General features: G+C 63.6%; 52 protein-coding genes and 1 tRNA gene (1 of these 53 only partly in view). 20 read left to right on the top strand and 33 right to left on the bottom strand.

Annotated elements, in window-relative coordinates:
- Window positions 1–330: 330 nt before the first annotated feature.
- Both B7G53_RS03220 and B7G53_RS03215 read right to left on the bottom strand, forming a co-directional pair.
- Window positions 331–1,110, bottom strand: a complete 780-nt coding sequence (locus B7G53_RS03220; protein ID WP_096663411.1) for an anti-sigma factor — start codon at window positions 1,108–1,110, stop codon at window positions 331–333.
- 87 nt (window positions 1,111–1,197) lie between these two features.
- Complete coding sequence (locus tag B7G53_RS03215) at window positions 1,198–1,773, bottom strand: RNA polymerase sigma factor (RefSeq protein ID WP_096663409.1); 576 nt, start codon at window positions 1,771–1,773, stop codon at window positions 1,198–1,200.
- Between the two features lie 172 nt (window positions 1,774–1,945).
- Here B7G53_RS03215 and ppnP point away from each other — a divergent pair, with 172 nt between their 5' ends.
- Both ppnP and argG read left to right on the top strand, forming a co-directional pair.
- Window positions 1,946–2,263, top strand: coding sequence for a pyrimidine/purine nucleoside phosphorylase (gene ppnP, locus B7G53_RS03210; RefSeq protein WP_096663407.1), 318 nt, complete (start codon window positions 1,946–1,948; stop codon window positions 2,261–2,263).
- A 69-nt stretch (window positions 2,264–2,332) separates the two neighbouring features.
- On the top strand, window positions 2,333–3,664 hold the full coding sequence (gene argG, locus B7G53_RS03205) for an argininosuccinate synthase (RefSeq protein WP_096663405.1): 1,332 nt from the start codon (window positions 2,333–2,335) through the stop codon (window positions 3,662–3,664).
- 79 nt (window positions 3,665–3,743) lie between these two features.
- Here argG and B7G53_RS03200 read toward each other — a convergent pair whose 3' ends face one another.
- From B7G53_RS03200 to murB, 3 genes are all read right to left on the bottom strand, one after another.
- Window positions 3,744–4,721, bottom strand: a complete 978-nt coding sequence (locus B7G53_RS03200) for a DUF5655 domain-containing protein (protein ID WP_096663403.1) — start codon at window positions 4,719–4,721, stop codon at window positions 3,744–3,746.
- Between the two features lie 3 nt (window positions 4,722–4,724).
- Window positions 4,725–6,080, bottom strand: coding sequence for a hypothetical protein (locus B7G53_RS22430; protein ID WP_141396279.1), 1,356 nt, complete (start codon window positions 6,078–6,080; stop codon window positions 4,725–4,727).
- Window positions 6,081–6,437: 357 nt separating this feature from the next.
- The gene (murB, locus tag B7G53_RS03195) at window positions 6,438–7,499 is read right to left on the bottom strand and encodes a UDP-N-acetylmuramate dehydrogenase (RefSeq protein WP_096663400.1); all 1,062 of its coding nucleotides are present in this window, start codon (window positions 7,497–7,499) and stop codon (window positions 6,438–6,440) included.
- 56 nt (window positions 7,500–7,555) lie between these two features.
- Between murB and B7G53_RS03190 the strand changes: the two genes are divergently transcribed.
- Window positions 7,556–8,041, top strand: a complete 486-nt coding sequence (locus B7G53_RS03190; protein WP_096663397.1) for a YajQ family cyclic di-GMP-binding protein — start codon at window positions 7,556–7,558, stop codon at window positions 8,039–8,041.
- Window positions 8,042–8,277: 236 nt separating this feature from the next.
- On the top strand, window positions 8,278–8,880 hold the full coding sequence (locus tag B7G53_RS03185) for a retropepsin-like aspartic protease family protein (RefSeq protein ID WP_369680265.1): 603 nt from the start codon (window positions 8,278–8,280) through the stop codon (window positions 8,878–8,880).
- A gap of 73 nt (window positions 8,881–8,953) precedes the next feature.
- Here the strand turns inward: B7G53_RS03185 and plsY are convergent, their stop codons facing one another.
- From plsY to B7G53_RS03170, 3 genes are all read right to left on the bottom strand, one after another.
- A complete protein-coding gene (plsY, locus tag B7G53_RS03180; protein ID WP_096663394.1) occupies window positions 8,954–9,586 on the bottom strand; it encodes a glycerol-3-phosphate 1-O-acyltransferase PlsY in 633 nt (210 codons plus the stop codon).
- A 36-nt stretch (window positions 9,587–9,622) separates the two neighbouring features.
- A complete protein-coding gene (gene ybaK / locus B7G53_RS03175; RefSeq protein ID WP_096663868.1) occupies window positions 9,623–10,114 on the bottom strand; it encodes a Cys-tRNA(Pro) deacylase in 492 nt (163 codons plus the stop codon).
- Between the two features lie 103 nt (window positions 10,115–10,217).
- Window positions 10,218–11,282, bottom strand: a complete 1,065-nt coding sequence (locus B7G53_RS03170; protein WP_096663391.1) for an aldo/keto reductase — start codon at window positions 11,280–11,282, stop codon at window positions 10,218–10,220.
- A 205-nt stretch (window positions 11,283–11,487) separates the two neighbouring features.
- Here B7G53_RS03170 and B7G53_RS23315 point away from each other — a divergent pair, with 205 nt between their 5' ends.
- Both B7G53_RS23315 and B7G53_RS03160 read left to right on the top strand, forming a co-directional pair.
- Window positions 11,488–12,147 (top strand): OmpA family protein, encoded by a 660-nt coding sequence (locus tag B7G53_RS23315; RefSeq protein ID WP_096663388.1) that lies wholly within the window; start codon window positions 11,488–11,490, stop codon window positions 12,145–12,147.
- Window positions 12,148–12,343: 196 nt separating this feature from the next.
- Window positions 12,344–13,465, top strand: coding sequence for a sensor histidine kinase (locus tag B7G53_RS03160; RefSeq protein ID WP_096663386.1), 1,122 nt, complete (start codon window positions 12,344–12,346; stop codon window positions 13,463–13,465).
- Between the two features lie 136 nt (window positions 13,466–13,601).
- Here the strand turns inward: B7G53_RS03160 and B7G53_RS03155 are convergent, their stop codons facing one another.
- Window positions 13,602–15,344, bottom strand: a complete 1,743-nt coding sequence (locus B7G53_RS03155; protein WP_096663383.1) for an acyl-CoA synthetase — start codon at window positions 15,342–15,344, stop codon at window positions 13,602–13,604.
- A 50-nt stretch (window positions 15,345–15,394) separates the two neighbouring features.
- Here B7G53_RS03155 and B7G53_RS03150 point away from each other — a divergent pair, with 50 nt between their 5' ends.
- The 8 genes from B7G53_RS03150 (at window position 15,395) to B7G53_RS03115 (ending at window position 27,730) form a co-directional block, all read left to right on the top strand.
- The gene (locus B7G53_RS03150; protein WP_096663380.1) at window positions 15,395–16,309 is read left to right on the top strand and encodes an alpha/beta fold hydrolase; all 915 of its coding nucleotides are present in this window, start codon (window positions 15,395–15,397) and stop codon (window positions 16,307–16,309) included.
- A gap of 111 nt (window positions 16,310–16,420) precedes the next feature.
- On the top strand, window positions 16,421–19,894 hold the full coding sequence (locus B7G53_RS03145) for a response regulator (RefSeq protein ID WP_096663377.1): 3,474 nt from the start codon (window positions 16,421–16,423) through the stop codon (window positions 19,892–19,894).
- Window positions 19,895–20,776 (top strand): CheR family methyltransferase, encoded by an 882-nt coding sequence (locus tag B7G53_RS03140; protein ID WP_096663374.1) that lies wholly within the window; start codon window positions 19,895–19,897, stop codon window positions 20,774–20,776.
- An 8-nt stretch (window positions 20,777–20,784) separates the two neighbouring features.
- Entirely contained in the window at window positions 20,785–21,390 is a 606-nt protein-coding gene (locus B7G53_RS03135; protein ID WP_096663371.1) for a chemotaxis protein CheB, read from the top strand.
- Window positions 21,377–22,582, top strand: coding sequence for a hybrid sensor histidine kinase/response regulator (locus tag B7G53_RS03130; RefSeq protein ID WP_096663368.1), 1,206 nt, complete (start codon window positions 21,377–21,379; stop codon window positions 22,580–22,582). Before B7G53_RS03135 ends, B7G53_RS03130 begins: the two co-directional genes overlap by 14 nt.
- A gap of 131 nt (window positions 22,583–22,713) precedes the next feature.
- Window positions 22,714–23,818 (top strand): peptide chain release factor 2 gene (prfB, locus tag B7G53_RS03125; RefSeq protein ID WP_096663365.1). Its coding sequence is split into 2 segments (ribosomal slippage): window positions 22,714–22,794 and window positions 22,796–23,818, totalling 1,104 coding nucleotides; the frame shifts between segments, so codons are not numbered across the junction.
- Between the two features lie 116 nt (window positions 23,819–23,934).
- On the top strand, window positions 23,935–26,628 hold the full coding sequence (gene pepN / locus B7G53_RS03120; RefSeq protein WP_096663362.1) for an aminopeptidase N: 2,694 nt from the start codon (window positions 23,935–23,937) through the stop codon (window positions 26,626–26,628).
- Window positions 26,629–26,710: 82 nt separating this feature from the next.
- Window positions 26,711–27,730 (top strand): class 1 fructose-bisphosphatase, encoded by a 1,020-nt coding sequence (locus B7G53_RS03115; RefSeq protein WP_096663359.1) that lies wholly within the window; start codon window positions 26,711–26,713, stop codon window positions 27,728–27,730.
- Between the two features lie 229 nt (window positions 27,731–27,959).
- Here the strand turns inward: B7G53_RS03115 and B7G53_RS03110 are convergent, their stop codons facing one another.
- Genes B7G53_RS03110 through B7G53_RS03080 form a run of 7 tightly spaced genes read right to left on the bottom strand, consistent with a single transcriptional unit; the run spans window position 27,960 to window position 35,680 of the window.
- Window positions 27,960–29,171: a M20 aminoacylase family protein gene (locus B7G53_RS03110; protein ID WP_096663355.1), complete on the bottom strand. Its 1,212-nt coding sequence runs from the start codon at window positions 29,169–29,171 to the stop codon at window positions 27,960–27,962.
- A gap of 15 nt (window positions 29,172–29,186) precedes the next feature.
- A complete protein-coding gene (locus tag B7G53_RS03105; protein ID WP_096663352.1) occupies window positions 29,187–30,077 on the bottom strand; it encodes an N-formylglutamate amidohydrolase in 891 nt (296 codons plus the stop codon).
- Entirely contained in the window at window positions 30,074–31,126 is a 1,053-nt protein-coding gene (locus B7G53_RS03100) for an ABC transporter ATP-binding protein (protein WP_096663349.1), read from the bottom strand. Before B7G53_RS03100 ends, B7G53_RS03105 begins: the two co-directional genes overlap by 4 nt.
- A gap of 29 nt (window positions 31,127–31,155) precedes the next feature.
- The gene (locus B7G53_RS03095) at window positions 31,156–32,133 is read right to left on the bottom strand and encodes an ABC transporter ATP-binding protein (RefSeq protein ID WP_096663346.1); all 978 of its coding nucleotides are present in this window, start codon (window positions 32,131–32,133) and stop codon (window positions 31,156–31,158) included.
- 14 nt (window positions 32,134–32,147) lie between these two features.
- Entirely contained in the window at window positions 32,148–33,077 is a 930-nt protein-coding gene (locus B7G53_RS03090; protein WP_176491266.1) for an ABC transporter permease, read from the bottom strand.
- Window positions 33,074–34,051, bottom strand: a complete 978-nt coding sequence (locus B7G53_RS03085) for an ABC transporter permease (protein WP_096663343.1) — start codon at window positions 34,049–34,051, stop codon at window positions 33,074–33,076. Before B7G53_RS03085 ends, B7G53_RS03090 begins: the two co-directional genes overlap by 4 nt.
- A 57-nt stretch (window positions 34,052–34,108) precedes the next feature.
- On the bottom strand, window positions 34,109–35,680 hold the full coding sequence (locus B7G53_RS03080) for an ABC transporter substrate-binding protein (protein ID WP_369680270.1): 1,572 nt from the start codon (window positions 35,678–35,680) through the stop codon (window positions 34,109–34,111).
- Between the two features lie 456 nt (window positions 35,681–36,136).
- On the opposite strand from B7G53_RS03080, the gene B7G53_RS03075 reads away from it, so the two are divergent.
- Window positions 36,137–36,212, top strand: a tRNA-Thr gene (locus B7G53_RS03075).
- Between the two features lie 101 nt (window positions 36,213–36,313).
- Here B7G53_RS03075 and B7G53_RS03070 read toward each other — a convergent pair.
- The 12 genes from B7G53_RS03070 to B7G53_RS03015 all read right to left on the bottom strand — a co-directional run bounded on the left by B7G53_RS03070 (window position 36,314) and on the right by B7G53_RS03015 (window position 47,459).
- Complete coding sequence (locus B7G53_RS03070) at window positions 36,314–36,892, bottom strand: hypothetical protein (RefSeq protein WP_141396278.1); 579 nt, start codon at window positions 36,890–36,892, stop codon at window positions 36,314–36,316.
- Complete coding sequence (locus B7G53_RS03065) at window positions 36,889–37,893, bottom strand: tyrosine-type recombinase/integrase (protein WP_096663336.1); 1,005 nt, start codon at window positions 37,891–37,893, stop codon at window positions 36,889–36,891. Before B7G53_RS03065 ends, B7G53_RS03070 begins: the two co-directional genes overlap by 4 nt.
- The gene (locus B7G53_RS03060) at window positions 37,890–38,885 is read right to left on the bottom strand and encodes a replication initiation factor domain-containing protein (protein WP_176491265.1); all 996 of its coding nucleotides are present in this window, start codon (window positions 38,883–38,885) and stop codon (window positions 37,890–37,892) included. Before B7G53_RS03060 ends, B7G53_RS03065 begins: the two co-directional genes overlap by 4 nt.
- 359 nt (window positions 38,886–39,244) lie before the next feature.
- A complete protein-coding gene (locus B7G53_RS03055) occupies window positions 39,245–39,463 on the bottom strand; it encodes a hypothetical protein (RefSeq protein WP_096663330.1) in 219 nt (72 codons plus the stop codon).
- A 378-nt stretch (window positions 39,464–39,841) separates the two neighbouring features.
- Window positions 39,842–40,441, bottom strand: a complete 600-nt coding sequence (locus B7G53_RS03050) for a hypothetical protein (protein WP_096663327.1) — start codon at window positions 40,439–40,441, stop codon at window positions 39,842–39,844.
- A gap of 127 nt (window positions 40,442–40,568) precedes the next feature.
- On the bottom strand, window positions 40,569–40,850 hold the full coding sequence (locus B7G53_RS03045; RefSeq protein ID WP_096663324.1) for a BrnA antitoxin family protein: 282 nt from the start codon (window positions 40,848–40,850) through the stop codon (window positions 40,569–40,571).
- Window positions 40,837–41,115 (bottom strand): BrnT family toxin, encoded by a 279-nt coding sequence (locus tag B7G53_RS03040; RefSeq protein ID WP_096663321.1) that lies wholly within the window; start codon window positions 41,113–41,115, stop codon window positions 40,837–40,839. Before B7G53_RS03040 ends, B7G53_RS03045 begins: the two co-directional genes overlap by 14 nt.
- A gap of 207 nt (window positions 41,116–41,322) precedes the next feature.
- Window positions 41,323–42,582 (bottom strand): putative Na+/H+ antiporter, encoded by a 1,260-nt coding sequence (locus tag B7G53_RS03035; protein ID WP_096663318.1) that lies wholly within the window; start codon window positions 42,580–42,582, stop codon window positions 41,323–41,325.
- Window positions 42,583–42,712: 130 nt separating this feature from the next.
- Entirely contained in the window at window positions 42,713–43,210 is a 498-nt protein-coding gene (locus B7G53_RS03030; RefSeq protein WP_255249891.1) for an NUDIX domain-containing protein, read from the bottom strand.
- 189 nt (window positions 43,211–43,399) lie between these two features.
- The gene (locus B7G53_RS03025) at window positions 43,400–44,407 is read right to left on the bottom strand and encodes a metal-dependent hydrolase (RefSeq protein WP_096663312.1); all 1,008 of its coding nucleotides are present in this window, start codon (window positions 44,405–44,407) and stop codon (window positions 43,400–43,402) included.
- A 128-nt stretch (window positions 44,408–44,535) separates the two neighbouring features.
- Complete coding sequence (locus B7G53_RS03020) at window positions 44,536–45,858, bottom strand: cation:proton antiporter (RefSeq protein WP_096663309.1); 1,323 nt, start codon at window positions 45,856–45,858, stop codon at window positions 44,536–44,538.
- A 257-nt stretch (window positions 45,859–46,115) separates the two neighbouring features.
- The gene (locus tag B7G53_RS03015; RefSeq protein ID WP_096663305.1) at window positions 46,116–47,459 is read right to left on the bottom strand and encodes a hemolysin family protein; all 1,344 of its coding nucleotides are present in this window, start codon (window positions 47,457–47,459) and stop codon (window positions 46,116–46,118) included.
- Window positions 47,460–47,482: 23 nt separating this feature from the next.
- Between B7G53_RS03015 and B7G53_RS03010 the strand changes: the two genes are divergently transcribed.
- A complete protein-coding gene (locus tag B7G53_RS03010) occupies window positions 47,483–48,334 on the top strand; it encodes a symmetrical bis(5'-nucleosyl)-tetraphosphatase (RefSeq protein ID WP_096663302.1) in 852 nt (283 codons plus the stop codon).
- 106 nt (window positions 48,335–48,440) lie between these two features.
- Here B7G53_RS03010 and B7G53_RS03005 read toward each other — a convergent pair whose 3' ends face one another.
- From B7G53_RS03005 to ypfJ, 3 genes are all read right to left on the bottom strand, one after another.
- Entirely contained in the window at window positions 48,441–49,346 is a 906-nt protein-coding gene (locus tag B7G53_RS03005; protein WP_255249903.1) for a YihY/virulence factor BrkB family protein, read from the bottom strand.
- A gap of 97 nt (window positions 49,347–49,443) precedes the next feature.
- A complete protein-coding gene (locus tag B7G53_RS03000) occupies window positions 49,444–50,901 on the bottom strand; it encodes a DEAD/DEAH box helicase (protein WP_096663297.1) in 1,458 nt (485 codons plus the stop codon).
- A gap of 151 nt (window positions 50,902–51,052) precedes the next feature.
- On the bottom strand, window positions 51,053–51,931 hold the full coding sequence (ypfJ, locus tag B7G53_RS02995) for a KPN_02809 family neutral zinc metallopeptidase (RefSeq protein ID WP_096663294.1): 879 nt from the start codon (window positions 51,929–51,931) through the stop codon (window positions 51,053–51,055).
- A 116-nt stretch (window positions 51,932–52,047) separates the two neighbouring features.
- Between ypfJ and B7G53_RS02990 the strand changes: the two genes are divergently transcribed.
- The gene (locus B7G53_RS02990; protein ID WP_096663291.1) at window positions 52,048–52,725 is read left to right on the top strand and encodes a DUF4136 domain-containing protein; all 678 of its coding nucleotides are present in this window, start codon (window positions 52,048–52,050) and stop codon (window positions 52,723–52,725) included.
- 100 nt (window positions 52,726–52,825) lie between these two features.
- Window positions 52,826–53,476, top strand: a complete 651-nt coding sequence (gene pcp / locus B7G53_RS02985) for a pyroglutamyl-peptidase I (RefSeq protein ID WP_176491280.1) — start codon at window positions 52,826–52,828, stop codon at window positions 53,474–53,476.
- Here pcp and B7G53_RS02980 read toward each other — a convergent pair.
- Complete coding sequence (locus B7G53_RS02980) at window positions 53,469–53,690, bottom strand: hypothetical protein (RefSeq protein WP_096663285.1); 222 nt, start codon at window positions 53,688–53,690, stop codon at window positions 53,469–53,471. The two genes, pcp and B7G53_RS02980, sit on opposite strands and share 8 nt — an antisense overlap.
- A 94-nt stretch (window positions 53,691–53,784) precedes the next feature.
- Entirely contained in the window at window positions 53,785–54,156 is a 372-nt protein-coding gene (locus tag B7G53_RS02975; protein ID WP_096663282.1) for a hypothetical protein, read from the bottom strand.
- A 172-nt stretch (window positions 54,157–54,328) separates the two neighbouring features.
- Between B7G53_RS02975 and B7G53_RS02970 the strand changes: the two genes are divergently transcribed.
- Window positions 54,329–55,243 (top strand): delta(1)-pyrroline-2-carboxylate reductase family protein, encoded by a 915-nt coding sequence (locus B7G53_RS02970; protein ID WP_096663858.1) that lies wholly within the window; start codon window positions 54,329–54,331, stop codon window positions 55,241–55,243.
- A 76-nt stretch (window positions 55,244–55,319) separates the two neighbouring features.
- A protein-coding gene (locus tag B7G53_RS02965; protein WP_096663279.1) for an MBL fold metallo-hydrolase RNA specificity domain-containing protein crosses the window boundary here: on the top strand, window positions 55,320–56,335 show its 5' portion. The gene runs 343 nt beyond the window's last position; only the first 1,016 of its 1,359 coding nucleotides appear in the window; it begins with the start codon at window positions 55,320–55,322; the stop codon falls past the right edge of the window.

Raw genomic sequence — 56,335 nt, 5'->3', positions numbered from 1 at the left:
ACTATTTATACAAGTGCGAACGTGGTGAAAACAGCGCCAATCAAGGCGCGCGACGACCGCCAGACCGGGCGTCTGGCGTAGGAGTGCAACGCAGAGTGGCGTTGTTTTCACCACGTTCCCTCCGGGTTGCGGCCAAAAAGGCCATGCGCAGCGTTGCAAAGCCTTGCCGGGCTTCAGCCCGGCTGCATTTTGCGCCTCACGCATGGCCTTTTTGACTCGCAACGCATCTTGCATAAATAGTGGGAACAGGCCCTAAGCCAGTCAAACAAAAAAGGGGCTTGCAAGCCCCTTTTTTGTTGCCGGCCGCTGCGGCCTGAAGCGCTTCCGGCTTTACAGCGTGGTCTGGAGCAGCGCACCCTTGAACAGCACCGGCCCGCTCGGCCCGCTGCCCGCCGGAACGCCGCCCCTGGGCTCCAGGCTGATGGCCAGCGCCGGCACCTGGCTGACCTCGCCGCTGCGCGCGGGAAGGCGAACCACCGTGCCGTCACCCAGCACACCCAGCGACTTGGGGCCGCCCGAGGGGGGCAGCGCCCACAGCTGCAGGGACTTGTCGGGCCCGGGGTGGAACTGGCCCACATGTTTGAGCTGCAGCAGGCTGTGTTTGGGGTCGTAGGTCACCAGCACCGAGGGCGCCGCTTTGTCATCCGCCAGCACGGCAACGTACTGGATTTCAGGCGTGGCGGCCAGTTTGGCGCTGAGTTCCTTCACCTGGCCATTGAGCTGGGTGTTCAGGTTCACGCCCACCACCACGGCAGCCACGGCGGCCATGGCACCGGCGGCCGAAGCCCCGCGCCACAGGCCCAGGCTGGCCCACCAGCCCGCGCTGGCGCGGCCCGCGGGCGCCTGCCGCGCAGCCTGCATGGCCCGGGCCTGCTTGTCCGCCTGGATGAGGTTTTCAATCCGCTTCCAGACTGCCGGGCTGGGCGCCTCCTGCGCCTGCAGTTCGGTGACCGACGCCATGCGCCCTTGCCAGATCAGCGCGGCGGCGCGCACGGAGGCATGGGTGCGCGCCAGTTCCTCGAACCGGCGCCGTGCACCGCCACGCAAGGTGCCCAGCGCATAACTGGCCGCCAGCTGATCGATCAGCGCGGGATTGCGGGTCAGGTTCATACGCCACCTTCTTCAGAAGTTTCCCGCCGCAACGCAGCAGGAACAAACAGAGCAAACAGATCAAACAAAACAAACATCGGCTTCATCTCAAGCAAACCGGGCCATGCAGCCGCGCAACTGCTCCAGGCCGCGGCGTATCCAGGTCTTCACGGTGCCCAGCGGCAGCTTGAGCTGCTCGGCCAGCTCGCCATGGCTCAAATCGCGCAGGTAGGCCAGGCTCACCACCTCGCGCTGCTTGTTGCCCAGCTGGCTCAGGCACTGGTGCAGGGCCCAGGCCTGCTCGCCCGCCAGCGCGGTGTCCATCGGGTTGGCGGAGTCGCCCTCCAGCGTGTCGGACATCACATCGTCGAGCTCCTGCACCGCATCGGCCCGGTCGGAGTTGCGGCGCCGCAGAAAGTCCAGCCCCCGGCTGCGCACGATCAGGCAGAGCCAGGCCATGGGCGGCGACAGCGTCGCCTTGTAGTCGCCCGCAATGCGCCAGATGTTGATGAAGGCCTCCTGCAGCACGTCCTCGGCCCAGCTTCGATTGCTGACCACACGCACGGCCACGCCATACAGCTTGGAAGAGGTCAGTTCATACAGCTCCCTGAGCGCCGATTCGTCGGCCAGTGCGACGCGGTCGATGAGCGCGATCAATTGGGTATCCGGGCTTTCTGCTTTCATGGACCTGATTGTCCTGCATTCGTGATACGCCTGAAATGGCCGAACGGATTCAGGGCCCTTGCCCCGTCAAGACCGTCCTGCCGCATGCCGGAGGTCCGGGTGACCTAAAATCAGAAGCTTTGCATCCCAGCCCGGCAGCCGGACGTTTTCCCCGCCCCCATTTCAAATCACCATGACTACAGAAAAAATCGACAACATCAGCGTCACCACCCAGGCCAATGTCTATTTCGACGGCAAGTGCGTGAGCCATGGCATCACCTTCCCCGATGGCACCAAAAAATCCGTCGGCGTGGTGCTGCCTTCGACACTGACCTTCAAGACCGGCGCGCCCGAGATCATGGAATGTGTGGCCGGCTCCTGCGAGTACAAACTCGCCGGCAGCGACGCCTGGGTGAAGTCCGGCGCAGGTGAGAAATTCAGCGTGCCGGGCAACTCGTCCTTCGACATCCGTGTCGGCGAGGCCTATCACTACATCTGCCACTTCGGCTGATCCGCAGGCGAATTACTCTTAATTTCATAGCAGCTTGCGCTGATTCCATAAGGGCTAGAGGCCAATTTCATGTCTAATACCATCCTGCAAAACATCCCCGCCGGCCAAAAGGTCGGCATCGCCTTCTCCGGCGGCCTCGACACCAGCGCCGCGCTCTTGTGGATGAAACAGAAGGGCGCCCTGCCCTACGCCTACACCGCCAACCTGGGCCAGCCCGACGAGGCCGACTACGACGAGATCCCGCGCAAGGCCATGGAATACGGCGCCATCAAGGCCCGCCTGATTGATTGCCGCCCGCAACTGGCTGCTGAAGGCCTGGCCGCGCTGCAGGCCGGCGCCTTCCACATCACCACCGCCGGCTCCACCTACTTCAACACCACGCCGCTGGGCCGCGCCGTCACCGGCACCATGCTGGTCAGCGCCATGAAGGAAGACGACGTCAACATCTGGGGCGACGGCTCCACCTTCAAGGGCAACGACATCGAGCGCTTCTACCGCTACGGCCTGCTGACCAACCCCGCGCTGAAGATCTACAAACCCTGGCTGGACCAGCAGTTCATCGACGAGCTGGGTGGCCGCTCCGAGATGAGCGCGTTCATGACCGCCAACGGCTTTGGCTACAAGATGAGCGCCGAGAAGGCCTACAGCACCGACAGCAACATGCTGGGTGCGACGCACGAGGCGAAAGATCTGGAGAACCTCAACAGCGGCATCAAGATCGTCAACCCCATCATGGGCGTGCCGTTCTGGAAAGACGACTGCGTCGTCAAGGCCGAAGAAGTCAGCGTGACCTTTGAAGAAGGCCGCCCCGTGGCGCTGAACGGCATCCACTACCCCGACCTGGTCAGCCTGATCCTCAAGGCGAATGAAATCGGCGGGCGCCACGGCCTGGGCATGAGTGACCAGATCGAAAACCGCATCATCGAGGCCAAGAGCCGCGGCATCTACGAAGCCCCCGGCCTCGCGCTGCTGTTCATCGCCTACGAGCGCCTAGTCACGGGCATCCACAACGAAGACACCATCGAGCAATACCGCGACAACGGCCGCAAGCTGGGCCGCCTGCTGTACCAGGGCCGCTGGTTCGACAGCCAGGCCATCATGCTGCGCGAAACCGCCCAACGCTGGATTGCCAGTGCCATTACCGGCACCGTGACGCTGGAACTGCGCCGCGGCAACGACTACAGCCTGCTGAACACCGAATCACCCAACCTGACCTACGCGCCGGAGCGCCTGAGCATGGAAAAGGTGGAAGATGCGCCGTTCTCGCCGCTGGACCGGATTGGGCAATTGACGATGCGCAATTTGGACATTACCGATACGCGCGCCAAGCTGCAGGTTTATTCCAATGCTGGGATGCTGGAGTTGGGCAAGGGGGATGATTTCCTGAAGTTGGGGAAGTAAGCCCCGGTTGAAGCCCCATAGACAAAGCCCGCCGAGTGAAAACTTGGCGGGCTTTGTCTTTCAGTTTGGCTACTCAAGGTCAACCAGGGTTACGCCCCTCATACGCTAGAGCAATCCATGGCTTGACCGCATCCAAATCAGCCTGGGATGTGAGCGGTACTTCCAGGTTACCCGTGCCCCAGTGGCCAATGTTGGTTACATCACGAGCGTTGGTTAAGACCGGGAGTGCGGTTGCTGGGTCTACGTGCAGATAAAGCAGCAGGCAATTCTTGCGGTGTAGTACGACGGTTGCAAAGTTCTTCAAACGTTTGAAGGCTGCATACAGCCGCAGTTCTTTGCGTTGCACGTCATCGCCCAAGGAGAAGGTGTAATCCTCGAGGGAAGCCAATAGCAACTGCATGGGTTCTGGCAGGTTGGCCAATATCTCTGCAAACGACTTGTCGGGCCCCGTGCCCTTAGCACCTGTTGGATCTGTTGGAGTGGTCACGGCACTACCCGCGTTGCTGGCGCCGGCCTTAGCAAACTTTGCCAGGCTGGCCTTGCCATTTGAGTCATTGCCCGCGTTTACCGACTCCAAAAGCAGCAGATCGTCACCAAAGCGCCGGTAGCGGATTAGCTCGATGTTGCGGCCAATCTGCTGCACCGCGTGACCATCGTACTTAGTGAAGTCCGCCGCTATACACACCACCCGCGGCGCGCTCCAGTCAATGGCGTCAGCCGCTGTAGCGCCCAGCTTGTCCAGCACCAGCAACTTGAATTCCGCCTTGTGGTCCATCAGCCAATCCAGGTAAAACAAACCCTGGTTGATTACGTTCTCACCCACCGAGCGCTTGTACTCAAGGATGACTGGGCAATGGTTTTCGTCCAAGCCTAGCGAGTCAATACGACCACCGTGCGTTTTGCCGGTGGAGTGCTCACTGGCAATGAAGCGGATATTGAGCAGCGGCTGCAAGTTGGCCTCAATCAGCGTTTGCAGAGGCTTTTCCAGGTCAGACGCGTTGCCTTGCAGTTCGGTGGCGGTGCCACCAGACAGGCGGAAGAGTTTGATGTCGCTCATGGTCTATTTCACAAACCGTCTTCTCTCTTGAGCCGTTTTAGCTCCGCTGCCCTCGATAACAGCGAACATAGCTGCTCGTCCAGCGCGTTGGCCTTCTTCAATCACTTGAGAAATAAGGGTGTAGCCTCGCGCATCGCAGCCAATCCAGCCCTCACGCGCTAGTTCAACAAACTGCGAGTTATTCAAATATCGTGCGCAATTTGCATAACCTACCCGTTGTCCGGTCGGCTTAACAAGCGAATCTGGCAGTTGCAGAAAACGCTTCAGATGCGAATGACTGAGGGTGAGACCCGAAATCAACGCGTCATCGCGAGAATCAGGACTTGTTGTTTCACAAAACTTGAAATAAAAAGCTTCTTCACTCATGCGCCAGTCCAGCATAGAGGCTGACACTGGTATGGGCAAACGTTGAATTGCATCAACAGCATCATCCATCGCATTAAGTTGTTTGTGCAGCTGTGGATCGACCAGATATGACCATGTCTTTCCTTCGCCATCACTCTTTGGCTCCATGCACTTGTACTGCAACAAAAGATACGACTTGTAGTCAGCCATGAAGATCAGAAGATCGATCCCAAGAACCGTTTCCAATGGCTTCTTGTCATATACGTGAACTCGAACTTCCCTTGCTCCAATCCCTGAGAATCGAGCGCTGCGCATGCCGTCGTCGGTTAGAAGTCCTTTAAAGGCAAGCTGATCTTTTCGAACGATGTCCTGTTCATGCAGCGGCTCTGCATCTAAGAGATCCAAAACAGACTTGGCACTTTGGACAGCCTCAAAGTGGGCTTCGCGCAAGATAGTCTTTCTGTCCAGTGACGCGATATCCAGTGTCAACCCAATGGCATCACGTTGCTCTGTCAGCCGTAAAACTTTTGCATCGTTTCCAGTTAGACGATTCTTTTCCTCTCGCAACTTTACCAACGCATCTAAACGGTCCGCCAAATTGGGGCGTTGGCGCTTAACCGCCTCAATGACTTTTGGCCATTCGGCGGAAGGAATTCGCTTAAAGGTTCCGGCAGTACACATTCTTTCAGCAGCTGGGAAAACATCAGAAATTTCATCTGGTCGTACTGCCTTCGCCAAGAATATGGGTGCCCACATACGCATCTTCAGCTTACCTGTACCACCAGAACCATGCATCCGCTCCATAAGCACGACAGCATCAATGTTGTATTCGCTGGGCGTGAATGACAAGAAAGCGATTTCGCGGCGTTCAAATACCCAGTCCATCGCGGAGAAAGACTCGGAGGCCTCCCCTGGGTAGTAGAGACTCTCCGCTATTTTTTTGATGCGTCCTGATTCAAACGTTAAAAAGTACCCTGAGTAGGGTGGCTTTTCTACCTTCTTTTTATCCACCACGATGCGCCCTCATCATCTATTGCAGCAAAGCCAGGCGCCTGGACTTGTCGTCGGCTGATTTGATAAGCATGACCCTCTCCCCTTCGCATTTTGTTGTGCTCTGACTGTAGCGCAGGGCTGACGGGGAACGGCCAGTGCTTCCACGGGGCTCGAAAATCCGTTTCAGCCTGGATTTTTGCCCGTTTTCAGAGATCAAGAGTGCCCGAAACTCCCGTCCGCCGCGCGTGAGCAGCTATCAAAAAAAATAGCGATTGCACATGAACCCGGCCGATTTTTTGAATTAAAAATGGCTACAACCCTCGTCCCATCTAGGCTAACAGCTATTAATAACATAGCATAGCCAGATCACCGGGCCGGCTACACCACCACCGGTTCCGGCTCCAGCAGGATGCCGAACCGTTCGTAGACGCTGGTCTGGATGGCCTTGGCCAGGGTCATGACCTCGCCGCCGGTCACCGGGTTGGTGCTGCCGCCGCGGTTGACCAGCACCAGCGCCTGGCGGTCGTATACGCCGGCGTTGCCGATGCTTTTGCCTTTCCAGCCGCAGGCGTCGATCAGCCAGCCGGCGGCAAGTTTGACCGAGCCGTCGTCCAGGTGGTAGTGGACGATCTTGGGCTCGCGCTGGATGATGTCGGCGCACTGCTCGGGCGTCACGGTCGGATTCTTGAAGAAGCTGCCGGCATTGCCGATGACCTTGGGATCGGGCAGCTTGGCCTTGCGGATCTCGCAAATCCACTCATAAATCTGCAGCGCATCGGGCTGGGTGATCGCAGACTGCGCCATCTTTTTCTCGATGTCGGCATACCCCAGCACCGGCTTCCAGGCCTTGGGCAGCGCAAAACGCACGCGCGTGATCAGGGCCTTGCCGGCCAGCCCCAGGCCCGGGCGCCCGTTCGGGCCGGTGCTGCTGTGTTTGAAGACCGAGTCGCGGTAGCCAAATGCGCATTGCGCCGCATTCAGCGTGAAACGTTGGCCGGTGCCCAGATCGATGGCGTCCAGCGAATCGAAACGGTCCTGCAGCTCCACGCCGTAGGCACCGATGTTCTGTACCGGCGAGCCGCCCACGGTGCCGGGGATCATGGCGAGGTTTTCCAGGCCCGGATAGCCGCTGTGCAGGGTCCAGCCCACCACCTCGTGCCAGTTCTCGCCGGCGCCGGCCTCGACGATCCAGGCTTTGGCGGTTTCGTCCACCAGCTTCCTGCCCATGATCTCCACCTTGAGCACGACGGATTTGACGTCGCCGGTGATGACGATGTTGCTGCCCCCGCCCAGCACGAACTTGGGGGCCGCCTGCAGCACCGGATCGGCCAGCACGTCGGCCACGTCCTCTTCACTGGCGATACGCACCAGCGTGAGGGCCTTGGCCACGATGCCAAAGGTATTGGAAAACTGGAGGGGAACGTTTTTCTCGACTAACATCACGGGATTGTCGCACCCCGACATCCCTGCAACGCAACCCCGGAAGCCGGAAAACCATGCCCTCTTTTGACACCGTTCTCGAAGCCGATCTGGTCAAGGTCAAAAACTCGGTCGAAAACACCGCCAAGGAAATCGGCACGCGTTTCGACTTCAAGGGCACGGCGGCAGCAATCGAGCTCAAGGAGAAGGAAATCACGCTGATCGGCGACAGCGACTTCCAGATCGACCAGATCACCGACATCCTGCGCAACAAGGCCACCAAAAGCGGTGTGGACGTGCGCTTTTTCGACGCCGGCAAGGTCGAGAAAATCGGCGGCGACAAGGTCAAGCAGGTCATCAAGGTGCGCAACGGCATCGAGGCCGAGCAGGCCAAGAAAATCTCGCAACTGATCAAGGGCAGCAAGGTCAAGGTGCAAGCCTCCATCCAGGGTGACGCCGTGCGGGTGACCGGGAAAAACCGCGACGACCTGCAGGAGGCCATGGCCATGATCAAGGCGGACCTGCCCGACATGCCGCTGAGCTTCAACAACTTCAGGGACTAGGCGTGGCCCCCACGCTCCCCACTGCGTGTGGTTCGCGAGGCCTTGCAGGCCGCAGCTCGCCAGAGGCTTCGCTTCTGTCGCCTGTCCAAAGCTGCTCAAGCAGCTTTGGAGCCGCAGGCTCCAGCCCCTCGGGGGCGCTGCGCCTGCGGCCCGGCGAAGCCGGTTCCGCGGCCCCGGCTGGCATGGGATGGGGACACCTCACCTTCTTGCTCATCGCGCTGGCGGCCTTTAGCAGCATGGCACACGCGCAGAGCGTCGCGCTGGCCGGCATGCTGGGCAGCAAGGCGCTGTTGATCGTCAATGGCGGCGCACCGAAGTCGGTGGCACCCGGCGAATCCCACCAGGGCGTGAAGGTGGTCTCCACCGCCGGCGACCAGGCCGTGCTGGAACTCTCGGGCAAGCGCCACACCGTGCGCGTCGGCGATGCGCCGGTCAGCGTGGGTGCGGGCGGAGGCACGGGCGCCGGCAAGGGCACGCGCATCGTGCTGACCGCCGGCACCGGCGGTCATTTCTTCACCCCGGGCCAGATCAACGGCCGGGCCGTCCAGTTCATGGTGGACACCGGCGCAACCGGCGTGGCCATGAGCGCCGCCGATGCCGAGCGCGCCGGCATCAATTACAAAGGCGGCCAGCCGGTACAGATGAGCACCGCCAACGGCGTGACGCAGGGCTTTCGCGTCAAACTCGGTTCCGTGCGGGTCGGCGATGTCGAGGTCTACGACATCGATGCGGTGGTGTCACCCCAGCCCATGCCCTACATGCTGCTGGGCAACAGCTTCCTGACGCGCTTCCAGATGATCCGTGAAAACGACCAGATGACGCTGGTCAAGCGATTCTAGAAACAAAACAGGCTGCAACCAGCACCAAACAAGCGCAAGCAGCTATCTGATTGATAGCAACCGGCAATCCAGGTCAGCCCTTTTTCTTCGCACCCAGCTTCGATTCCGTGCCCTTGAGCAGCTTGTTGATGTTTTCCCGGTGCCGAAAAATCAGGAAGGCGCTCATGGCCACAATGGCCAGCGCGACCATCTTGTCGACATACCAGAACGAGCGGTCGCCGATCAGGTAGTACCAGGGCGCAAAAATGGCGCAGGCCATGGCCGCCAGCGACGAATAACGCGAGAAGAACGCCACGATGACCCAGGTGGCCAGTGTCGCCAGGCCCAGCACCCAGTGCACGCCAAACAGCACCCCGGCCGCCGTCGCCACCCCCTTGCCGCCCTGGAAGCCGAAAAACACCGGGTAAAGATGGCCGATGAAGGCCGCCAGGCCGACCGCCGCCAGCGTGCCTTCGCGCATGCCGTAGTCCTTGCCGAACCACATGACCAGCGCCATCGGCAGCCAGCCCTTGAGGCCGTCGAGCAACAGCGTGAGCACGGCCGCCGCCTTGTTGCCCGAGCGCAGCACATTGGTGGCGCCGGGGTTCTTGCTGCCGTAGCTGCGCGGGTCGTTCAGGCCCATCAGCCGGCTGACGATGACCGCGAACGACAGCGAGCCGATCAGGTAGGCCGCCAGCACGGCCAGGGCGGAATAAGCGTAGTCCATGGTGTTCCCTCCAGTATTGTTGTTGTAGCTTTATCTTCAATCAGCAAGCGCGCAGTGGACCGATTTTGCACCCAGCAGGTCCACACACACCTGCGGCGCGATGCCGACCAGGTAACCGCGCCGGCCGCCGTTGATGGCGATTTTAGGCAAGGCCAGGATGCTTTCCTCGATATACACCGGCATGGCCTTGCGCGTGCCGAACGGCGAGGTGCCGCCCACCAGGTAGCCGCTGTGGCGGTTCGCCACCTCGGGCTGGCAGGGTTCGACCGACTTGGCGCCAATCTGGCGCGCCAGGTTTTTGGTCGACACCTTGCGGTTGCCATGCATCAGCACCAGCAGCGGTTTCGCGTCCTGGTCCTGCATCACCAGGGTCTTGACCACGGTGAAGGGATCAAACCCCAGCACCTGCGCGCTGTGCTGCGCGCCGCCGTGCTCGAGGTACTCGTAGGGGTGTTCGGTGAACGCCACCTTGTTCGCCTTGAGCATTTGCGTCGCAGGCGTCTCCGAAACGTGGGCCTTTTTGCTCACCTCGGCGCTTCCGTTCAAGTGCCAGCGCGGAACCGGCTTTGCCGGGCCGCAGATGGCGCCCCCTGGGGGGAGGCGCCCAAGGCGCTTCGGGGGGAAATCATATTTACTGCGCCGGGTCGCGCAGCTCCCAGCGGATCGCGTCGATGGCGGCCAGCAATTCGGGGGACAGGGTCGTGCCCCAGGCATCGAGGTCTTCGTCGAGCTGGGCCACCGAGGTCACGCCGATGATGGTGCTGGCCACCTGCCACTTGGTGTAGCAAAACGCCAGTGCCAACTGCGTCGGCGTGAGGCCGTGTTCGCGGGCCAGCGCGTTGTAGCGGCGCGCGGCGGCCAGCGCTTCCGGCCGGCCCCAGCGCTGCTTGCGCACCGACTCGTATTTCGCGATGCGCGCGGCAGCTGGCGCGGACGGGCCGGCGGTGCCACTCATGTCGTACTTGCCGGTCAGCAGGCCAAAACCCAGCGGCGAATAGGCCAGCAGCGACACGCCGAGCCGGTGCATGGTTTCGTCGAGCCCGTTTTCCACCGTGCGGTTGATCAGGCAGAACGGGTTCTGCACCGTCGCCACCTTGGGCAGGCCGTGCTGCTCCGCCAGCCGCACAAACTCATGCACGCCATAGGGGGTTTCGTTGGACAGGCCGATGGCGCGCACCTTGCCGGCTTTCACCAGGCCGCCCAGCGCTTCGAGTTGCTGGTGAATCGAGCTGACCGCCTTGTCGTTGGCCGGGTCGAAATACACCATGCCGAACGCCGGCACATTGCGCGCCGGCCAGTGGATCTGGTACAGGTCGATGACATCGGTTTGCAGGCGCTTCAAGCTGTCGTGGCAGGCCTGCACGATGTCCTGCGGCGTCAGGTCGGGGCTGCCGTTGCGTATCCAGGGCATGCCGCGCGCCGGGCCGGCGACCTTGGTGGCCACCACCAGTTGGTCCCGCGCGCCCGGGCGCCGGGCCAACCAGTTGCCGATGATGGTTTCGGTGGCGCCGAAGGTTTCGGCGCGGGCCGGCACCGAATACATTTCCGCCGCGTCGAGAAAATTGACGCCGCGCGCCAGGGAACGGTCAAGAATCGCATGGGCCGTGGTTTCGTCGACCTGTTCGCCGAAAGTCATGGTGCCCAGGCAAACGGGGGTCACCTGCAGGTCGCTGCTGCCGAGTTGGATTTTGTTCATGGATCAGGGGTAAGGACTTCGCGATAAAAGGGGCGCAGCGGGTGGCGCGCCCGGGACGGGTCCTAGTTTAAAGGTTCACCGCTGCTGTTGCAGGAGGGCACGAACTCGGGTGATTGGCTTACAAATTCCTGATTTTTGCCGCGCTACCATCGATGCACAAAAGCTTTAACCCTTGCGTTTCGCAACAACTTCCCAGGAGCCTTCCATGAAACTCGTACTCACTTCCCTGACCTGTGCTGCCCTCTTCCTGAGCGGTTGCGCCAACATGAGCGAAACCCAGCAGGGCACGGCCAAAGGTGCCGGCATCGGCGCCGTCGCTGGTGCTGTGATTGGCGCCGCCACCGGTGGCTCCAAAGGTGCGGCCCAGGGCGCAGTGCTCGGTGGCGCTGTTGGTGCAGGCGGCGGTTACCTCTGGTCCAAGCGCATGCAGGACCAGAAAGCCGCCATGGAAAAAGCCACGGCCGGCACCGGCGTGGCTGTGAGCCAGACCGCCGACAACCGCCTCAAGCTGGACATCCCTTCGGACATCTCGTTTGCAACGGGCCGCTCTGATGTGAACTCCACCTTCGCACCGATCCTGAACCAGTTCGCCTCCAGCCTGAACCAGAACCCGGTGACCACGGTGACCATCATCGGCCACACCGACAGCACTGGCAGCGATGCCATCAACAACCCGCTGTCCATCGACCGCGCCAACAGCACGCGCAACTACCTGGTGGCCCGTGGCGTTGCAGGCAACCGCATCGCCACCGACGGCCGCGGTTCGCGCGAGCCAATCGCCGACAACAACACCAACGAAGGCCGTGCCAAGAACCGCCGCGTCGAGATCTATGTGGCCGAGCCTGTGCAGGCCACCGCCCGCTGATCACAAAGCGGCGCCTCCAGGACACCCCCGGTGCGAACCGGCGCTGACCGCGGTTGACACCGCAGTGCGCGGACCGACCGCCGGCACAAGGTCCTGGGGACACTGATGACAAAACCCTCCGGGCCACCGGAGGGTTTTTTCGTTTCTGCCGGTCAGGCGCACGCCGATCCTGCCTCTTTTTCAGCAAAGGCTTCCCATGCGACTTTCCACCCACCTGCGCACCAATGCGCCGGACATTCTTGCTGCCTGGGACGCCTTTGCCGCCACCGTGGTGCACGACGGCAGCATGATGGACCCGGCGGCCTTGCGCGATCACGCCGGCGAAATCCTGGCAGCGATTGCCGACGAACTCGACCGTCCGCCGGCTGCCGAGAATCCCGGCAGGTCCCCGGAAGCGGGCAAGGGCCCCTCGGACGAGCTGGAGTCGGCTGCCGAGATCCATGCCGACACCCGCATGGTCTCAGGCTTTGCCATCGACGCGATGATCACCGAGTACCGGGCTTTGCGGGTCAGCGTGGTCCGGCTGTGGATGGCCGCAGGCGGCGGCCGGGAGCAGCCCCGGGACATGCTTGATCTGGTCCGCTTCCATGAAGCCATGGACCAGGCGATTGCCGAATCGGTCGCCCGCTACACCGACCAGACCCGCCAATCCACCGAGCTGTTCATCGGCATCCTGGGTCACGACATCCGCAACCCGCTGGGCACGATTTCCATGTCGGCGCAGTACCTGGTGCGCTCAGGCCAGCTGGCGGCCCCTGCGGCGGACGCCATCATCAACAGCGTTGTGCGTATCAACAGCGTGATCGAGCATGTGGTTGATTTCACGCGCGCCCAGTCCGAGGGCCTGATGCCGATCAAGCCCGGGCCGGGCAACCTGGTCACCCAGTTTGGAAAAATCCTGGAAGAAACCCGCGTACGCAATCCGAAAGCCGTTCTGCATCTGGAGAGCACGGGAGATTTCAGCGGCACCTGGGATGAAGGCCGCATGGGACAGCTGCTGTCCAACCTGCTGGCCAATGCCATTTCCTACGGTGCGCGCGGCGAGCCCATCACGGTTCGCCTGTGGGAGCAGCAGGACCAGGTGATTTTTTCAGTCCACAACCTGGGCACACCGATACCCCTGAAGGAGCAGCAGCAAATCTTCAAACCGCGGGTTCGCGGCCTGCTTCCTGCCAAGGCCGAGCAACGGGAGCCGACCGGGCTGGGCCTGGGCCTGTTCATCTGCCAGGAAATCGTTCGCGCGCATGGCGGAAGCATCGCCGTGACGTCGGATGCCACCGCCGGCACGTCGTTTACCGTCACCCTGCCGCGGGGCTGAGACTCACCCCTATCGGCGCTCACTGCGTGTAGCGCCTTTTCCCCTTCCAGGGGGGACGGCGCCTGCAGGCCGGCGGAGCCGGACCTGCGGCCCCTGCTGGTCAAGAAAAAAGCCCCCTGCGGGGTGCTTTTTTTGGTCAGGACGATGCGAGCGCGCGGAAACGTTCTTCTTCCTGCAGCCTGAGCACACGCCGCTGCACCTTGCCGGTGGTCGTCATCGGCAGCGCATCAATGAACTCGATCTCCTTGGGGTACTCGTAGGGCGCCAGCAGGCCCTTGACGTGGGCCTGCAACTCGGCCGTCAGCTTGCGATCAAATTGCCCCTCCGCCCCCGCCTGATATGCGCGAGCAGCTACAAAATCAGGAGCAAGCACGATGAAGGCCTTGACCACGGCGCCGCGTTCGCGGTCGGGCTTGGGCACCACCGCGGCATTGGCCACGGCCGGGTGCTTGACCAGGCAGTTCTCGATCTCGCCGGGGCCGATGCGGTAACCGGCCGCCTTGAACACGTCGTCGGCCCGGCCTTCGTACCAGAGGTAACCGTCCTCGTCGCGGGTGGCCAGGTCGCCGGTGCGGCACCAGTCACCGCTGAACTTGGCCTGCGTGGCGGCCTCCTTTTTCCAGTAGCCGAGAAAGAAGATCGGGTCGGGATCGCCATGGACGTCATAGCGGTTGACCGACACGTCGCCGGGCACGCCGACCGGGCATTCATTGCCGTCGTCGTCAATCACCGCCACGCGGTGGCCCGGGTAGCCTTTGCCCATGCTGCCCGGCTTGGCCGGCCACAGGGCCGAGCAGTTGCCGACCACGTAATTGATCTCGGTCTGCCCGAACATCTCGTTGACGAGGACACCGAGCTCGTCGCGGCAGTAGGCAAACACCGCGTCGCCGACCGCTTCGCCCGCGCTCATCATCGCCTGCAGCTTCAGTTTGAACTGCCGGCGCGGGTGCGGGTAGGCCTTCATCATGGCTTTCAGCGCGGTCGGAAACAGAAAGGTGTGCGTCACACCCTGCTGCGCCATCAGCGTGAAGGCCAGCTCGGGGCTGAAGCGGCCGTTGAAGGCGACGATGGGCCGGCCGAAATACAGCGTCGGCAGCAGCGCATCCATCAACCCACCCGTCCACGCCCAGTCGGCCGGACTCCAGAACACCGCCTCGGAGCCGGCATTGGTCTTGCCGTCAAACCCAAACCAGTTCTGGCTGCAGACAAACCCCGGCAGATTGCCGATCAGCGCGCGGTGCGCCAGCAGCGCGCCCTTGGGCGGGCCGGTCGTGCCGCTGGTGTAGATCAGGATGGCCGCGTCGTCGGCTTTGGTTTTCACCGCGGTGAAGGCGCGCTGTTGCGCTGCCAGGGCGGGTTCGTAGTCGATGTCGCCCTGCCCGGCCGCCGCGCCGGCGGCCACCACGGTGCGCAAGGCCGGGCAGCGGCTGCGGATGGTGTTGACGCTGGTGATCGAGTTTTCATCACAGATGGCCAGCACCGCGTCGCTGTCCTGCAGGCGGTACTCGAGCGCCTCGGGGCCGAACAGCATGGACAGCGGCATGGCCACCGCACCCATCTGGAACACCGCCATGTAGGCCACGGCGGTCTCGAAACGCTGCGGCATCACAATGGCGACCCGATCGCCGCGCTGCACGCCCAGCTGCACCAGCACATGGCTCAGCGCGTCGGCGGCCTGCTGCAGCTGGCCATAGGTATAAAAAGTGGTTGCAGCCCCCGTCTGGTGGGCGCGGATAGCTACTCTTTTGGGAGCGCCTTTGGCACCGCCGGTCGCCCAGCGCCGGCAGCAGACGTCGGCGATGTTGAAGTAGTCGTCCACCTGCCAGCGAAAGCTGCTGTGCAGGGCGGCGTAATGGTCGGGCTGGCGCACGGCGGCCATGTCCCTGTCTTGACTGCGCTTCAAATCGGGTCTCCTTATGATGGGCATCAATGTACAAAGAAAAACGTCTTTCCCGTAGCGAGTATGTCCCTATACGCGGCATCAACTACCACGTGCTTCACTGGGGTGAGGCCCAAAGCAGCCTGCCGCCGCTGGTGCTGGTGCATGGCTGGATGGACGTGGCCGCGTCCTACCAGTTTGTTGTCGACGCCCTGGCCGACGCCTTTGTGCAGGGCCGGACCATCCTGGCGCCCGACTGGCGCGGTTACGGCCGGACCGGCACGCTGGGAGCCGACAATTTCTGGTTCCCCGATTACCTCGCCGACCTCGATTTCCTGCTCGACCACTATGCGCCCGGCCAGCCGGTGGACCTGGTCGGCCACAGCATGGGCGGCAATGTGGCCATGCTCTACGCCGGCGTGCGGCCCGAACGCATCCGCAGGCTGGTCAACCTCGAAGGCTTCGGCATGCCCGCGACCCGGCCCAGCCAGGCGCCTGCCCGTTTTGCCAAATGGATGGACGAGCTCAAAAGCCTGCACCGGGGCGAGATGGCGCTCAAGCCCTACAACGACGTGGACGGCGTGGCCCGGCGCCTGATGCGGACCAACCCCCGGTTGAGCCAGGACAAGGCCGACTGGCTGGCCCGGCACTGGGCCGCGCCCGACGCCCAGGGCCAGTGGCGTATCCTGGGCGACGCGGCCCACAAGATCACCAATGCCCAGCTCTACCGGGTCGACGAGGTGCTGGAGATTTACCAGCGCATCAGCGCCCCCACGCTGGCCATCGAAGCCTCCGACGATTCCCTGGGCAAATGGTGGGAAGGCAAATACACGCTGGCCCAATACCACGAGCGCCTGCAGTCCGTGCCGCAGGTGCGCACCGCCGTCATTGGGGACGCCGGTCACATGCTGCACCACGACCAGCCAGAGCAACTGGCCCGCCTGTTCGAAGGCTTTCTCGGCTAGCGCCGGTGCGTAAAAAGGCGCGCGGCAAGGCTTAAGTTCGGTAACGAACACAAGAAGAACCCGCTTTGTAGGACAATGGGAGCTTTATTGCGCTTGGCGCGGGGAAGATTCATGACCACACCCAGCGCCATCCAGCAGGAAAACTTTCGCCGCATCCTGACGCGTAACATCAGCCTGCCGATGGGCGTCGGCGCCTTCAGTGCCGCCGTTTTTGTCGGCCTGATCTTTTATCTGCTGTCCGCCCTCGGCGGGGTCGAGCAGGCCGAGCGGGCCATCAGCAACGCCAACCAGATCGCCAAGCTGGGCGCCGACATGGAAGCCAGCATGTCCGGCTACCTGGTCACCGGTGAAGAACGCCTGCTCCAGCCCTTTGAAATCGGCAAGCCGCGCATCGCCGCCGAAACGGCCACGCTGGCCGGCCTGGTGCGCGACAACCAGGACCAGGTCAGCCGGCTCAGGCGCATCGCCGCCCTGCAGACGCAGTGGAACGAGTTTGCGCAAGCGATTGTCGAGCTGCGGCGCAAGGACCTCGACTACCAGGCACCGATACGCTCGGCCGGCGGAAAAAGCCTGACGGACGAGATCCGGCGCGAATTCTCGGAATTCATCAACATTGAAGAGCGCCTGCTGCAGGACCGCAATGCGCAGGCCCGCAGCAACACGGCCTGGGGCATGGCGGCCTACCTGCTGTTCAGCCTGGGGCTGAGCGGCCTGCTGGCCCTGCTCGGACACCGCGAACTGCGCCGCTTGTCGGACACCTACGGCGAAGCGGAAAACAAGCAAAAAGCCACGGCGCTGCTGCTGGACCAGCAGCTCTGGCTGCGCACCGGACAACGGCAACTGGCCGAGCACACCCTGGGCCAGCACGCCATCGAGTCGCTGAGCCGCAGCGTGCTGGAGTTTCTGGCGCGTTATCTCGATGTGGCGGTGGCAGCCCTGTATGTCCGCAAGGAAGACGGCCGGCTGCAGCGTGTGGCCGCTTACGGCCTGACCCATGACAGCGGCGAGGCCGGGCAGTCGCTGGACAGCGACCAGGGCCTGGTCGGCCAGGCCGCCCTTGAAAACCGGGTGCTGCAGCTCGATGACCTGCCGGCCAGCTACCTCAAGGTCAGCTCCGGCCTCGGCCAGGGCTCGGCGCGCCATGTGCTGGTGGTTCCGGTGCATAACGACGGGCTGGTCAACGGCGTGGTCGAACTCGGTTTCCTGCGGGCCCTGGCCCCGCGCGACCTGGAATTCGTCACCATGATTGCCAGCAACATCGGCAACTCCCTCCACGCGGCGCTTTACCGCCGCCGCCTGGAGGATGTGCTGAGCCAGTCCCAGGAGCTCAATGAAGAGCTGCAGGTCCAGCAGGAAGAGCTGCGCACCACCAACGAGGAACTGGAAGAGCAGTCCCGCGTGCTCAAGGAGTACCAGGTCACGCTGGAGAACCAGCAGGCAGAGCTTGAGCAGACCAACGAACAGCTGTCGGAAGTGGCGCTGTCGCTGGACCACAAGAATGCGGCACTCAACCAGGCCCAGACCCTGCTCGAGGAACGCGCCACCGAGTTGAGCCGGGCCAGCCGCTACAAGTCGGAATTCCTCGCCAACATGTCGCACGAGCTGCGCACGCCGCTGAACAGTTCGCTGATTCTTGCCAAACTGCTGGCCGACAACCCCAAGGGCCACCTCAGCCAGGAAGAGGTCCGGTTTGCACAGTCCATCTATTCGGCAGGCAACGACCTGCTCAGCCTGATCAACGACATCCTCGACATTTCCAAGGTCGAAGCCGGCAAGCTGGAGCTTTCCCCCGAGGACATGGTCGTGGGCACGCTGGTGGATTCGCTGAAAGGCACGTTCGAGCCGCTGGCCGGCCAGAAAAACCTGGCCCTCACCATCCGCATCGAGTCGGGCACCCCGGCGACGCTGAAAACCGATCGCCAGCGGGTCGAGCAGATCCTGAAAAACCTGCTCTCCAACGCCATCAAGTTCACCGATGCCGGCGAGGTCAGCCTGCGCGTGTCGCTGCAGCCGCAGGGCATCATTGCCTTTTCCGTGCGCGACTCGGGCATCGGCATCCGCCCCGACCAGCAGCAACTGATTTTTGACGCCTTCCGCCAGGCCGACGGCACCACCAGCCGGCGTTATGGCGGCACCGGGCTGGGCCTGTCGATTTCGCGCGACCTGACGACCCTGCTGGGCGGCTCGCTCTCGGTGGAAAGCAGCGAGGGCGGGGGCAGCACCTTCACCCTGCTGCTGCCCTGCGAATGGAGCCCGGCACCGGCGCCCCAGCTGGACACCAAACCCGCCCGGCGCGCGCCCGGCCGGCTTCGCAACCCGGCGCCGGTGACGGCGCCCGCCGCCCTGCCGGCGCCCGTTCCCGCCGCGGCTTTTGCCGACGACCGGGGCCTGCCGCCCGGCGACCGGCTGGTGCTGGTGATCGAGGATGACGTCATTTTTGCGCAGATCCTCTACGACCTGGCGCGTGAGATGAACTACCACTGCCTCGTGGCCCACGGCGCCGAGGACGGTTTTGCACTGGCCTTGCAGTTCCTGCCCCATGCCATCCTGCTCGACATGGGCCTGCCGGACCGCCCGGGCCTGTCGGTGCTGCAGCGGCTCAAGGAAAATTCAAAGACACGGCACATCCCCGTGCACGTGGTGTCGGGCGACGACCTCAGCGAGGAAGCCCTGCAGATGGGCGCCATTGGGTATGCGCTCAAGCCGACCACGCGCGAGCAGCTCAAGGACGTGTTCCAGAAGCTGGGCGACAAGCTCGCCCAGAAAATCAAGCGCGTGCTGCTGGTCGAAGGCGATGCGCTGCAACGCGCAAGTGTCGTGCAGTTGATCGGCGACGGCGACATCGAGATCACCGCGGTGGAGACCGGCGGTGAAGCGCTCGGGCTGCTCACCAGCACCGTTTTTGACTGCATGATCATGGACCTGAAGTTTCCCGACATGCAGGGCCACGAGCTGCTCCAGCGCATGTCGGCCGAGGGGATTTCAGCCTACCCACCGGTCATCGTCTACACCGGACGCGAGATGACCCGCCAGGAAGAAGCCGAACTGCTGAAGTATTCGCGCGCCATCATCATGAAGGGCGCGCGTTCGCCCGAGCGGCTGCTCGATGAAGTCACCCTCTTCCTGCACAAGGTCGAGTCGGAGCTGTCCGCGGATCGCCAGATCATGCTCAAGAGCCTGCGCAGCCGGGACACCGCCTTTGAAGGCCGCAAGGTCCTGGTGGTGGACGACGACGCGCGCAACATCTTTGCCCTGACCAGCGCCCTGGAGGCAAAGGGCATGCGGGTCGAGATCGGCCGCAACGGCTTCGAGGCGATCAGCAAGCTCGACGAGATCAGCGACATCGACCTGGTCCTGATGGACATCATGATGCCGGGCATGGACGGGCTGGAAGCCACGCGCCGCATCCGCAAGGACGCACGCTTCAAGAAGCTTCCCATCGTCGCCGTCACCGCCAAGGCCATGAAGGACGACCAGGAGCAATGCCTCAAGGCCGGCACCAGCGACTACCTGGCCAAGCCGATTGACCTGGACCGCCTGTTTTCACTGCTTCGCGTGTGGATGCCGGCCACGGATCGCAGCTGAATGCCCAAAAAGCCTGACGCCCACTTGCCCGCCCCCGGGAGCGCCCCCGGCAGTGATGCCGCCAATGACCATCCGGAAGCCGACCTGCAACGCCTGATGCAGGCCATCTACAGCCAGTACAGCTACGATTTCCGCGACTACGCGGGGGCGTCGCAAAAAAGGCGGGTGCACAAGGCGCTCGCACAACTCGGCTACCCGACGATCCCGGCCCTGCAGGCGGCCGCTGCGCAGGACCCCGCCGTCTTCATGCAGCTGCTGCAGTACCTGACCATTCCCGTCAGCGAGATGTTTCGCGATCCGTCGTTTTTCCTGGCCCTGCGCCAGCAGGTCGTGCCCGTGCTGCGCACCTATCCTTCGCTGAAAATCTGGATCGCAGGCTGCAGCACCGGCGAGGAGGTGTATTCGCTGGCCATCCTGCTCAAGGAGGAAGGCCTGCTCGACCGCTCGCTGATTTATGCGACCGACATCAATCCCCAGTCGCTGGCCAAGGCGCGCCAGGGCATATTTTCGCTGGCCAGCATCCAGGGCCACACCGCCAACTATCAGGCGGCCGGCGGTCAGCAAGCGTTTTCCGACTACTACACGGCCGCTTACGACGCCGCGATTTTCGACAAGTCCCTGCGCGACAACATCACCTTTGCCGACCACAGCCTGGCCACGGACAGCGTGTTTTCGGAAACCCAGCTCGTGCTCTGCCGCAACGTGCTGATTTATTTCAACAAGAAGCTGCAGGACCGCGCGCTGGGCCTGTTTCACGAATCGCTGAGCCGCCGCGGCTTCATGGGTCTGGGCAGCAAGGAAAGCATCGACTTCTCGACCTATGCCGCGCGTTTTGAGCCGCTGGACCGGCCCGAGCGGATTTTCCGCAAGCTGGAAGTCTGAGCAATCTCATGGATATCCAGCAGGTCGCAGCAAGGCATGCCGTCGAGGCCGTGGTGATTGGCGCCTCCGCCGGCGGGGTGCACGCCTTGCTGGCCCTGCTGTCAGGGCTGCCGGAGCACTTTTCGCTGCCCATCATTGCCGTGCTGCATCTGCCGCAAGAGCGTGACAGCCGGCTGGCAGACGTCTTCCAGCAGCGGCTGGGCATGTCCGTGCGCGAGGCCGCCGACAAGGAAACCATCGCCCCGTCCACCCTGTATTTCGCCGGGTCCGGCTACCACCTGTCCATCGAGGCGGACCGGACTTTTTCACTCAGCTGCGAAGAACCCGTCAACTATTCGCGGCCATCGATCGACGTGCTGATGGAGTCCGCCGCCGACGCTTATGGCGCCGGCCTGGCGGGCGTGCTGCTCACCGGTGCCAATTTTGACGGCGCGGCGGGCCTGGCCCGCATCAAGCAGCGCGGTGGCCTGACCGCGGTGCAGGACCCGGCGGAAGCCCAGGTCGCCACCATGCCGCAAGCGGCCATCCGCAAGCTCAAACCCAACCTGATTCTCACGCTGGACCGCATCCGGCAACTGCTCATCCAACTTGACCACAACCATGCGAACACCTGACGCTGCGAAAGTCCTGATCGTTGACGATCTGCCCGGCAACCTGCTGGCGCTCAATGCACTGATTCGCCGGGACGGCCGGGAAATTTTCCAGGCCAGCTCCGGCGAGGAAGCGCTGGACCTGCTGCTCGAACACGAGTTTGCACTGGCGCTCCTGGACGTGCAGATGCCGGGCATGAGCGGCTTTGAGCTGGCCCAGCTGATGCGCGGCACCGAAAAAACCCGGCAGATCCCCATTATTTTTGTCACCGCCGCCGGCAAGGAACAGAACTACGCCTTCACCGGCTACGAAACCGGCGCGGTGGACTTTCTCTACAAGCCGCTGGACGTGGAAGCCGTCCGCAGCAAGGTCAACGTTTTTGTGGACCTGTACAACCAGCGCATGGAAACCCGCCGACAGGTCGAGGCGCTGGAGAAAAGCCGCAAGGAGCAGGCGCTGCTGATGCAGCAACTGACGGCCACGCAGGGCGAGCTGCAGGCCGCCGTGCGCACGCGCGACGACTTCATCTCCATGGCCACCCACGAGCTGCGCACACCGCTCAACACGCTGTACCTGGACTCGCAATTGCGCAAGATGCAGCTGGACCGGGGCCGCACGGACATTTTCGATGTGCCCTATCTGCACGCCATGGTGGCGCGTGACCGGCGCCAGGTCGAGGCCATGATGCGCCTGATCGACGACATGATGGATGCCTCGCGCATCAACAGCAAGCAGCTGTCCATCCGGCCCGTGCCCATGGAACTGTCGGCCCTGCTGGCCCGTGTGGTGGAGAACCTCGCCCACCAGGCCGCGGCCGCCGGCAGCCCCATCACCCTCGATGCCGGTCAGCCGGTGACGGCCCTGTGGGACGAGTTCAGGATCGAACAGGTGGTCATCAATCTGCTGACCAACGCGCTGCGTTATGGCGAGGGCAAACCGGTGGCGGTCAGCCTGCGCCTGCTGCCCGAAGGTGCGTGCATTTCCGTGCGCGACCACGGCCGCGGCATTTCGGCGCCCGACCAGCAGCGCATTTTCGAGCAGTTCTCGCGCATCGCCAGCGACGACGGCACCGGCGGGCTCGGCCTGGGCCTGTTCATCACCCGCCAGCTCGTGCAGGCGCACGGCGGCAGCATCAGCGTGGAAAGCCGCCAGGGCGAGGGCGCCGTGTTCACCGTCACCCTGCCCCTGACGCCCCCGGCCCCGCCGGCGGCCTGATCCCGGGCCGGCCGGCGCAGCCACGGGGGTTCCGCCGGGCATGGCCTTTTTTTGCGTTCCCGCGGTCCGGAGCGTGAGAAAATGCCGGATTGAACCCCAGACACCAGCAGACACCAGGACAGGACTTTCCCATGGACGCAGAACACATCAATATCATCGGCAACCAACTCGCAGACCTGAGCAACCGGGTCAACGAGCTTCGGGGGTATCTTTGACTACCCTGCCAAAGAACGTAAATTAAGCGAAGTCAACGCCGCGCTGGAAGACCCGAAAGTCTGGGACAACCCCAAGCGCGCGCAGGAACTCGGCCGGGAAAAGAAGTCCCTGGAGGACGTGGTCCATGTGATCGACCGTCTGAGCTCCGAGCTGGCCGACAACACCGAACTCTTCGAGATGTCCAAGGCCGAAGGCGACGACGCCGGCATGCTGGCGATTGAAGAAGACGCTGCCAAGGTGGCGGTGGAAGTCGAGAAAATGGAATTCCGCCGGATGTTCAACAACCCGGCCGACCCGCTCAACGCCTTCCTGGACATCCAGGCCGGCGCCGGCGGCACCGAAGCCTGCGACTGGGCCAGCATGCTGCTGCGCCAGTACCTCAAGTACGCCGAGCGCAAGGGCTTCAAGACCCAGATCGAGGACGAAACCGCGGGCGACACCGCCGGCATCAAGGGCGCGACCATCAAGATCGAGGGTGAATACGCCTTCGGCCTGTTGCGCACCGAAACCGGCGTGCACCGCCTGGTGCGCAAGTCGCCGTTCGACTCCTCGGGCGGGCGCCACACCTCGTTTGCCTCGGTGTTTGTCTACCCCGAGATCGACGACTCGATCGAGATCGAGATCAACCCGTCCGACGTGCGGGTTGACACCTTCCGCGCCTCGGGCGCCGGCGGCCAGCACATCAACAAGACCGACTCGGCGGTGCGCCTGACCCACCTGCCAACCGGCATCGTGGTGCAGTGCCAGGACGGCCGCTCGCAGCACGGCAACCGCGACGTGGCCTGGAAACGCCTGCGTTCGCGCCTGTACGACTTCGAGCTGCGCAAGCAACAGGAAGCCCAGCAGAAGCTGGAAGACACCAAGACCGACGTGGGCTGGGGCCACCAGATCCGCAGCTACGTGCTGGACCAGAGCCGCATCAAGGACCTGCGCACCAACTACGAGACCTCGGCCACCCAGAAGGTGCTCGACGGCGACCTCGACCCGTTCATCGAAGCTTCGCTCAAGCAGGGCGTGTGACATGACCCCCACGCTCGTCACTTCGTGTACTTCTCTGCCCCCCGAGGGGGCCGCAGTCGCCTTGGGGCGGCCCGGCGGCGACTCAGCCCATTCCCCCCACTTTTCAGGAACCCACCATGCTGCGTGAAGGACAAGCCACGGCCATCCACCGTGCAGACTACGTTGCCCCCGCCTACTGGATCGACACCGTCGACCTGTGTTTTGACCTGGACCCGGCCAAGACACGTGTGCTCAACAAGATGACGCTGCGGCGCAATGCCGACGTGCCGGCCCAGCCCCTGAAGCTCGACGGCGAGGAACTCAACCTGGCGCGCGTGCTGGTCAACGGCCAGGGCACCTCGTTCAAGATGGACGGCGACAAACTGGTGCTGGAAAACCTGCCGCTGGGCCCCGAGCCCTTCGAGCTGGAAATTTTCACCACCTGCGCGCCGGCCAAAAACACCAAGCTGATGGGCCTGTACGTCAGCAACGACTCCTTTTTCACCCAGTGCGAGGCCGAGGGCTTTCGCCGCATCACCTACTTCCTGGACCGTCCCGACGTGATGGCCAGCTACACCGTTACCTTGCGCGCCGACAAAGCGAAGTACCCGGTGCTGCTGTCCAACGGCAACCTGGTCGAGCAGGGCCACCTTGAAGGCGGCCGCCACTTTGCCAAGTGGGTGGACCCGCACAAGAAACCCGCCTACCTGTTTGCGCTGGTGGCCGGCCAGCTGGTCGCGCGCGAGCAGCGCATCACCTCGCGCGCCGGGGTGGACCACCTGCTGCAGGTTTATGTGCGCCCGGGCGACCTGGACAAGACCGAACACGCGATGACCTCGCTGATGCATTCGGTGGCGTGGGACGAGGCGCGCTTCGGCCTGTCGCTGGACCTGGAGCGTTTCATGATTGTCGCCACCAGCGACTTCAACATGGGCGCCATGGAAAACAAGGGCCTGAACATCTTCAACACCAAGTACGTGCTGGCGAACCAGGCCACCGCGACCGACACCGATTATTCGAACATCGAAAGCGTGGTCGGTCACGAGTACTTCCACAACTGGACCGGCAACCGCATCACCTGCCGCGACTGGTTCCAGCTGAGCCTGAAAGAAGGCCTGACGGTGTTCCGCGACCAGGAATTCAGCCAGGACCTGTGCGGCGAGGCCTCGGCCCGCGCCGTCAAGCGCATCGAGGACGTGCGGGTGCTGCGCACCGCGCAGTTCCCCGAAGACGCCGGCCCGATGTCGCACCCGGTGCGGCCCGACAGCTACATCGAGATCAGCAACTTCTACACCGTCACCATTTACGAAAAAGGCGCCGAAGTGGTCCGCATGATGCAGACCCTGGTGGGCCGCGACGGATTCGCCAAGGGCATGAAGCTGTACTTCGAGCGCCACGACGGCCAGGCCGTGACCTGCGACGACTTTGCGCGGGCGATTGCCGACGCCAACCCGGCCTCCGACCTGGCGCGCCTGCTGCCGCAGTTCAAGCGCTGGTACAGCCAGGCCGGCACGCCGCGCGTGCATGCCGAAGGGGTGTACGACGCCGCCGCGCGCAGCTACACCTTGACGCTGGCGCAAAGCTGCGCCCCCACACCTGGCCAGTCGGCCAAGGAGCCCTTTGTGATTCCGGTGGGCCTGGGCCTGCTTGGCACCGACGGCGCCGACCTGCCGCTGCAGCTGGAAGGCGAGCCTGCCGCCGTGGCCGGCCCGCGCACCTTTGTGCTGACCGGGGCCAGCGAGACCCTGCGTTTTGTCAACCTGGACGTCGAGCCCGTGCCGTCCATCCTGCGCGGCTTCAGCGCGCCGGTGGTGCTGGAGTTCGACTACCGCGACGCCCAGCTGCTGCACCTGCTGGCCCATGACAGCGACCCCTTCAACCGCTGGGAGGCCGGGCAACGCCTGGCGGTGCGAAGCGCTATTAAATCAATAGCTGCTTCCGCTTATCCGGTGGGCGCCGAGCCTCTGAATGATGCTTATCTCGATGCCATGCGCAGCGTGCTGCGCGACCCGGCGCTGGACGCCGCCTTCAAGGACCTGGTGCTGACCCTGCCGTCGGAAACCTACATGGCCGAGCAGCTCGACGTGGTCGATCCGCAGCGCATCCATGCGGTGCGCGAAGCCATGCGCCTGCAGCTGGCCACGGCGCTGCAGGCTGACTGGGAAGCCGCGTACGCGGCCAACCACGACACCGGCGCCTACAGGCCCGACTCGCTGTCCTCGGGTCGCCGCGCCCTGGCCGGCATGGCGCTGACGCAGCTGTGCCTGGCCGCGGTCGCCAGCGGTGATGCCGTCTGGCCCGGCAAGACCTACCAGCGTTTCAAGGACGCCGGCAACATGACCGACCGCTTCAACGCGCTGGCCGCCCTGGTGTCCAGCGGCCACCCGCTGGCCGCCGAGGCGCTGCAGCGCTTCCATGCCATGTTCAAGGACGAGGCGCTGGTCATCGACAAATGGTTCAGCCTGCAGACCAGCGCGCCGGACCGCGGCGGCAACGTGCTGCCGGCCGTGAAACAGCTCATGAGACACGCCGACTTCAGCCTGCGCAACCCGAACCGCGCGCGCAGCGTCGTCAGCACCTACTGCCAGGGCAACCCGGCCGCCTTCCACCGCACCGATGCGGCGGGCTACGTGTTCTGGAGCGAACGCGTGATCGAGCTCGACGTGATCAACCCGCAGGTGGCGGCCCGCCTGGCGCGCGCGCTGGACCGCTGGAGCAAGCTGGCCGAGCCCTACCGCAGCGCCGCGCGCGAAGCGATTGCCCGCGTCGCCGCCCGCACCGACCTGAGCAAGGACACGCACGAGGTCGTCACACGCGCCCTGGCCGACTAACCAACCACCTGTCATTGCGGACTCGATCCGCAATCCATGGATCCCGGATCAGGTCCGGGATGACCAACCGAGGAGCTTCCCGATGTCTTCAAAAGTATCTCTTACGCGTTACCTGATCGAGCAGCAGCGCATCGACGGCCACATTCCCTCGCAGCTGCGCCTGCTGCTGGAAGTGGTCGCCCGCGCCTGCAAAAGCATCAGCCAGGCCGTCAACAAAGGCGCGCTGGGCAGCGCGATGGGCAGTGCCGAGAGCGAAAACGTGCAGGGCGAGATGCAGAAAAAGCTCGACATCATCGCCAACGAGGTGCTGATCGAGGCCAACGAATGGGGCGGCCACCTCGCCGGCATGGCGTCCGAGGAAATGGACACCATCTACGTGGTGCCGAATCGCTACCCCAAGGGTGAATACCTGCTGCTGTTCGACCCGCTCGACGGCTCCAGCAACATCGACATCAACGTCAGCATCGGCACCATCTTCAGCGTGCTGAAAATGCCCGAGGACGACCGCGGCGTGGACGAAGCCGACTTCCTGCAGGCCGGCAACAAGCAGGTGGCCGCGGGCTACTGCATCTACGGCCCGCAGACCACGCTGGTGCTGACGGTGGGCGACGGCGTCGCCATGTTCACGCTGGACCGCGAACAGGGCTCGTTCGTGCTGATCGAAGAGAACGTGCGTATCCCCGAAGACACCAAAGAGTTCGCCATCAACATGAGCAACATGCGGCACTGGGACGCACCGGTGAAACGCTACGTGGACGAACTGCTGGCCGGCAAGGACGGCCCGCGCGGCAAGGACTTCAACATGCGCTGGGTGGCCGCCATGGTGGCCGACGTGCACCGCATTTTGTGCCGCGGCGGCATCTTCCTGTACCCCTGGGACAAACGCGAGCCTGAAAAGGCCGGCAAGCTGCGCCTGATGTACGAGGCCAACCCCATGAGCTGGCTGATCGAGCAGGCCGGCGGCGCCGCCACCAACGGCCACCAGCGCATCCTGGACATCCAGCCCGGCAAGCTGCACGAACGCGTGAGTGTGATCCTGGGTTCGAAGAACGAGGTGGAGCGCGTCACCAGCTACCACGGTGAGAAGCTGGGCAAGCCCTAGCTGCCAGCCTATCGTCGTGCCGTTGGGTCCAGCCGGGCCTGATGAAGGCTAGGAGTCTGGGCGGCAGAAGGCGTCGAAGCGAGAAGTGGCCCCGGCGAGGCCAGTTTTTGCCGGGTTTGCAGCGCCATAGCCGTAGCTATGGGGCAAAAAGCCGGTGAAAAATGGACCGTCGCGGCCACTTTGCAGCCGACGCTCCTTCTGCAGCCCAGGCTCCTAGCCCGGCAACGCCCTATCGCGCAAAAAACGCGCTCGCAAGCTTCACCCAATAACTCGACCCGATCGGCAGCAACGCGTCGTTGAAGTCATAGTTGGGGTTGTGCAGCTCGCAGGGGCCCATGCCGATGTACTTTTCGTCGCGGTGCGCGCCTTCGCCATTGCCCAGGAACAGGTAGCAACCCGGCACTTTCTCCAGATAGAAAGAGAAGTCCTCGGCGCCGCCGTGCTGGGGCGTGTGGCCGTCAACGTGCTCTGCGCCAAACGCGTCTTGCGCCACCTTCATGGCAAAGTCGGTCTGCTCGTCCCAGTTGACGAGCGGCGGGTAAGCGCGGTGGAACTTGAGCTCGCCGCTGCCGCCATGCACCTGGGGCAGCATCTCGGCCACACGGCGCATGTTGGACTCGATCTCGTCCAGCACCTGGGTACTGAAGGTGCGCACGGTGCCGCGGATCACGGTCTCGCCGGGCAGCACGTTGTACGCATCGCCCGCGTGGATCTGCGTGATGCTGAGCACCGCAATGTCAATCGGGTTCTTGTGGCGAGAGATGAGCGTCTGCAGCACGCCCACCATTTCAGCCGCGATGACGATGGTGTCCACCGACTTGTGTGGCTGCGCAGCGTGGCCGCCGGTGCCACGCACAAAAATGTCAAAGCGGTTGCTCGACGCCATGGTCGGTCCCTTGCGGAAACCGAAGTGGCCGACGTCAAAGCCCGGCATGTTGTGGATACCGTAAATCTCGTCGCAAGGAAACTTGTCAAACAGGCCATCGGCCATCATGGCCTTGGCGCCGGCATTGCCACCCTCCTCTGCCGGCTGAAAGATGAAGTTGACGATGCCGTCAAAGTCGCGGTGCGCGGCCAGGTACTTGGCGGCACCCAGCAGCATGGCGGTGTGGCCGTCGTGGCCACAGCCGTGCATGCGGCCGGGGTTTTTGGAAGCATGGGCAAAGCGATTGTGCTCAGGCATGGGCAGCGCGTCCATGTCGGCACGCAGGCCAATGGATCGCGGCTTGCTGCCGGCTTTGGTTTGGGAACCTTTCAGCACCCCCACCACGCCGGTCTGGCCCAGCCCGCGATGCACCTCGATGCCCCAGGACGCGAGCCGCTCAGCCACGACGTCGGACGTGCGGTTTTCCTGGAAGGCAAGCTCGGGATGCGCGTGGATGTCGCGACGCAGCGCGGTGAACTCGTCGTGGGTGGCTTCGATTTCGGCGATCAGGCTCATGGCGGGGTTCTCTGGTCAGGAAGGGATCTGGGCTTGGACGTATGCGGCAATTTCAGCAGAAATGTCCGCCAGTGCGCTCTGCAGGGAGGCAAAGTCCACGCTGCGGGCTCGGGTCTTTTCGTCCATGTAGAGGCCGCGGTGCAGTTCGACCTGCAGGCTGTGGCGACGCTCGGCCGGCCGGCCCAGTCGGGCGATCAGCGCTACTCCCTTGAACGGGTCGTTGATGGCGACGCTGAAACCGCGCTGGCGGAATGCGTTGGCCACCATGGCGGTGAATTCGGGGGCGGCGGTGGTGCCGTCACGGTCGCCCAGCACCACGTCGGCCAGCGGGTGATCGCTCTGGATCTGCAGGCTCTCGTACGAGTTGGCAGGCATCGAATGCAGGTTGAGGTGCCAGACAGCACCAAAGCGCGCATAGGCCGCTTCAATCTGCGCCTGCATGGCTGCGTGGTAGGGCCGGTGGTAGCGGCTGATGCGGTTTTGCACCTCGGCGACGCTGAGCTTGCGCGCGTAGATGGGGTCTTGCCCGCCCTTGCTCGCATCGCGCCAGATCAGGCCAATGCCCAGGCGGGTTTTTTCACCGGGGGCCAAGGGGGCAGGCCAGGGCGCGTCGAGCAGGGTAGCGTCCAGGTCTTCGACGTCGCGGTTGGGGTCCACATAGGCGCGCGGAAAATTGGCGGCCAGCAGGGTGGCACCGACCGACGGTAGCGCATCCCACAACACATGCACGTCGGTGTCTTCACCCTTGCGCAGGATTTCAAAAGGCAAGGCATAACCGAAGTCGTCGGGGTACAGCGTGCCGCTGTGCGGTGAATCGCAGATCAGTGGCACGGCGCCGGCTTCGGGCAGGCGCAGGGTGTAGGGCTCAAAAGGGGTGGGGACGCTGGGCAGAACAGGATGGGTCATGAGGTCAGGCTGGGCGCGGTTGGCGCCACGTCGTTGAGATGGCAGGCGCTAAGGTGGCCGGTGGCCAGGGTGCGTAGCGGGGGCTGTTCGATCTGGCAGCGCGGCATGGCGTGCGGACAGCGCGGGTGAAAGGCGCAGCCCGTGGGCGGCCGCAGAGGTGAAGGCAGCTCGCCCTTGATGGGCTGGTAGTCGCGCCGCTGGGTGTCCAGCGTAGGCAGCTCCGACAGCAGGGCTTGCGTATAGGGGTGGTTGGGGCGACTGAAAATCAACTCGGTGGGCGCGATCTCGACCACGCGGCCAAGGTACATGATGACCACACGGTCCGACACATGGCCCACCACACCCAGGTTGTGGCTGATGAACAAATAGGTCAGCTCAAAACTGCGGCGCAACTCCAGAAACAGATTGAGCACCTGCGCCTGGATGGAGACGTCCAGCGCAGCCACGGCTTCGTCGCACACGATGAGCTGCGGCTTGAGCGCCAGCGCGCGCGCAATGCCGATGCGCTGGCGCTGGCCGCCCGAGAACTGGTGGGGGTAGCGCTGGCCGTAGTCAGGGTCCAGCCCCACCTGCCGCATCAAGCCGGCCACGTAGTCGGCCATGCCGGACGCGGGCACCAGGCCGTGCACCACAGGCGCCTCGCCAATGATATCGAGGACACGCATGCGCGGATTGAGCGAGGCCATGGGGTTCTGGAAAATCATCTGCACGCCCAGGCCATAGGCACGGCGCTCGGCGGCGGTCATGTCGGCCAGCTTCCTGCCCTGGTAGCTGACCTCGCCGGCCGAAGGCGGGTTGATGCCTGCAACGATGCGGCCCAGCGTGGACTTGCCGCAGCCCGACTCGCCGACCACACCAATCACTTCGCCGGCATGGATGTCCAGGTCCACCTCCGACACGGCCTGCACCACAGCGGGGGCATTGTGGGCGCCCAGCAGGTTGGCGATCTTGCCCGCCAGATCAACGGGCTGGACAAAACGTTTGCTGATACCGCGCAGTTGCAGCAGCGGCGTGCTGGCTAAGGGGGAGGGGGTCAAGGAGGCGTCCATACGGGTCATTCAGGTGACGTTCAGGCCATTCAGGCAAGCGCGTGCCAGCAGCGGACGGTCTTGTGATGCGCGGCTTCGGTGGGCTGCGGCACGGTCAGGCACTGGTCGGTGGCGTAACCGCAGCGCGGCCTGAAGGCGCAGCCTTGCGGCAGTTGCAGCAGCGACGGCGTCATGCCCGGAATCTGCCGCAACAGGCTGCCGTGCGTGGCGCGCGTGGGAATGGAGTTGATCAGCCCTTGCGTGTAGGGGTGCGAGGGACGGTGCACCACGTCTGCCGTGGCGCCGCTCTCCACAATCCGGCCGGCATACATGACGGCGATGCGGTCCGCCAGGCCGGACACCACCGCCAGATCGTGGGTGATCCAGATCATGGCCGTGCCGGTTTCGCGGCAGAGCTTTTGCACCTCATACAGGATCTGCGCCTGAATGGTGACGTCGAGCGCGGTGGTGGGCTCGTCGGCAATGATGAGCTTGGGCTGGTTCAACAGCGCAATTGCAATGGCCACACGCTGGCGCATGCCGCCCGACAACTGGTGCGGGTAGGACAACAGGCGTTCGGCCGGCGACGGGATGCCCACCATGGCCAGCGCATCCTGAGCGCGCGCTCGGGCGGAGGCCGGGCTGACTTTCTCATGCGCGTGAATGGCCTCGACCATCTGGGTGTCCACCCGCAACACCGGGTTGAGCGTCATCATCGGGTCCTGGAAGATCATGGCGATCTCCTTGCCGCGCAGCTGCTGCAGGCGTTTCTCGGAAGCGCCCACCAGATCTTCACCCAGGTAGCGGATGTGCCCGCCCGCGATGCGGCCCGGCGGGTCAATCAGGCCAATGATTGAAAACCCGGTGATGCTCTTGCCTGAGCCGGACTCGCCGACCAGCCCGAGAATTTCGCCGGCGTTGACCTGCAGATCAACCCCGTCCACGGCCTTGACCACACCGCCATGCGTGAAAAAATGGGTTTGCAGGCCGCTGATCTGCAAGACCGGTGTGCTGCGTGAATCGTCCATGGTTGGCTGCGCGCTCAATGTGCGTTGTGCGGGTTGAGGATGTCGCGCAAATGGTCGCCCACCAGGTTGATGCCGACGATGGCCAAGGCCAGTGCTATGCCCGGGAAGAACGAAATCCAGTAGTGGCCGCTGAGCATGAACTCAAAACCGTTGGCAATCAGCATCCCCAGCGAAGGCTCGGTCACCGGCACACCCACGCCCAGAAACGACAGCGTGGATTCCAGCGCAATGGCGTGGGCCAGATCGATGGTGGCGATCACGATCAGCGGTGGCAGGCAGTTGGGCAGCATGTGGCGCAGCAGGATGCGCGGCGAACCCAGCGCCATGCATTGCGCGGCCTCCACATACTCCTTGGCGCGCTCCACCAGCGCCGCGCCACGTGCGGCGCGTGCAAAGTAGGCCCATTGCACAATGACCAGCGCGAGGATGACCTTGTCCACCCCTTTGCCCAGGATGGCCAGCAGGATCAGCGCCACCAGGATGGAGGGGAAAGAAAGCTGGATGTCGACGATGCGCATCAGCAGCGCATCCACCCAGCCGCCAAAGTATGCAGCCGCCAGCCCCACGATGCTGCCAATGACCAGCGCCGCAGCCACCGAGATGCCGCCCACCATCAGGCTGGTGCGCAGGCCGTAGAAAATGGCCGAGAGCAGGTCGCGCGCCTGGCTGTCGGTGCCCAGCCAGTAGGTCATGGTGCCGGCGGCGTCCTTGCTGCCCGGTGGCAGCTTGGAATCAAAAATGTCGAGCTTGCCGATGTCGTACGGGTTCTGCGGCGATATCCACGGGGCGAACACGGCCACCCCAATGGCAAGCAGCAGGAGCACCAGGCCGATCACCGCGAGCTTGTTGGCAAAAAACTCGCGGCGCAGGCGCTGCCACGGCGTTTCAGGGGGCGGTAGCGGCGTGGGGTCAATCACCACGGTGGGGGGCGTCAGGGTAGTCATGCCTTGGCTGCCTGCAGGCGCACGCGCGGGTCGAGCACCGAATAAAGGATGTCGGTCACGAGGTTCAGCATGACCAGGAAGAAGACGATAAGGATCAGGTAGGCCACCACCACCGGCCGGTCCAGCGTGATGATGGAATCCAGCAGCAGCTTGCCCATGCCCGGCCAGGCAAAAATGGTTTCGGTCACCACCGCAAACGCCACCACCTGGCCAAACTCCAGCCCGAACACGGTGACGATGGGAATCAGGATGTTCTTGAGCAGGTGCACGCGCAGGATGCGGCTCCAGGCCAGGCCCTTGGCACGGGCAAACTTGATGTAGTCCATGGGCAGCGCCTCGCGCGTGGCGGCCCGGGTGACGCGGATGATCAGCGCCGCCTTGGCCATGGCGATGGTGCAGGCCGGCAGGATGAGGCGACTCCAACCATCGAGCGTCAGCACGCTGAGGTCGAGCGGGCCCAGCATGACCGTCTTGCCGCGGCCGCTGGCTGGCACCCAGCCCAGGTACACGGCAAATACCATGATCAGCATCAGGCCCACCCAGAAGTTGGGCAGCGAAAAACCCAGCACCGAGCCGGTCATGATGCCACGCGTGCTCAGTGCGTCAGGGCGCAAGCCGGCCCAGATGCCCAGGGGCACACCCACCAGTCCGGCCAGCGTCATCGCCACCACCGCCAGCTCCAGTGTGGCCGGCATGCGCTCCAGAATGAGGCCCATGGCCGACTGCCCAGTGAGGAAGCTCTTGCCAAAGTCAAACCGCACGGCGTGCGACATGAAGATGGCATATTGTTCCAGCAAGGGTTTGTCGAGGCCAAAGTTGGCCCGGATGGCGTCGCGCTCCAGCTCCGTCGCTTCGGGGCTGGCCATCATGGAGACCGGGTCGCCCACCACATAAAGCCCGACGAAAACCAGGCCCGACATCACGGCCATGACCAGCAGGGCCTGAAGCAGGCGGCGAATGATAAAAGCAAGCATGGATTGAATGGCCCGCCACCGGGGCGGCGGGCTTGCGGGTTGCGGGGTAGCCGGGGCTTACTTGACGACGGTGGCGTACTGCACCATGGTCTGCTGGTCAGCACGACCCTTGAAACTGATGCCCTTCTTCATGGCCCACACCGAATGCTCAAAGTGAATGGGCAGCATGGCGAAGTCGGCCATGGCGACCTCACTGGCCTTGGCCAGGGTGGCGGCGCGCTGGGCATCGTCCATCTGGTTGGCCGACTCGGCGACCAGCTTGTCCATTTCAGGGTTGGAGTAGCGGCTGCGGTTGGTGGTGCCCTGCCCTTTTTCCTTGTTGGGGGTGACCAGCAGGGAGTTGAGCGTGTTGGACATTTCACCCGTGGACGTGCCCCACCCTGCCATGTAGGCGCTGTAGGCATGGGCATCGCGGTTCTTGAAGAACACGGCCGGTGCGTTGGAATCGATGGTGGTCTTGACACCCACGCGTGTCCACATGGAGGCCAGCGTCTGCGCAACCTTGCTGTCGTTGATGTAGCGGCCGTTCGGCGAGCCCAGCACCATGGTGAAGCCATTGGGGTAGCCGGCATCCTTCAGCAGGGCCTTGGCCTTGTCGGTGTTGACCTTGGCCGGCGTCACCAGGCTCTTGCTGGCGCCAAACATCGGGTAAGGCAGAAGCTGGGCGGCCGGCGTGCCCACACCACCCATGATGCGGGCCACCAGGGCCTGCCGGTCGATGGCCAGCGACAGGGCTTCGCGCACGCGCTTGTCGAGCAGCGGATTCTTGCCGTTGGTGCCTTCGATACCCGGCGTCTTGTCGCCGTTCTGGTCGAGCGCCACGTAGATCACACGGTTGGACGCCTTGGTTTCCACCGTCAGTTTGGGGTCCTTTTGCAGGCGCTCAAGGTCATCGGTGGGCGGGTCTTCGACCAGGTCCACGTCGCCGGCCAGCAAGGCCGCCACACGCGCGGCGGGATTGCTGATGGGTCGATAAATCACCTTGTCCCAGGCGGGGGCCGGGCCCCAGTAATGCGGGTTGCGTTCGAAGATGATTTCGCTGCCTCGCTTCCAGGAGACAAAACGGTAGGGGCCTGCGCCCACCAGACCGCTGCCGGAATTCAGCTCGGTGGTGGTCTTGCCTTCAGCCGCCGGGCCGGCCGCCGCCTTGGCCGACATGATGGGCAGACCCACCATGTTGATCGCCAGCAACGGGTAAGGCTCGGACGTGGTGATGCGCACCGTGAGCGGATCAACCGCCTCCACCTTCTCCACCTTTTGCAGGTACACCTTGAATGACGAAGGGCTGTTGGGCACCTTGGCCACACGGTCCAGCGTGAAGACCACGTCTGCAGCGGTGAGCGGCGAACCATCCGAGAATTTCACATTGGGCCGCAACTTGAAAGTCCAGCTCTTGCCACTGGCCGTCCACGACTCTGCCAGGCAGGGCTTGATGGCCAGGTCAGCATCGGCACACACCAGGCCATCGAACAACGTTTGCGACAGCTGGATGTTGGGCGTGAGGGCGTGGTACTGCGGGTCCATGGAGGTCGGCTCGGTCTTGAGCGCCACAACGAGGTCGCGGGCATAAGCTCCGCTCGACAATACGGTGATGGCGGCCATTGCGGCGGTCATCACCCCGCGACGCATGCTCGGTCGGACAGCGGAGTTGACGGGCATCTGGAATTCTCCTGAAGGATTGCTGAATGGAATTAAGGAAAGATTGGCCTCGTGAACCCCGTTAGCAAGAAACAAGCCCGCCTCACCTCATTGATGTAACAGCATAACCAACAGCGCCCGGAGTGATACCGGGAATAACCCGCTGATGCGACCAGACGTAACCGCGGGCTTGGGGAAGCCACTGCGGTTCATGAGGCCGGCCAGGTGACGGCATGCATGATCTTCTGAATTCCGGGCACTAAAGGCTCCGTGCGGGAAGACCGAATTCCAGGCGCATGCACACCACGGCTTCCTGCACAGCGCACGTTCTGTTTTGCGATTGCTGACTGGCGGCCCGGATTTTCGGCGCCAGTTAGCGGGACGACTCACCAGCGATCAGCCAGTGAATTCTGCCCGGCTATAATCGAAGGCTGTAATTCAGAATTCGCCGGTGTAGCTCAGTCGGTAGAGCAGCTCATTCGTAATGAGAAGGTCGGGTGTTCGATTCATCTCTCCGGCACCAAATGAAGGCCCCCTAGCTGTCATGGTTAGGGGGCTTCTTCATGTAACCAACGCGTAACCCACATTCATTATTGGCGCTAAACGCCATTTGGACAAGCAGTTCTATTCAAACGGCTTTATGGCCAAGCGAACGCCATAGGACAACTTGTTCCCATTTCTCGCAGTGCCGCCTCCTGTGACTTCGGCCGAACAGAGCGTTACCGAATCGCCCAATTTTTTTGCCGCAAGACGACGCCTAAAGCTGCGAGCGTCCTCCTTCGCCATATACCCTACGGTGCCGACACCCTCACCGTCGACACGCACTGCCAAGTGATCGTGTGGATTGTCCTCAGGAATGAGCATGGCGCGAAATTCTGCGGAGGATGAATTGCTTCCGTGATCACCTGCTAACCGCTTTATCGCGTTTTGGTAGTTCGACTCGCCGACGATTTCAAATTCACATTCATCCAACTTAGGCCAGACATAAGGGGCATCCCCTGCAGTCGGTGGTTCAACCGTGCGAGGGCGTTTACGCTGGACTTCTTTGGGGTCACTGGGAGCGATGATGGCGGCGATCACCCTAAAGATCAAAATGAATATTTGCTTTACCAATCTGACCAAATAGTTGCTGTTTTTAGCCATCATCACTCCCGGTTTTTGCTGAATGTAGCATTCACTCTCGCAGTCGGCTAGCGCGATCAAGTTTGCGCCTGAAACAATCGATCAAGTCTGCCAGCCGCATATTGCAGTCCCTCAGGCGCCACATGTGCGTAGCGTTCAACCATGGACTGGGTTTTCCAACCGCCAAGCCGCTGTAATTCATGAGTAGGTGTGCCCGCCTCCCTGTGCCAAGTGGCAAAGGTATGCCGCAGGTCATGCCACCGGAAATCGTGAATCTCAGCGCGTAGGAGCGCATTGCGCCAAGCCTTGGTGTTGACCTGGGCAATAGGGTTGCCCTCATAGGTGAACACGTGCGTTAGGTGATCACCCTGCCGCCGCTGCAACACATCTAACGCAGCTTCATTCAACGGCACCGAATGCGGCCGGCCGTTCTTGTGGTCGTTACCTGCCACCCACAAATGACGACGCTCAAGGCTGATCTGCTTCCATTGCAAGCGCGTCACGTTGGCCTGTCTTAACCCTGTAGCAACGGAAAACTGAGCCATATCCGCAAGGTGTGGCGGCAGCTCAGCCAGCAGGCGGGTGAACTCATCGCGTGACAGTGAGCGAATCCTGCCCTCCGTGTCGCGGAACATACCGACCTTCGGAGCGCGATCTATCCACTCCCACTCGTTGCAAGCCTTCCGAAGAATCGTTCGCACCAGTGCCATGTATCGATTGACCGTGGATGTGCTGACGCCCTTCCCTCTGACCACCCTGACCTGATCGAGCAACGCCCGGTTGATGTCAACCAACTCTTTCCCCCCTAGAAGGGGTTGGAACCAGCGCAGCATGGACTTGTCCCATTCATGCGTGCGCTTGTGGCTGGTTTCCTCCAGGAACTTGGCGGCAGCTTCGTCCCATGTGTGGCACGGCTTGACCCCGAGCTTGTCCTGTTCCCACCGTTCGGCCATGAGTTTGTCGTGGTACTTCTGCGCATCGCGCTTGACGGCTGTCCCGGTGCTTTTGAAAAACGGCTTTAGCTCACCCTTGATCGGCGCGAACTTGACCCACCAGTATTTTTCCCGCTTGTAGAGGGTCATGACGTCACCGCCAATTCCCGATCAAGCATCGTCGGATTCTGTTTGACGTGATAGCTGTAGGCGTCAATGCGCGCAGGATAGCCCGGACGACGCAGGCTCTCGACAACCCCCGCGAAATCACCGCCGAGAACGTCAAGCATCAGGTTGATGGTTTTTCCGCAATGACGCTTTGCGTTTTCAACTGCCGTGTCATAGGCGATCTGCCCACCCTTGGCAATCGTCTTGATGACAGATTGCTCCTCGGTGAGGAAGGCAAGGCAGGGATAAGCGCCCGCCAGATAGTGACCCGGACGCGTGAGTACATCGTAAGGAATGTACCGGTCCTGCGCACGCCACTCGACCTCGATGCGCGTCCATGGGCTGGAGGCTTCGCCGAGCTGCTTTCCTTTCTCGTAGATGCGCGCATATTTGCCGCTGCTCCGGTTGCCTATGCCGAGCGTTCGACCCTTGGTGGACGCCTCCCCCTCCAGCCAGTCGCCAAACAGCGTATGCGTCGGTTTACGGCCTCCAGCATTGAAGCCTTCCCCCCGATACTGGTCGACAGCCCACGCGATGCTGACGAGCGCCCCCTCCATGTCGTCATAGGCAACGTCAGCGCGCTTGATAACTGCCTTATGCGCTTCGAGCCATACCGCGAATGCAGGCCAGTCCTGGAGCATCGAGCAGCCCTTGCCCATGAGGCTGAAATAGACGCGCCCTCGCTGGCTGTCACCGCCCCATGCAATCATTCCAGCGCCATCGCCAAACCGTGCCGAGTGCTGAAAGCCGAACAGGCCTTTGCGTTGCTCAACAGAGCCCAGGTCGAGGAACTGCGCCATCTCCTGCAGCACCCACACATACGATTTTTCGTCAGGCGGCACGACAGAAAAAGCAACAGCGTCGATAAGCGCCATGGACTTTGAGACTGACTCTACCGTTGCCAGATGCCGAGTAACACTGATGCCTCGACCAGTAGCGAAGATTTCAACAGCCTCTCCGGTTTCGTCATCCACAGCTACCGGCTTCTTGACCTTTCTCCCCGTGGTTACTACACGGGGCAGGCGCTGCACATCGGCGGAGTCCCCGCAGAGCGGGCCCCCTCCGCCGATGGCGCAGCTTTGCCTACTGTCAGGATTTTGGGAATTTGAATCAAACATGCGAACTCCAGATTCTTGGGTTCGCTTTTGCAATGCAGCAGCGAACCCGGTTGAAGGGATTCGCAAAAGCATTCGGTGCTGTTGCCGGCCTCAGGCACTAAGACCCAACGAGGAAATGACGCGGCGGACGTTTTTGTGACCGGGACGCCAGACCCGTTATTTGCACCCCAATGCTATGCGAACCGCTCATGCACCGTCAAGGCGGTGTTGCTAATTCACACGGCCTTAGCGTCGGCGTCGTCTGGTTCGTTGTCCTCAGGAGAGCGAAACGAGTAGGTCACACGCTTGGCGGAAGTGTCGTAATTGACAATGACTTTGAAGCGTGACCCGAGCAACTGGCGAAGCATCGGATCATCAGACAGCTTGTCTGCGATCCCCATCACGTATGGCTGCGCGAGGCCAGCAGGTAGAGGTATGGTCGGCTTCTGCTTCATGCCCGCACCTGGTGAACAGCCGTTTGCTTTTCAAGGCGCGGCACATGCCAACCCGGTGCGACCAATGCGCCCGCGACGGAAAACGTCACAGCGCCAGCACCTCCATTCGGGTTCAGCTTCGCTTCGCTTACATGGGGGCAGGCCCCCATACCCCAAAGAAATTTGACTCTCATTCTCGTAACTCCAGTGTTGCTCGATGACAGCAAACAAATGGAATTACGCGTTGTGACCTCAAAGGCGAGGACAGTTTAGGAGCCGTTCGTAATGAGAAGGTCGGGTGTTCGATTCATCTCTCCGGCACCAAATGAAACGCCCCTAGCTGTCATGGTTAGGGGCTTTTTCATTTGGCTAACGCGCAACCCAAACCGATTCCGATGCCTACGTACCTTTAGTTGGCAATTGCACTTTATCGTTTTCACCAATAGACTTCAGCGCCGCCGAATGCGCCACGGAGAACGGGCTGAACTCATGACTCAAGCATGTGCTTGCATATTGAGCAAAGCCCTCCAAAACATCAAGGGGCTCCTGGCTGGCCTCGTGAGGTTTGGCGCCCTCGCTCCTCAAAGCAACAAACAGGCTTGCTTGAAGAAAGATTTCGGCGTCCGCCTGCGTAACTTTCGCAGAAAGTCGGTGAGCGAGGCGATTTCTTATGACATTTAGGTGCTTTATTCCAGCGATGATTTCAGCAAACTGAGGCAGTGAACTTATTAGGTCCAACTTTTGAGAAAAGCGAAGAGCAGCTTTTCGTATCGCCAAGTTGGGAGTCGCTCTTTCTAAATAGTCGGTAAGGTATTGCTCAAGATAAAGGTGCGAACGAAGAATACGACCAAGGACTTCAACGTCTTGCCTCCAACGCAATTGAGTTTCTCTGTAGTCAGCATCGATGATCGCCCAAGCCTTGTCTTTGCCGCCTAAGTTTTCAAGTACCTTCGAAATGAGTAACGAAGGATCGACATTGGTGGAAGGTGGCTTGCTCATTGTTGTTGGTTCCAATCATCTGCGGTAGTCATGAATAAGTCTAATTGACTGGCAGCGACTTGGAGCCCTTTCGGCGCCAGGTGCGCATAGGGCGTCCAGCCCTGGCGCGCTGAGGCTGGACGGCATTTCACACGTGCGTCCGCACCCAGCTTTTCAGGGCATCATTGATGCGGGTTTGCCAGCCCTCGCCCGTTGCCCTGAATTTTTCCACCACCTCCACGTCCAGGCGCAGGGTGACCTGGGTCTTGCTGCCACTGCCCAGCGGGCGGCCGCGACGCACCAGCGGCTTGGCTTGCAGCCATTCGGCATCCGTGAAGGGGACGGCATCGGGGTCTGCCAAGGCAGCGGCCGTGATGGCGGCGTCCTCCGCAGGGTTGGGAAGGATGGTTCCGGTTTTAAGTTTCGGCATAACGTTTCACCTCGCGTGTGTTGGCTTTTCTCAAGCTGATGATGCGCCGCTCTGTGGGCGACTCGGGCGGGCGGTCAACCAACACCACGACCATGATGCGCAAGCCGATATAGCCCAGCGCCACCATGCGGGCCTCGTCATACACGCGGCGCTGGTCAGGCCATACCACGGCGGTTTCCCATTCAAAGCCCACGGCGTCCAGCAATGACAAGCCATGTTTTGCCAGATTCGCGGCATCCTTGGCTGGGTCGAACGTCACATTCATAGCTTATTGTAGTTACGTTTATTCTAATTACAAGGATTTTTTGTAACTACACTATTTCGGCAGTCTGACGGTCTTGCCGGGCTCACACCCCATAACTCGGGAGTGGTTCCTCGGGCTTCTCCATGAACCAAATAGGCATCCATCCCATATCTAATGGTCACCAGCAGCTATCAATAAGTTAGCAACTGGCAGCCCCGCCCTGCCCCGCTACAGAAACAGAAAAGCCGCCGCAGCCACCGCGGTAGGCCCCAGGGCGCCCAGCAGCAGCCCGCCGGCGCCCACGGTCTCGTCGGCAAAGCCGCGTTTGAGCAGTGCCACGCCGGCCGGGTTCGGCGCGTTGGCGATCACGGTGAGCCCACCGCCGGCCACTGCGCCCGCCACCAGCATGTACTTGGACTCGTCGGAGATGCCGGCGATCAGCGAGCCCAGGTAGGTCAGCGCCGCATTGTCGGTGATGGCGGTCAGGCCGAGCGCGCCCATGAACAGCGCCAGCGGCTGCAGGCTGGCCACAATCGGCTGCAGCCACCAGGCCTGCATGCCGCCCAGCACCACCAGCCCGGCCAGGAAGAAGCCGACCAGCAGCGCTTCCTTGATGATCAGCGGGCTCTGGTGCCGGTCATAGGCCTGCGTGAAACCGAGGAACAGCAGGAAGATCGCGAGGAAGGCGACCGGGTGATGCGCCATCAGCACCACGGCGGCGAGCAGGGCGATGTGCACGGCCACCACCGACAGCGGCATGCGCGCTTCCCCACCCTCGGGTGCGGGCGGTGTGCCCAGGTGCCGGCGCATGACGAAGGTGGCGGCGGTCGCATTGATCACCACGGCGATGGCCGCCTTCCAGCCGAAGTTGGCCGCCATGAAGGCGCTGTCCCATTGCCAGGCGGCGGCCACCATGAGCACGGGCGGTGCCGCGTAGGCGGTCAGCGTGCCGCCGATGGACACGTTGACAAACAGCACACCGAGCGCGAAGTACTTGACGCCCTCCGGCACGGCGGTGCGGAAGATTTGCGGCGCCAGCATCAGCGCGGCGATGGTCATGGCCGCGGGTTCGGTGATCAGCGAGCCGAGCAGCGGCACTGCGGCCAGGCCCAGCCAGGCGGTGGCGATCGGCGTCGGTACCGGGATGTAATGGGCCAGGGTGTTGACCGAGGCCATCACCGCGCGCAACACAGGCTGTGACGCCGCGATGACCATCACCACGAAGACGAACAGCGGCTCGGTGTAGTTGCGCGACTCGGCGTATGCCAGGGCGTCGCCGCCGCCCACCAGCAGCGCCATGCTGAGCACCAGCACGATGGCCCAGAAGCCGAAGACGACCTCGACCTCGCCAAGCAGGTGAAAGAGCCCGGCGTGGCGGGGGTAGCGGTGTGACAGCCGCTCGAACTGTTTGGCGGCAAAGGTATGCAGCAGGGCCACGGCAAAAATGGCGGCGGCAATCAGCTGGATGGTTTCAGGGGTCGAAGGCATGGGCACAGGTACTCCGCGTGGCGGCCCGACCGACGCATACCTGCCATGGCGCGAATGCGCTGACACCCAAACTTAATCTTAACAGGGGGCTGGCGCGGGCTCGAAGCCGGACATCGGCCGAAACACGGCGTCAGCGCCGGTGCTGCATAACCCACGCCGCATAGACACGAACATACTCATGCACCGCCCGGTCGGTTGCGGCCTGGTCCAGCGCGAACCACTGCCACCGGGCATGTTGTTCGCCGGCGCCCTGCGGCAACTGGAGATGTTTTTCCTCGTCGCGCGTCAGCTGCAGCCACAGCGGCAGGTTCACGTAATGGGTGGACACCTGGGGGTCGAAGGCGCTGTCCGGATAGAAGTGGTCCCAGGTGCCCATCAGTGTGGCGCGTTCGAGCGCAGATGCGGGCAAGCCCAGCTCGTCGTGCGCAACGCGCCGTTTTGCTTGGGCCAGGGGTTCGTTTTTCCGTATCCGGCCTCCTGGCGTGAACCACCAGCCGCGGGCCGGCGCGTTGTTGCGCAGGCCCAGCAACAGCTGGCCGTCGGTGTTGGTCAACACCAGGTCGATGGACACCAGAGGCAAGGCCGCGCAGGCTGCAGAAAACTGGGCAATGGGTAACGGGAGGGGCAAGGGTGGCAAGCTCATGGATGGGTTTCGCTACGGGCACATTCTCGACGATGGCTTGTGCCTCTGTATGACTGCGAAGGCGCCGGCGGATTTGGCTCTGCCTGATTTATCAAACCAAATCGGCCGTCAGCCTAATCAAAATCTACGCAAGCAGCTATCAAAATAGTAGTAAAGGGCAGCCCCCCCCGGCCCTCACCGCGGCGGCGGCAGCGGGTCGCCCCACATGCGCCGCCACAGCCAGGGCAAAGCCGTCGCCACATCGGGCCGCGTACTGTTGAGGGTGGGCACATGGCTTTGCGCGGCGCGGGCGGCGGCGGTGCCGAGGTCGAAGTGGAAGGTGTAGGCCGGCTCCTGGCCCATGCGCAGGTCGGTGACGAACAGGCGGCCGCCCGCTTCCGACAGGCGGAAAAAACCGTGGCTGAAGGCGGCGATGCGCGCCACCGGCGGGTCCTGGCCGTGCAGCGTGATCAGGTCGGCGCCGCGGTCGTGCGCGGTCCAGGTGATGCGCGGCGAACTGTCGAGCAGCGAGTAGTGGCCTTCAAAATACTGCGTGGGCGTGGTGGCCACCAGGCGCCACAGCAGGGTGTTGAAGGGCGCGGGCGTCACCAGCAGCGCACTGGCGGTGATGCCCTCGGCCTGCAGCGAGCTGCGCGCCACCGCGGTGGCCTGCTGCTGCGCCAGCACGCTCCAGCCGAGGTAGAGCGTGCTGAGCAGCAGCGCCGCCGCGTTCCAGCGCAGGCCGCGGGTGTTTTGCAGGCGCAGCGCGGCCACCACACCGACGATCAGCGGCACGGTGTAGAGCGGGTCGATGATGAACACGCTGCCCACGCCGAACGGGTAGCTGGTGAAGGGCAGCAGCAGCTGCGTGCCGTACACCGTCATGGCGTCGAGCAGCGGGTGGGTGATGAGCGCCAGCCAGAGCGCCAACCACCAGCGTTTGAACAGCGCGCCTTCGCCGTGCAGGCGCGAGACCAGCCAGGCCAGCGGCGGCGCGGCCAGCGTGAGGTAGAACAGCGCGTGGCTTTCGGCGCGGTGCAGCGTCATGTTGAGGATGGCGTTGCCGTGGTCGATGAAGGCGTCCAGGTCCGGCAAGGTGCCGGCCACTGCGCCCCACAACGCGGCCTTCCACACGGCGGTGCGCCGGCCCATGACGGCCACGCTCACGGCCGAACCAAGGGCAATCTGGGTCAGTGAATCCATGGCGGGCAGCTTAGCGCAGCGGCCCGCTGGCTGGCGCGGCGGGCGGCCCTTGCCCCCGGGCGGGGCCGGGACGATCTGCCTGCACCGGGCGCCGCGTCACCCGTTCGCATGAAAAAAGCCGCCCAGCCTCAGGGCACCGGCGTCTGTTTGCTGCGCCGCCAGAAGTAGCCCATCATGGGCTTGACGCTGACCCCGTGGAGCAGGATGGACAGCGCCACCACCACCAGGGTCATCTGGATCATCTGCAGGGCCAGGCTCTCGGGCAGCTGGTGCTGGATGGCGTACATCAGGTAATACAGCGAGCCGATGCCGCGCACGCCGAACCAGGCCGTCATGCCGCGTATGCGCCAGGGCGTCGGCGTGAACAGCAGGCCGGCCAGCACACTGAGCGGTCGCGCCACCAGGAACAGGAACAGCGCCAGCCCCACCGCCGGCCAGCTCCAGGAGGTCAGGAACAGCGAGCCGCCGACCAGCAGCACCAGGATCAGTTCCGACAGCCGCTCCAGGTGTTCCTTGAAGATCAGCGAGCCCTCGCTGACCGTGTGCAAGGAGTCCGGATCGGCGCCGGGCCCGGCGTTGGCCGGCGCGCCGGTGCCGCCGGTTTCGGTGGTACCGGCGGCGGACTTGAGTGCGTTCCGTGCCAGCTTCAGTTCGGTCTGGCGCAGCGCCACGGCGGCAAAAAAGACGGCCAGAAAACCCCAGGCATGCACCATGACCGTCAAGCCGTACACCACGCCGATCAGCCCCAGGCCCAGGAAGTCGTCCAGCAGCTCGTGTTTGTGCGGCGCACGCCGGAATTTCCAGCCCAGGCGGGCCAGGGCAATGCCGGCCACGCCACCAATCAGGACGGCGGCCAGCGTGGCCCACAGCACATCCACCAGGACCCAGCGCAGCCCGAAGTCGCCGAGTTCGTGCAGGCCCAGCAAGCCGAGCCCCAGCATCACGAAGGGGAAGGCGCTGCCGTCGTTCATGCCCGCCTCGCAGGTCAGGGTAAAACGCAGCTGGTCGCGGTCGCCCGGGTGGCGGATCTGCACGTCGGTGGCGAGCACCGGGTCGGTCGGCGCCAGAATTGCGCCCAGCAACACGCCGGCGCCCAGCGGCAGGCCCAGCACGTAGAAAGCAAAGGCCGCCACCATGGCGACGGTGAGCGTCATGGACACGGTGGCCAGCAGAATCGGCGCGCGCCAGCGGGTGAAGCTGAAGGGCACCGGCATCTTGACGCCGGCGGAAAACAGAGAGATCAGCACGGCACCCTCGGTCAGCACCTCCAGCAGGGCCGACTCCTTGAGCGGGTTGAAGTGCAGCAGGTTGAGCGCGCTAGGCCCCACCAGCAGCCCCACGGCCAGGTAAATGATGGCGGCCGTGACCGGCGAGCGCTTGAGGACGGTGTAGGTCAGGCCCATCACCAGCAGCAGGCCGCCCACCAGCAAGAACCACACGGCGCTATTCATCAGCCGGGCCGTGCAGGGCTCGCAGGGTGCGCAATGGGCGGAGTGAAGGGTTCATGAAGAATGCCCGGCGAACGCGGCCGGCTGTCTTGTTCCGGTGGGTTGTGCCAGCAAGGATACCGCGTCCTTCGCAACAGCGGGCGCCGGCGGCTGGGCCAGCAAGCCGAAATGCTATTGAATCAATAGCTGCCTGCGCCCGTCCTGATTGGGCTGGAGGCCGAAAACATGGATTGCCGGCGCTCGAATGAACGGCATCGGCACTAGGCCGGCTCGTCCGGCTGCCCGGCAATCTGGCTGACCAGCACCTTGTCGATGCGTTTGCCGTCCAGGTCCAGCACCTCAAAACGCCAGCCCGCGGCGTCCACCACATCGCCGGTGCCGAGCAGGCGGCCCGACACGCTTTGCAGCAGGCCGGCCACGGTGTTGTAGCGGCCCTTGTCCTCCTCGGGCAGCTCCCGGATGTCGAGCCGGGCCTTGAGTTCGGACACCGGCATCACGCCGTCGATCAGCCAGCTGCCGTCGGCGCGGCGCGTGGCCCAGGCGTCCACCTGCGCGCCGGGCTGCAGCTCGCCAGTGATGGCCTCCAGCATGTCCATGGGGGTCATCAGGCCCTGCACCACGCCGTATTCGTCGACCACAAACACGATGCGGGTGGACTGGGTGCGAAACTGCTCGAGCAGCTCCATGCCGGTCAGCGTTTCGGGTACAAACATGGCCGGAATCGCGTAGGTGTCAATGCGGTCGGCCAGCGTCGGAGTGGTGCCGGTGCCGGTCTCCTCGCCGACGGGCTGGATCTGGCCGCGCAGGGCCAGCAGCTTGGCCACGTTGACCACACCCACGACGTCGTCGAGGCTGCCGCGGCACACCGGGTACCACGAGTGTCCGGTTGCGCCGGCCTTGGTGATGGCCTGCGCCACGGTGTCGCTGGCGTCCAGCCACTCGATGTCCGAGCGCGGCAGCATCAGCGAGGTGAGCAGCCGGTCGTCGAGCAGAAAGACGTTCTGCACCATCTGGTGCTCGTGCTCCTCGATCAGCCCCGCGTCCACGCCCTCTTCCAGGCTGGCGGCGATTTCCTCATCGGTCACGGTGCGGTCGCCGGCGGTGTCGACACGCAGCAGCTTGAGCACGCTGTGGGTACTGAAGGACAGCAGCCGCACAAAAGGCTTGGCGCCGGTGGCCACCCACATCATCGGACGCGACACCAGACGCGCCACCGTCTCGGGGTACAGCTGGCCGATGCGCTTGGGCACCAGTTCGCCAAACACAATCGTGATGTAGGTGATGATGGTCACCACCAGCGCCGTGGCCGTGATGTCTGCCGCACGGGGCGAGGCGCCGAAAGTCTGTATCCATGTCGAGAGCCCGCTGCTGAAGGCCGCCTCGCCGATGATGCCGTTGAGCATGCCGATGGAGGTGATGCCGACCTGCACCGACGAGAGAAACTGCGTCGGGTTGTCGAGCAGCGTCATCGCCCCCTGCGCGCCCTTGTCACCCGACTCTGCGAGGGCGGTGAGCCTGGCCTTGCGGCTTGCCGACAGCGCCATCTCGGACATGGCAAAAACGCCGTTAAGCAGGGTCAAAAAGGCGATGAGGAAGAAATCCATGGATCCGAAGGCAGAATGAACACATGGCACTTTACTTGATTGGCGACCTGCAGGGTTGCAACGAGCCGCTGCAGCGCCTGCTGCACAGCGTGGATTTTTCCCCCAGCCGCGACACCCTCTACATCCTGGGCGACCTGGTCAACCGCGGCCCGGACTCGCTGGGCGTGCTGCGCCGCCTGTCCGGCCTGGGCGATGCGGCGCAGTGCCTGCTGGGCAACCATGACCTGAACCTGCTCGGCATCCGCCACGGGCTGCGCAAGCCGCACCGCAGCGACACCGTGCAGCAGGTGCTGGACGCGACCGACGGCGACGCCCTGCTCGACTGGCTGCGGCACCGCCGCATGGCCATGCTGGAACACGGCTGGCTCATGGTGCACGCCGGCGTGCTGCCGCAATGGAGCGCCGCGCAGACCATGGCGCTGGCCGGCGAGGTGGAGCAGGCGTTGCGCGGCCCCGACCTGGCAGGTTTTTTGAAAGCGATGTACGGCAACACGCCGAACCAGTGGCAGGACACGCTGGCCGGTGCCGAGCGGCTGCGCGTGATTGTCAATGCCCTGACCCGCATGCGTTTTTGCACGGCCGACGGCGCCATGGAATTTGCCACCACCGGCAGCACGCAGACGGCCCCCCCCGGTTACCTGCCGTGGTTTGAAGTGCCCGGCCGGAAAACCGCCGGTCTGCCCGTCGCCTTCGGCCACTGGTCCACGCTGGGCGCCGACACCGTGGCCAGCGGGTCCGGCCTGCTGGCCAACACCCTGCCGCTGGACACCGGCTGTGTCTGGGGCGGCTGCCTGAGCGCGGCGCGGCTGGGCAGCCAGCCCGGTCAGTTCGAGTTGGTCCGGGTGCAATGTCCGCAGGTCCAGGCACCGGACTGAGTGCTGCCGGATACTCAAGGGTTTCAAGCGTTTCAGGCCTCCAGCCCAACAAACACCTGCGCCAGAAGCTATCAATAAAGTAGCAAACCAGCAGCCCGCCAACAGCTCAGGCGGGGGCCGGGGCGGCCTTCCTGAGTTCCGCCTCGTCGGACAGGGCGCGCGCCACACTGGCCGAGAGCAGCAGCACCGCCGACGAGAAGTAGATCCACATCAGCAGCACCACCAGCGAGCCGGCCGCGCCGTAAGCCGACACCACGGCCGCGGTCGACAGGTAAATCGCCATCAGGTACTTGCCCAGCGCAAACAAAATGCCGCCGGCGATGCCACCCATCACCAGGTAACGCAGCGAAGGTTTGGGCCCGGCGCTCATGCGCATCAACGCAACAAACAGCCCCGCGGAAAACCCCATGGAGACCAGCTCGTTGATCGCCACCGCAACACCTTCGAGCGGCACGTAGACGCCGGCCCAGGTGGTCAGGAAACTCAGGATGGCGGAGATCGCCAGCGACACCAGCAACAGAAAGCCGAAGGCCAGGATGTAGGCAATGCCGCGCACGCGCAGCGACGCGCCGTACCACCACTTCTGCTGCGGCGGCACGCCGGTGTCCTGGCGCCAGAGCCGCTCGAAGGCGTCCTGCAGTTCGGCAAACACGCCGGTGGCGCCCGACAGCAGCAACACAAAGGCGATGCCCGAGGCCAGCAGCCCCTCTGACGGCTCCTGCGCGCTGGCCAGCGCCTGCTTGATCATCTGCGCGCCCTGCTCGCCGATCACGCCGCCTATCTCCCGGATCAGGCTGCTTTCGATGTAGCTGCGGTCCAGCCACCAGCCCAGCACGGCCACCAGCAGCACCAGCAGGGGCGCCAGGCTGAGAATGCCGTAGAAGGACATGGCCGCACTCATGCGCAGGCCGTCCGCGTTCATCCAAAGGTCAATGGCACGGCGAGCCGGACGCAACAGGGTGGGGAAAGAGGAACGTTGGTAGGCGCGGCGCAGGCGCGCGATCGAGGGCATCATCGCCCCAGCTTAGCGCGGCTGGCGTGGCCAGCCCATCAGACGCCTGCGCGGGAAAAGGTAGGCCCCGGTCCCGACAGCCGGCGGGCCCGCCGCCTCAGCTGCCGGTCTTGAACAGCGCCGCGACTTTTTTCTTCGGCTTGATGTTGGCCGACACGCCGCGTGCGGCGCCGCCCTTGGCGGCCGCTTCCCAGGCCGGCTGCGCTTCGGCCGGCAGGCTGGATTCGTAAGGCTTGTCAAAGAAGGGATCGCGCGAGGCCTGCTGACGCTGCGGCGGCGCCTCGCGGCGTTCGCGGCGCTCCGGCCTGTCGCGCTGGGCCTCAAGCGGCTCGCGCACCGGCTGGTCGCCGCTGTCGCGGTACATGCGCCGGCCGTCGTTGATGCGGCCCTGCTCCTTGATGCGTGGCTGGTCTTCGTCGAACTCCATGGGTTCGAGCTCGATCTTGGTCTTGATGAGTTTTTCGATGTCGGTGACCAGGCGCTGGTCGCTGGCGGCCGCAAAACTCACCGCCAGGCCCGAGGCGCCGGCGCGGCCGGTGCGGCCGATGCGGTGCACATAGTCTTCCGCGTTGAAAGGCACGTCGAAGTTGAACACCGCCGGCACGTCCTTGATGTCCAGGCCGCGCGCGGCCACATCGGTACACACCAGCAAATCGACTTCACCGCTTTTGAAGGCTTCGAGCGCTTTCAGGCGTTCGTCCTGGCTTTTGTCGCCATGCAGGGCGGTGGTTTTCAGGCCTTCGCGCTCCAGGGAGCGGGCCAGGCGTGCGCAGCCGAGCTTGCTGTTGACAAACACAAACGCCTGCTTGATGCCGCGGGTCTTGAGCACCTGGTGCAGCGCGCGGCGCTTGTCGTCGGCACTGACGGCGTAGAAATGCTGCTCCACCGTGGACGCCGTGGCGTTGGAACGCGCCACCTCGATCGTCACCGGGTCCTGCAGGAAGCTGGATGCCAGACGCTTGATCTCGGGCGAGAAGGTGGCCGAAAACAGCAGGGTGATGCGCTGCTTGGGCAGGTAGCTCAGGATGCGCTGCAGGTCGGGCAAAAAGCCGATGTCCAGCATGCGGTCGGCCTCGTCGAGCACCACGTACTCGACCTGGTTGAGCACGGTATTCTTGGCTTCGATGTGGTCCAGCAGGCGCCCCGGTGTGGCCACCAGCACCTCGACGCCTTTCTTCAGCTCAGCGGTTTGCGGCTTCATGTCCATGCCGCCGAACACCACCGCGCTATTGAGGTTGGTGTATTTGGCGTAGAACTTCACCTGCTCGGCGACCTGCACCGCCAGTTCGCGCGTGGGCAGCAGCACCAGCGCACGCACCGGATGGCGCGCCGGCGAAGTCGAGGCGTTCTCGTGCTTCATCATGCGTTGCAGCAGCGGGAGCGCGAAAGCGGCGGTTTTGCCGGTGCCGGTCTGGGCGGCGCCCATCACGTCCCTGCCCTGGAGAACGACCGGAATGGCCTGCTCCTGGATGGGGGTCATGGTTTCGTAGCCCATTTCGGCTACGGCGCGGGCCAGCGGTTCTGCCAGCGAAAGGTTCGAAAAAGATGATGTCATTTAGCCTGCTATTGTCGCACTTTGGGCGATAAAGGCATTTTGGCCGGCCCGTCGCCCGGTGGGGCCGACGGATGGCCTGTTTCCCGTCGCCCAATTGCTATAAATTCAATAGCTACATCCGCTTTAGAAACGCGGTCTGTAGCCATTTTTTCTATAAATTCCTGGCGGAGAAGGTGTCACAGGCCTTGACACTGCCCTGCTGCAAGCCGTTGTTGAACCAGCGCGCACGCTGGGCACTGCTGCCGTGGGTGAAACTCTCGGGCACGATGGCACCGCCACCGCCGCGCTGCAGCGCGTCGTCGCCGATTTTTGCGGCAGCATTCATGGCCTCCTCGACGTCGCCCTGCTCCAGGATGGCACGGGCGCGCTGCGCATGGTGCGCCCACAAGCCGGCAAAACAGTCGGCCTGCAACTCCAGCCGCACGCTCATGGCGTTGTATTCGGTCTTGCTGACACGGCCGCGCATCTGCTCCATCTTGCCGGTGATGCCCAGCTGGTTCTGCACATGGTGGCCGACCTCGTGGGCAATCACATAGGCCTGGGCAAAGTCGCCGGGCGCGCCCAGCTTTTTCTGCAGGGTTTCATAAAACCCGAGGTCGATGTAGACCTTCTGGTCGGCCGGGCAATAAAAAGGCCCCATGGCTGCCTGCCCCTGGCCGCAGGCCGTGGCGGTGGCACCGCGAAACAGCACCAGCCGCGGCTCCTGGTAGGTGCTGCCGCCTTGGGTGAACACGACTTTCCAGACGTCTTCGGTGTCGGCCAGCACGGTGGACACAAAGCTGGCCATGCGGTCGTCCGCCGGCGGGCGCTGCGCCGGCCCCTGCTGCTGCACCTGCGCGGTGGGCGTGCCGCCGCTGAGCAAACTCAAAATGGTCAGCGGGTTGATGCCGAAAATCCAGCCACCCACCAGCGCGATCACAATGGTGCCGATGCCGATGCCGCGGCCGCCGATCAGCCCGCCCAGGCCGCCACCTCCGCTGCCACGGCGGTCCTCGACGTTGTCCGACTCGCGGTTGCCTTCCCATTTCATGATTGACTTTCGTTGGCGTCGGCGCCGCCGGTGGCGGTGCAAACTGTGCAGACTACTTTACTTGAGCTTGCAATTGAAGGATGGAACATTTTGTTCGTTGCAGCATCGGATTACACATGAACAGCTTTCTTGCGCGTGCGCGTCTTTTTCCCGTCCTGCTGTCAGCCGTGTTGCTGAGCGGCTGCGCCAGCGCGCTGGTAACCCAGGTCACCAGTTTCAACCAGTGGCCGGCCGACGCGGCCGGCAGCAGCTTCAGCTTCATCAAGCCGCCGCCCAACCGCTGGGGCGCGCCGCAAGAACTGGAGCAGGCCACCTATGAGCGGTATGCGCAGCTGGAACTGGAAAAACTGGGTCTACGGCCTGCCGCCGCGGGCGAGCGGGCGCGCCTGCTGGCTGAGCTGAGTACGGTCAGCCAGACCCAGCAAAGAACCTATCTGCAGCCTGTCTATGAAGACCCCCTGGTGTTTTACCCGCCGCGCCGCAACGCCGCCGGCCAGTATTTCCCGGGCTTCTGGGCGCCCAGCCGTTTTGGTCCGACCTATGTGGGCGACCGGGTCGTGCCCTACACCGTGCAGTACAGCCAGCTCAACCTGCGCCTGCTCGATACCCGCAGCGGCCCGCCTGGGCAGCCACGCGCCGTGTTCGAATCCCGCGTGGTACATGAAGGCGACGCCGCCTTGCCGGCGGTCATGCCTTATCTGGTGCGCGCGGCGCTGGACGGCTTTCCGGGCCAGAACGGGCAGGTGCGCCAAGTCCGTTTCGACCGGGAAACCGGCGCACTGATCAGGAAATAAGCGCCTTGCACCAGCGCCGCCGCCGGGGCGATGCCGGGAAGCCATGTGACCCGGACTGCCGCACAATGGCGGCATGCCACGCCCGACGACCTCCCCACCCCTGCCGCCCATCCTCCTGACCGGGTTTGACGCCTTCGGCGGCGACACCCTGAACCCGAGCTGGCTGGCAGTCCAGGCGCTGCACGGCCGGCGCATCGGTGGCCACCAGGTGGTGGCCGCGCCATTGCCAACCGTGTTTGAAGCCTCGCTGGCCGAACTCGGGCGACTGCTGCGCACGCACAAGCCGGCGCTGGTCATCTGTGTCGGTCAGGCCGGCGGACGCGCCGCCCTCTCGCTGGAGCGTGTGGCCATCAATGTGAACGACGCGCGCATTGCCGACAATGCCGCCGCGCAGCCGGTGGACACGCCCGTTGTCGCCGACGGGCCGGCGGCGTATTTCAGCACGCTGCCCATCAAGGCCATGCTGCTGGCGCTGCACAAAGAAGGCATTGCCGCCGAGGTCTCGCAGACCGCCGGCACCTTTGTCTGCAACCATGTGTTCTACGGACTCATGCACATGCTGGCCACGCAGCGCGGCTTCAAACGCACACGCGGCGGCTTTGTTCATGTGCCTTTCCTGCCCGGCCAGGGCCAGGTTCAGGGCCAGCCCCACATGGCGCTGGAGGACGTGGTGCGCGGGCTGCGTGTGGCCGTACGTGCGGCACTGACCACGCAGCGCGACATCACGCAGGGCGCGGGCGCGATCAGTTGATTTTTTGGGGAGCGGGCTCGTCCCGCAGCAGCCGCCAGACCAGCCAGCTGCCGATCAGCGCGTTGCTGAGGGCGAAACCGCCGACGGTCAGGGTCGCCCAGGTGTCGAGCACCCGGTTGTGGACAATCCAGGCCAGCGCGGCCGACAGGGCATTGAGCGCCATGGCCATCCAGAACAGGGGATTGCGAGGCTGAAACAGGCGGGATAACTTCATGCAAGGAATGCTAACCGCTGCCGGCGCCCCTCCCGAAACCACCTCTGCACCGCAGACCGGTGCCTGCCGGAGACAGCCGGGTCAAAAGCCTGGTTTACCGGACAGTGCTGAAGGAAACCGGCAGCATGCCGATGTTATCCGCGGGCACATTGGCCTGGCCACCGGCCAACACCGCGCCTGCCGGCTCGTTGCCGGCCAGGGTGGACTTCGCGCCGTCGTTGTACATGTCGGCTCGGGCATGTCGCACGCAATTGCTGAGGGCCGCACCGCGCAGGGTTTCCACACAATAAGCCACCGCGGTCTGCTGGGAGGCCAGCATGGAGTCACGCGCCTTGGCCTTCTTGACCTCACCACCGGCCACCACGGCGATGGCCGCCAGCAGGCTGACAATCAGCACCGCCCCGGCACCCAGATAGAGGTATTCACGGGGGATGGCATTGACTTGGGGCAGATGGGTGGAAAACATGAAACAGACTCCTCGTTGCGACTGTTTCGATGTTATGAATGCGCCCTGGACATTCAACGCGGGGCATTTCCCGTGCCGATGTAGGATAAAACCGCTTCCCGCAAACACGCCCTGACCGGCCCTGCGCCGGCGCCACGGGCAGGCCATGCGCAGGCTGGCTTACCATCCAGCCATGACCGATTCACCCATCCTGCTGAGCGCCGCGCAGACCGCGGCCCGCCTGCCCTACCCCGCCCTGATGGAAGAGATCGTGCGCCTGCTGGGTGATGCCTCGGTGCAGGTTCCGCAGCGGCAGGTGCTGCCCCTGGCCGGCGGCGGCAGCCTGTTTGTGATGCCGGCCTCGGACAGCCGCGTGGCCATGACCAAACTGATCACCTTCACGCCGGCCAACGCCGGCACACCGCGCGCCACCATCCAGGGCGATGTCGTGGTGTTTGACATTGCCAGCGGCGAACGCCGGCTGGTGCTGGACGGCCCGACAGTGACGGCGCGGCGTACCGCGGCCGTTTCCGTGCTGGCGGCGCAGCGGCTGGCCACCAACACCCGCGGGCCGCTGCTGATTGTGGGCGCGGGGGTGCAGGGCAAGGCCCACCTCGACGCCTTTGCCGAGGTCCTGCAGGTCCGCGACGTCCTGATCGCCTCGCGCAGCGCGGCCAGTGCGCAGGCGCTGGTGCAGCACGCGCAAGCACGGGGCCTGCAGGCCCGTGTGGTGCAGGACGCCAACGCCGCGCTGGCCGACTGCCCGCTGGCGGTCACCTGCACGCCGGCCCATGGCGTGGTGCTCGACAGCCTGCCGCGCCGGGATGCGTTCATCAGCGCGGTCGGCGCCTTCACGCCGCAGATGGTGGAGCTTGGCCCCGACCTGTGCCGTCACTTTGCACAGCAGGGCGCGGTGTTTGTGGACACCGCCGATGCAAGCCATGAAGCCGGCGATCTGCTGCAGGCCGGTCTGGAGGTGAGCCGCTTTGCAACACTCGCGGACGTGCTGGCCCATGACACGCCGAGGCCGGCAGGGCCGGTGCTTTTCAAGAGCTGCGGTTGGGCCGGCTGGGACCTGGCAGCCGCGCGGACGGCCCTGGCGCGGTAAAAAACGCCGGCCGTCCCGTCCACCCCGGTTGATCCACCGCAAAGGGACGCGCCACCGCCCTTTCTAGACTGAAGCCATGAAACTTCAATTCCTCGGCGCAACCGACACCGTCACCGGTTCGAAATACCTGCTTCAGCACGACAAGTCCAGGGTGCTGGTCGATTGCGGCCTGTTCCAGGGCTACAAGCTGCTGCGCCTGCGCAACTGGGCGCCGCCACCGGTGAAGCCGTCATCAATCGACGCGGTGATCCTGACGCACGCCCACATCGACCACAGCGGCTACCTGCCCCTGCTGGCGCGCCAGGGGTTTCACGGCAAGGTGTTCTGCACACCCGCCACCTACGACCTGTGCCGCATCCTGCTTCCCGATTCAGGCCACCTGCAGGAGGAAGAAGCCGAGTACACCAACCGCCATAAACTATCCAAACACAAGGAGGCGCTGCCGCTGTACACGCGCGACGACGCACTGCAGTGCCTCAAGCTGTTTCATCCCGTTCCCTTTGACACGGACTGGCAACCCGCACCAGGCCTGCACGCGCGCATGACGCCCTCGGGCCACATGGCCGGCTCCTCGTTTGTCAGGCTGGATGACGGATCACGCTCCATCCTGTTTTCCGGAGACATCGGCCGGCCCCACGACTTGGTGCTCAAGCCCCCCGTGCAGATGGATGGGGCCGACTACCTGGTGGTGGAATCCACCTATGGCGACCGCCCGCACAAAAATTCGGACCCGCTGCTGGAACTGGGCAAGGTGATCAACCGCACCGCCGCCCGCGGCGGCGTGGTGGTGATCCCGGCCTTCGCCGTGGGCCGGGCTCAGAGCCTGCTGCACTGCATCCAGCTGCTCAAGGCCCAGGGCGTGATCCACAACATTCCGGTGTACCTCAATAGCCCCATGGCGGCCAGCGCCATGCAGGTGTACCTGAAACACAAATCGGAACTGCGGCTGACGGCCGCCGAATGTGATGCGCTGGCGCACGCCGCACATATCGTGCAAACGCCGGAAGAATCGCGGCTGCTCAATGCGCGCCACGGCCCGATGGTGATCATCGCCGCCAGCGGCATGGCCACGGGCGGGCGCGTGGTGCACCA

Source organism: Polaromonas sp. AET17H-212, assembly GCF_002379085.1.
In the GTDB taxonomy this organism is placed as follows: domain Bacteria; phylum Pseudomonadota; class Gammaproteobacteria; order Burkholderiales; family Burkholderiaceae_C; genus Polaromonas.
Note: the sequence above shows the minus strand (reverse complement) of the source record. Positions and strands in the feature narration are given on the sequence as shown.

Excerpts from the sequence above, each read along its gene's own strand:
- B7G53_RS03115 (WP_096663359.1), top strand. The coding sequence starts at position 26,711 with ATGTCTTCAAAAGTATCTCTTACGCGTTACCTGATCGAGCAGCAGCGC.
- B7G53_RS03010 (WP_096663302.1), top strand. The coding sequence starts at position 47,483 with ATGGCACTTTACTTGATTGGCGACCTGCAGGGTTGCAACGAGCCGCTG.
- B7G53_RS03140 (WP_096663374.1), top strand. The coding sequence starts at position 19,895 with ATGCCCAAAAAGCCTGACGCCCACTTGCCCGCCCCCGGGAGCGCCCCC.
- B7G53_RS03085 (WP_096663343.1), bottom strand. The coding sequence starts at position 34,051 with ATGCTTGCTTTTATCATTCGCCGCCTGCTTCAGGCCCTGCTGGTCATG.
- B7G53_RS03050 (WP_096663327.1), bottom strand. The coding sequence starts at position 40,441 with ATGAGCAAGCCACCTTCCACCAATGTCGATCCTTCGTTACTCATTTCG.
- B7G53_RS03095 (WP_096663346.1), bottom strand. The coding sequence starts at position 32,133 with ATGGACGATTCACGCAGCACACCGGTCTTGCAGATCAGCGGCCTGCAA.
- murB (WP_096663400.1), bottom strand. The coding sequence starts at position 7,499 with ATGTTAGTCGAGAAAAACGTTCCCCTCCAGTTTTCCAATACCTTTGGC.
- B7G53_RS03185 (WP_369680265.1), top strand. The coding sequence starts at position 8,278 with ATGGCACACGCGCAGAGCGTCGCGCTGGCCGGCATGCTGGGCAGCAAG.
- B7G53_RS02990 (WP_096663291.1), top strand. The coding sequence starts at position 52,048 with ATGAACAGCTTTCTTGCGCGTGCGCGTCTTTTTCCCGTCCTGCTGTCA.
- B7G53_RS03065 (WP_096663336.1), bottom strand. The coding sequence starts at position 37,893 with ATGACCCTCTACAAGCGGGAAAAATACTGGTGGGTCAAGTTCGCGCCG.
- B7G53_RS03040 (WP_096663321.1), bottom strand. The coding sequence starts at position 41,115 with ATGAATGTGACGTTCGACCCAGCCAAGGATGCCGCGAATCTGGCAAAA.
- B7G53_RS03035 (WP_096663318.1), bottom strand. The coding sequence starts at position 42,582 with ATGCCTTCGACCCCTGAAACCATCCAGCTGATTGCCGCCGCCATTTTT.
- B7G53_RS03025 (WP_096663312.1), bottom strand. The coding sequence starts at position 44,407 with ATGGATTCACTGACCCAGATTGCCCTTGGTTCGGCCGTGAGCGTGGCC.
- ypfJ (WP_096663294.1), bottom strand. The coding sequence starts at position 51,931 with ATGAAATGGGAAGGCAACCGCGAGTCGGACAACGTCGAGGACCGCCGT.
- B7G53_RS03200 (WP_096663403.1), bottom strand. The coding sequence starts at position 4,721 with ATGAGCGACATCAAACTCTTCCGCCTGTCTGGTGGCACCGCCACCGAA.
- plsY (WP_096663394.1), bottom strand. The coding sequence starts at position 9,586 with ATGGACTACGCTTATTCCGCCCTGGCCGTGCTGGCGGCCTACCTGATC.
- B7G53_RS03100 (WP_096663349.1), bottom strand. The coding sequence starts at position 31,126 with ATGGACGCCTCCTTGACCCCCTCCCCCTTAGCCAGCACGCCGCTGCTG.
- B7G53_RS03220 (WP_096663411.1), bottom strand. The coding sequence starts at position 1,110 with ATGAACCTGACCCGCAATCCCGCGCTGATCGATCAGCTGGCGGCCAGT.
- B7G53_RS03150 (WP_096663380.1), top strand. The coding sequence starts at position 15,395 with ATGTACAAAGAAAAACGTCTTTCCCGTAGCGAGTATGTCCCTATACGC.
- B7G53_RS03160 (WP_096663386.1), top strand. The coding sequence starts at position 12,344 with ATGCGACTTTCCACCCACCTGCGCACCAATGCGCCGGACATTCTTGCT.
- B7G53_RS03215 (WP_096663409.1), bottom strand. The coding sequence starts at position 1,773 with ATGAAAGCAGAAAGCCCGGATACCCAATTGATCGCGCTCATCGACCGC.
- pepN (WP_096663362.1), top strand. The coding sequence starts at position 23,935 with ATGCTGCGTGAAGGACAAGCCACGGCCATCCACCGTGCAGACTACGTT.
- B7G53_RS03130 (WP_096663368.1), top strand. The coding sequence starts at position 21,377 with ATGCGAACACCTGACGCTGCGAAAGTCCTGATCGTTGACGATCTGCCC.
- B7G53_RS03110 (WP_096663355.1), bottom strand. The coding sequence starts at position 29,171 with ATGAGCCTGATCGCCGAAATCGAAGCCACCCACGACGAGTTCACCGCG.
- B7G53_RS03005 (WP_255249903.1), bottom strand. The coding sequence starts at position 49,346 with ATGCCCTCGATCGCGCGCCTGCGCCGCGCCTACCAACGTTCCTCTTTC.
- B7G53_RS03105 (WP_096663352.1), bottom strand. The coding sequence starts at position 30,077 with ATGACCCATCCTGTTCTGCCCAGCGTCCCCACCCCTTTTGAGCCCTAC.
- argG (WP_096663405.1), top strand. The coding sequence starts at position 2,333 with ATGTCTAATACCATCCTGCAAAACATCCCCGCCGGCCAAAAGGTCGGC.
- B7G53_RS03080 (WP_369680270.1), bottom strand. The coding sequence starts at position 35,680 with ATGCGTCGCGGGGTGATGACCGCCGCAATGGCCGCCATCACCGTATTG.
- B7G53_RS02980 (WP_096663285.1), bottom strand. The coding sequence starts at position 53,690 with ATGAAGTTATCCCGCCTGTTTCAGCCTCGCAATCCCCTGTTCTGGATG.
- B7G53_RS03020 (WP_096663309.1), bottom strand. The coding sequence starts at position 45,858 with ATGAATAGCGCCGTGTGGTTCTTGCTGGTGGGCGGCCTGCTGCTGGTG.
- ppnP (WP_096663407.1), top strand. The coding sequence starts at position 1,946 with ATGACTACAGAAAAAATCGACAACATCAGCGTCACCACCCAGGCCAAT.
- B7G53_RS03170 (WP_096663391.1), bottom strand. The coding sequence starts at position 11,282 with ATGAACAAAATCCAACTCGGCAGCAGCGACCTGCAGGTGACCCCCGTT.
- B7G53_RS03015 (WP_096663305.1), bottom strand. The coding sequence starts at position 47,459 with ATGGATTTCTTCCTCATCGCCTTTTTGACCCTGCTTAACGGCGTTTTT.
- B7G53_RS03145 (WP_096663377.1), top strand. The coding sequence starts at position 16,421 with ATGACCACACCCAGCGCCATCCAGCAGGAAAACTTTCGCCGCATCCTG.
- B7G53_RS03045 (WP_096663324.1), bottom strand. The coding sequence starts at position 40,850 with ATGCCGAAACTTAAAACCGGAACCATCCTTCCCAACCCTGCGGAGGAC.
- B7G53_RS03155 (WP_096663383.1), bottom strand. The coding sequence starts at position 15,344 with ATGGCCGCCGTGCGCCAGCCCGACCATTACGCCGCCCTGCACAGCAGC.
- B7G53_RS03135 (WP_096663371.1), top strand. The coding sequence starts at position 20,785 with ATGGATATCCAGCAGGTCGCAGCAAGGCATGCCGTCGAGGCCGTGGTG.
- B7G53_RS03000 (WP_096663297.1), bottom strand. The coding sequence starts at position 50,901 with ATGACATCATCTTTTTCGAACCTTTCGCTGGCAGAACCGCTGGCCCGC.
- B7G53_RS03190 (WP_096663397.1), top strand. The coding sequence starts at position 7,556 with ATGCCCTCTTTTGACACCGTTCTCGAAGCCGATCTGGTCAAGGTCAAA.
- B7G53_RS02975 (WP_096663282.1), bottom strand. The coding sequence starts at position 54,156 with ATGTTTTCCACCCATCTGCCCCAAGTCAATGCCATCCCCCGTGAATAC.
- B7G53_RS03090 (WP_176491266.1), bottom strand. The coding sequence starts at position 33,077 with ATGACTACCCTGACGCCCCCCACCGTGGTGATTGACCCCACGCCGCTA.
- B7G53_RS02970 (WP_096663858.1), top strand. The coding sequence starts at position 54,329 with ATGACCGATTCACCCATCCTGCTGAGCGCCGCGCAGACCGCGGCCCGC.
- B7G53_RS03055 (WP_096663330.1), bottom strand. The coding sequence starts at position 39,463 with ATGAAGCAGAAGCCGACCATACCTCTACCTGCTGGCCTCGCGCAGCCA.
- B7G53_RS23315 (WP_096663388.1), top strand. The coding sequence starts at position 11,488 with ATGAAACTCGTACTCACTTCCCTGACCTGTGCTGCCCTCTTCCTGAGC.